Source organism: Kitasatospora sp. NPDC034533 (genome assembly GCF_055575155.1).
Map to the genome: position 1 here is coordinate 1 of NZ_JBVITE010000006.1, position 57,172 is coordinate 57,172.

43 protein-coding genes, 3 tRNA genes and 1 pseudogene (1 of these 47 cut by a window edge) are annotated in these 57,172 nt (G+C 74.1%); 27 read left to right on the forward strand and 20 right to left on the reverse strand.

Annotated features, from left to right (window positions below; genetic code table 11):
* Positions 1–270: 270 nt before the first annotated feature.
* From ACZ55U_RS06310 to ACZ55U_RS06320, 3 genes are all read right to left on the reverse strand, one after another.
* Positions 271–945: a nucleoside/nucleotide kinase family protein gene (locus ACZ55U_RS06310; protein WP_465523013.1), complete on the reverse strand. Its 675-nt coding sequence runs from the start codon at positions 943–945 to the stop codon at positions 271–273.
* Positions 946–1,004: 59 nt separating this feature from the next.
* Positions 1,005–1,961: a S66 peptidase family protein gene (locus tag ACZ55U_RS06315; RefSeq protein WP_465523015.1), complete on the reverse strand. Its 957-nt coding sequence runs from the start codon at positions 1,959–1,961 to the stop codon at positions 1,005–1,007.
* A 250-nt stretch (positions 1,962–2,211) separates the two neighbouring features.
* Positions 2,212–3,786 (reverse strand): APC family permease, encoded by a 1,575-nt coding sequence (locus ACZ55U_RS06320; RefSeq protein WP_465523329.1) that lies wholly within the window; start codon positions 3,784–3,786, stop codon positions 2,212–2,214.
* 318 nt (positions 3,787–4,104) lie between these two features.
* On the opposite strand from ACZ55U_RS06320, the gene ACZ55U_RS06325 reads away from it, so the two are divergent.
* Entirely contained in the window at positions 4,105–5,229 is a 1,125-nt protein-coding gene (locus ACZ55U_RS06325; protein WP_465523017.1) for an ABC transporter substrate-binding protein, read from the forward strand.
* 313 nt (positions 5,230–5,542) lie between these two features.
* Positions 5,543–6,688, forward strand: a complete 1,146-nt coding sequence (locus tag ACZ55U_RS06330) for a hypothetical protein (RefSeq protein ID WP_465523019.1) — start codon at positions 5,543–5,545, stop codon at positions 6,686–6,688.
* 112 nt (positions 6,689–6,800) lie between these two features.
* Here the strand turns inward: ACZ55U_RS06330 and ACZ55U_RS06335 are convergent, their stop codons facing one another.
* Positions 6,801–7,334 carry an NUDIX hydrolase gene (locus tag ACZ55U_RS06335; protein WP_465523021.1) on the reverse strand — a complete coding sequence of 178 codons (534 nt, stop codon included), beginning with the start codon at positions 7,332–7,334 and terminating at the stop codon, positions 6,801–6,803.
* 123 nt (positions 7,335–7,457) lie between these two features.
* Here ACZ55U_RS06335 and ACZ55U_RS06340 point away from each other — a divergent pair, with 123 nt between their 5' ends.
* On the forward strand, positions 7,458–8,408 hold the full coding sequence (locus ACZ55U_RS06340) for an ATP-grasp domain-containing protein (RefSeq protein WP_465523023.1): 951 nt from the start codon (positions 7,458–7,460) through the stop codon (positions 8,406–8,408).
* 164 nt (positions 8,409–8,572) lie between these two features.
* Here the strand turns inward: ACZ55U_RS06340 and ACZ55U_RS06345 are convergent, their stop codons facing one another.
* Both ACZ55U_RS06345 and ACZ55U_RS06350 read right to left on the reverse strand, forming a co-directional pair.
* Positions 8,573–12,775: an ABC transporter transmembrane domain-containing protein gene (locus ACZ55U_RS06345; RefSeq protein ID WP_465523025.1), complete on the reverse strand. Its 4,203-nt coding sequence runs from the start codon at positions 12,773–12,775 to the stop codon at positions 8,573–8,575.
* Positions 12,776–13,211: 436 nt separating this feature from the next.
* Positions 13,212–13,877 carry an SACE_7040 family transcriptional regulator gene (locus ACZ55U_RS06350; RefSeq protein ID WP_465523027.1) on the reverse strand — a complete coding sequence of 222 codons (666 nt, stop codon included), beginning with the start codon at positions 13,875–13,877 and terminating at the stop codon, positions 13,212–13,214.
* 133 nt (positions 13,878–14,010) lie between these two features.
* On the opposite strand from ACZ55U_RS06350, the gene ACZ55U_RS06355 reads away from it, so the two are divergent.
* The 4 genes from ACZ55U_RS06355 to ACZ55U_RS06370 all read left to right on the forward strand — a co-directional run bounded on the left by ACZ55U_RS06355 (position 14,011) and on the right by ACZ55U_RS06370 (position 20,489).
* Positions 14,011–15,723, forward strand: coding sequence for a carboxyl transferase domain-containing protein (locus tag ACZ55U_RS06355; protein WP_465523029.1), 1,713 nt, complete (start codon positions 14,011–14,013; stop codon positions 15,721–15,723).
* Between the two features lie 153 nt (positions 15,724–15,876).
* Positions 15,877–18,135 (forward strand): ATP-binding protein, encoded by a 2,259-nt coding sequence (locus ACZ55U_RS06360; RefSeq protein WP_465523031.1) that lies wholly within the window; start codon positions 15,877–15,879, stop codon positions 18,133–18,135.
* Complete coding sequence (locus ACZ55U_RS06365) at positions 18,132–19,124, forward strand: hydroxymethylglutaryl-CoA lyase (RefSeq protein WP_465523033.1); 993 nt, start codon at positions 18,132–18,134, stop codon at positions 19,122–19,124. The genes ACZ55U_RS06360 and ACZ55U_RS06365 overlap by 4 nt, the downstream gene beginning before the upstream one ends.
* A gap of 174 nt (positions 19,125–19,298) precedes the next feature.
* Complete coding sequence (locus ACZ55U_RS06370) at positions 19,299–20,489, forward strand: acyl-CoA dehydrogenase family protein (RefSeq protein WP_465523035.1); 1,191 nt, start codon at positions 19,299–19,301, stop codon at positions 20,487–20,489.
* Between the two features lie 182 nt (positions 20,490–20,671).
* Here the strand turns inward: ACZ55U_RS06370 and ACZ55U_RS06375 are convergent, their stop codons facing one another.
* Positions 20,672–21,148: a universal stress protein gene (locus ACZ55U_RS06375; protein ID WP_465523331.1), complete on the reverse strand. Its 477-nt coding sequence runs from the start codon at positions 21,146–21,148 to the stop codon at positions 20,672–20,674.
* A gap of 1,178 nt (positions 21,149–22,326) precedes the next feature.
* On the opposite strand from ACZ55U_RS06375, the gene ACZ55U_RS06380 reads away from it, so the two are divergent.
* Positions 22,327–23,304, forward strand: a complete 978-nt coding sequence (locus tag ACZ55U_RS06380; RefSeq protein WP_465523037.1) for an HAD family hydrolase — start codon at positions 22,327–22,329, stop codon at positions 23,302–23,304.
* A gap of 660 nt (positions 23,305–23,964) precedes the next feature.
* On the opposite strand, the gene ACZ55U_RS06385 is transcribed toward ACZ55U_RS06380, so the two are convergent.
* Positions 23,965–24,771 carry a GNAT family N-acetyltransferase gene (locus ACZ55U_RS06385; RefSeq protein ID WP_465523039.1) on the reverse strand — a complete coding sequence of 269 codons (807 nt, stop codon included), beginning with the start codon at positions 24,769–24,771 and terminating at the stop codon, positions 23,965–23,967.
* Positions 24,772–25,844: 1,073 nt separating this feature from the next.
* Here ACZ55U_RS06385 and ACZ55U_RS06390 point away from each other — a divergent pair.
* From ACZ55U_RS06390 to ACZ55U_RS06410, 5 genes and pseudogenes are all read left to right on the forward strand, one after another.
* Positions 25,845–27,122, forward strand: a pseudogene (locus tag ACZ55U_RS06390) (helix-turn-helix domain-containing protein); the annotation flags it as partial.
* 644 nt (positions 27,123–27,766) lie between these two features.
* Entirely contained in the window at positions 27,767–28,369 is a 603-nt protein-coding gene (gene orn, locus ACZ55U_RS06395; RefSeq protein ID WP_465523041.1) for an oligoribonuclease, read from the forward strand.
* A gap of 178 nt (positions 28,370–28,547) precedes the next feature.
* A tRNA-His gene (locus ACZ55U_RS06400) sits at positions 28,548–28,623 on the forward strand.
* 182 nt (positions 28,624–28,805) lie between these two features.
* Positions 28,806–29,252: a DUF4442 domain-containing protein gene (locus ACZ55U_RS06405; RefSeq protein WP_465523043.1), complete on the forward strand. Its 447-nt coding sequence runs from the start codon at positions 28,806–28,808 to the stop codon at positions 29,250–29,252.
* 120 nt (positions 29,253–29,372) lie between these two features.
* Entirely contained in the window at positions 29,373–30,263 is an 891-nt protein-coding gene (locus ACZ55U_RS06410; protein WP_465523045.1) for a hypothetical protein, read from the forward strand.
* A gap of 72 nt (positions 30,264–30,335) precedes the next feature.
* On the opposite strand, the gene ACZ55U_RS06415 is transcribed toward ACZ55U_RS06410, so the two are convergent.
* The 3 genes from ACZ55U_RS06415 to ACZ55U_RS06425 all read right to left on the reverse strand — a co-directional run bounded on the left by ACZ55U_RS06415 (position 30,336) and on the right by ACZ55U_RS06425 (position 32,548).
* Complete coding sequence (locus ACZ55U_RS06415) at positions 30,336–30,803, reverse strand: GNAT family N-acetyltransferase (protein WP_465523047.1); 468 nt, start codon at positions 30,801–30,803, stop codon at positions 30,336–30,338.
* A 220-nt stretch (positions 30,804–31,023) separates the two neighbouring features.
* A complete protein-coding gene (locus ACZ55U_RS06420) occupies positions 31,024–31,929 on the reverse strand; it encodes a spermidine synthase (protein ID WP_465523049.1) in 906 nt (301 codons plus the stop codon).
* Between the two features lie 106 nt (positions 31,930–32,035).
* Positions 32,036–32,548: a hypothetical protein gene (locus ACZ55U_RS06425; RefSeq protein WP_465523051.1), complete on the reverse strand. Its 513-nt coding sequence runs from the start codon at positions 32,546–32,548 to the stop codon at positions 32,036–32,038.
* Positions 32,549–32,811: 263 nt separating this feature from the next.
* On the opposite strand from ACZ55U_RS06425, the gene ACZ55U_RS06430 reads away from it, so the two are divergent.
* The gene (locus tag ACZ55U_RS06430; protein WP_465523053.1) at positions 32,812–34,434 is read left to right on the forward strand and encodes a tetratricopeptide repeat protein; all 1,623 of its coding nucleotides are present in this window, start codon (positions 32,812–32,814) and stop codon (positions 34,432–34,434) included.
* 68 nt (positions 34,435–34,502) lie between these two features.
* On the opposite strand, the gene ACZ55U_RS06435 is transcribed toward ACZ55U_RS06430, so the two are convergent.
* Positions 34,503–35,159, reverse strand: a complete 657-nt coding sequence (locus ACZ55U_RS06435) for a histidine phosphatase family protein (protein WP_465523055.1) — start codon at positions 35,157–35,159, stop codon at positions 34,503–34,505.
* 212 nt (positions 35,160–35,371) lie between these two features.
* Here ACZ55U_RS06435 and ACZ55U_RS06440 point away from each other — a divergent pair, with 212 nt between their 5' ends.
* From ACZ55U_RS06440 to ACZ55U_RS06450, 3 genes are all read left to right on the forward strand, one after another.
* The gene (locus ACZ55U_RS06440) at positions 35,372–36,595 is read left to right on the forward strand and encodes a hypothetical protein (RefSeq protein WP_465523057.1); all 1,224 of its coding nucleotides are present in this window, start codon (positions 35,372–35,374) and stop codon (positions 36,593–36,595) included.
* A gap of 73 nt (positions 36,596–36,668) precedes the next feature.
* Entirely contained in the window at positions 36,669–38,324 is a 1,656-nt protein-coding gene (locus tag ACZ55U_RS06445) for a hypothetical protein (protein WP_465523059.1), read from the forward strand.
* An 8-nt stretch (positions 38,325–38,332) separates the two neighbouring features.
* On the forward strand, positions 38,333–39,715 hold the full coding sequence (locus tag ACZ55U_RS06450) for an AAA domain-containing protein (protein ID WP_465523333.1): 1,383 nt from the start codon (positions 38,333–38,335) through the stop codon (positions 39,713–39,715).
* Between the two features lie 13 nt (positions 39,716–39,728).
* Here ACZ55U_RS06450 and ACZ55U_RS06455 read toward each other — a convergent pair whose 3' ends face one another.
* A complete protein-coding gene (locus ACZ55U_RS06455) occupies positions 39,729–40,040 on the reverse strand; it encodes a hypothetical protein (RefSeq protein ID WP_465523061.1) in 312 nt (103 codons plus the stop codon).
* A gap of 238 nt (positions 40,041–40,278) precedes the next feature.
* On the opposite strand from ACZ55U_RS06455, the gene ACZ55U_RS06460 reads away from it, so the two are divergent.
* The 3 genes from ACZ55U_RS06460 to ACZ55U_RS06470 all read left to right on the forward strand — a co-directional run bounded on the left by ACZ55U_RS06460 (position 40,279) and on the right by ACZ55U_RS06470 (position 41,574).
* A complete protein-coding gene (locus ACZ55U_RS06460; protein ID WP_465523063.1) occupies positions 40,279–40,632 on the forward strand; it encodes a hypothetical protein in 354 nt (117 codons plus the stop codon).
* Positions 40,633–40,859: 227 nt separating this feature from the next.
* On the forward strand, positions 40,860–41,432 hold the full coding sequence (locus ACZ55U_RS06465; protein ID WP_465523335.1) for a bifunctional DNA primase/polymerase: 573 nt from the start codon (positions 40,860–40,862) through the stop codon (positions 41,430–41,432).
* Positions 41,433–41,500: 68 nt separating this feature from the next.
* A tRNA-Lys gene (locus ACZ55U_RS06470) sits at positions 41,501–41,574 on the forward strand.
* Positions 41,575–41,747: 173 nt separating this feature from the next.
* Here the strand turns inward: ACZ55U_RS06470 and pgi are convergent.
* Positions 41,748–43,409 (reverse strand): glucose-6-phosphate isomerase, encoded by a 1,662-nt coding sequence (gene pgi, locus ACZ55U_RS06475; protein WP_465523065.1) that lies wholly within the window; start codon positions 43,407–43,409, stop codon positions 41,748–41,750.
* 310 nt (positions 43,410–43,719) lie between these two features.
* Positions 43,720–45,303, reverse strand: coding sequence for a Na+/H+ antiporter (locus tag ACZ55U_RS06480; RefSeq protein WP_465523067.1), 1,584 nt, complete (start codon positions 45,301–45,303; stop codon positions 43,720–43,722).
* Positions 45,304–45,461: 158 nt separating this feature from the next.
* Between ACZ55U_RS06480 and ACZ55U_RS06485 the strand changes: the two genes are divergently transcribed.
* Positions 45,462–46,370: an NADP-dependent oxidoreductase gene (locus ACZ55U_RS06485; protein ID WP_465523069.1), complete on the forward strand. Its 909-nt coding sequence runs from the start codon at positions 45,462–45,464 to the stop codon at positions 46,368–46,370.
* Positions 46,371–46,443: 73 nt separating this feature from the next.
* A tRNA-Lys gene (locus ACZ55U_RS06490) sits at positions 46,444–46,517 on the forward strand.
* A gap of 247 nt (positions 46,518–46,764) precedes the next feature.
* On the opposite strand, the gene ACZ55U_RS06495 is transcribed toward ACZ55U_RS06490, so the two are convergent.
* On the reverse strand, positions 46,765–48,456 hold the full coding sequence (locus ACZ55U_RS06495) for a chitinase (RefSeq protein ID WP_465523071.1): 1,692 nt from the start codon (positions 48,454–48,456) through the stop codon (positions 46,765–46,767).
* 200 nt (positions 48,457–48,656) lie between these two features.
* Here ACZ55U_RS06495 and ACZ55U_RS06500 point away from each other — a divergent pair, with 200 nt between their 5' ends.
* Positions 48,657–51,863 (forward strand): S41 family peptidase, encoded by a 3,207-nt coding sequence (locus ACZ55U_RS06500; RefSeq protein WP_465523073.1) that lies wholly within the window; start codon positions 48,657–48,659, stop codon positions 51,861–51,863.
* Positions 51,864–51,872: 9 nt separating this feature from the next.
* On the opposite strand, the gene ACZ55U_RS06505 is transcribed toward ACZ55U_RS06500, so the two are convergent.
* On the reverse strand, positions 51,873–52,082 hold the full coding sequence (locus tag ACZ55U_RS06505) for a hypothetical protein (RefSeq protein WP_465523075.1): 210 nt from the start codon (positions 52,080–52,082) through the stop codon (positions 51,873–51,875).
* A gap of 195 nt (positions 52,083–52,277) precedes the next feature.
* Here ACZ55U_RS06505 and ACZ55U_RS06510 point away from each other — a divergent pair, with 195 nt between their 5' ends.
* Positions 52,278–53,084: a phosphoribosyl-dephospho-CoA transferase MdcG domain-containing protein gene (locus ACZ55U_RS06510; protein ID WP_465523077.1), complete on the forward strand. Its 807-nt coding sequence runs from the start codon at positions 52,278–52,280 to the stop codon at positions 53,082–53,084.
* Positions 53,085–53,124: 40 nt separating this feature from the next.
* Here the strand turns inward: ACZ55U_RS06510 and ACZ55U_RS06515 are convergent, their stop codons facing one another.
* On the reverse strand, positions 53,125–53,328 hold the full coding sequence (locus tag ACZ55U_RS06515) for a hypothetical protein (RefSeq protein ID WP_465523079.1): 204 nt from the start codon (positions 53,326–53,328) through the stop codon (positions 53,125–53,127).
* 1 nt (position 53,329) lies between these two features.
* Positions 53,330–53,590, reverse strand: coding sequence for a hypothetical protein (locus ACZ55U_RS06520; RefSeq protein ID WP_465523081.1), 261 nt, complete (start codon positions 53,588–53,590; stop codon positions 53,330–53,332).
* 110 nt (positions 53,591–53,700) lie between these two features.
* On the opposite strand from ACZ55U_RS06520, the gene ACZ55U_RS06525 reads away from it, so the two are divergent.
* The 3 genes from ACZ55U_RS06525 (at position 53,701) to ACZ55U_RS06535 (ending at position 55,485) form a co-directional block, all read left to right on the forward strand.
* Positions 53,701–54,537: a helix-turn-helix domain-containing protein gene (locus ACZ55U_RS06525; RefSeq protein WP_465523083.1), complete on the forward strand. Its 837-nt coding sequence runs from the start codon at positions 53,701–53,703 to the stop codon at positions 54,535–54,537.
* Positions 54,530–54,733 carry a DUF397 domain-containing protein gene (locus ACZ55U_RS06530; protein WP_465523085.1) on the forward strand — a complete coding sequence of 68 codons (204 nt, stop codon included), beginning with the start codon at positions 54,530–54,532 and terminating at the stop codon, positions 54,731–54,733. Before ACZ55U_RS06525 ends, ACZ55U_RS06530 begins: the two co-directional genes overlap by 8 nt.
* 107 nt (positions 54,734–54,840) lie before the next feature.
* Positions 54,841–55,485, forward strand: coding sequence for a dihydrofolate reductase family protein (locus ACZ55U_RS06535; protein WP_465523087.1), 645 nt, complete (start codon positions 54,841–54,843; stop codon positions 55,483–55,485).
* Between the two features lie 50 nt (positions 55,486–55,535).
* On the opposite strand, the gene ACZ55U_RS06540 is transcribed toward ACZ55U_RS06535, so the two are convergent.
* On the reverse strand, positions 55,536–57,172 hold the 3' portion of the coding sequence (locus tag ACZ55U_RS06540) for a phosphocholine-specific phospholipase C (protein WP_465523337.1). 433 nt of this gene lie beyond the right edge of the window; only the last 1,637 of its 2,070 coding nucleotides appear in the window; the start codon falls outside the window, past its right edge; the stop codon is at positions 55,536–55,538.

Below are 57,172 nucleotides of genomic sequence, written 5' to 3' on the forward strand. Positions count from 1 at the left end.
TGTTTTCCGCTCCGTTTCCGGGGCTTCGTTCATCCAACTCGCCGGTGTCTTCCGGGGCTTGACGCCCTGTCCGACGTTTCAAACTCTAGCCGATCCCCGCTCCGAAAAGCGAATCCGGCCGCAATCCGATAAAACGAACACGCCGAATAAGCACCGAGTCGTGACGCGGAAAAGCGAAACGACCGGCACGAACCGGAAGTGGTGTTTCAGAGGATTGGCCGCCCCGGGACCGTCCGCGCCGATGCGTGTCCGGTGCTCCCTGCCGAGCGACTAGAAAACACTACCCCCGTCCGGGGTCGGAAGCAAACCCGTCCCGGGGACGGTCCGGGTGCACAGGGCTCGGCCGGGCTTCACGTATTCGCCGTTGGGGTGGTCGTTGCCGGTGACCCAGTGGCGGGCGGTGGCCTCGTCGCGGCCGCCGTCGCGGTGCCGCCGGAGCAGGCGCTCCTCGCGGACGGCGTCGTCGGTGTGCACGTACCAGAGTTCGTGCAGGACTCGGCGGGCATCCGGCCAGGGGGCGTCGTCGGAGGCGAGGTAGTTGCCCTCGGTGATGACGAGTCGGGTGTGGGGGCGGACCACGTGGCGTGCGGCGACCGGTTCGTCCAGGGTGCGGTCGAAGTCCGGCACGTAGATGTCCTGGAAGCGGTCGCCGGCGATGCGGCGCAGCAGGGCGACGTAGCCGTGGGCGTCGAAGGTGGCCGGGGCTCCCTTGCGGTGGGTCAGGCCGAGCCGGTCGAGCTGGGTGCCCGAGAGGTGGAAGCCGTCGAGCGGGACGTAGGCGGCGGTGCCGGGGCCCTCGACGCGCTCGACCTCGGCGACCAGGTGGCGGGCCAGGGTGGACTTGCCGGCGCCGGGCGGGCCGGCAAGTCCGAGGATCGTGCGGGCGTTGCTGCCCGGGCCGCGGAGGAAGCCGAGGGCAAGGGCGGTGAGGCGGTCCTCGTTCATGGCCGCACCTTACTCAGCACGCACCATGCCCGGTGGGGCGTCCGTTGCGCCGGATCGGCTCAGCGGTCGGCGAGGGCGGGCAGGTCCAGGGTGAGGGTGCCGGCGTCGGCGTCGAGCAGGGCCGGGACACCGAGCGGGACCGTGAGGGTGGAGGGGCAGTGGCCGAAGCCCAGTTCCCAGAGCACGGGGACGCCGAGTCCGCCGAGCCGGTCGAGCATCACGTCCCGGACCTGCTCGGGCTGTCCGCAGCCCTCCCAGGAGCCGAGGGCCACACCCGCCACGCCGTCGAGGGCGCCGGAGCGCAGGAGCTGGGTGAGCAGCCGGTCGAGCTGGTACGGGTGTTCGTTCACGTCCTCGATCAGCAGAATGCCGCCCTCGTACGAGGTTCGGGCGGCGGGCGTGCCGCGCTCGGCGGTGAGGACGTGGAGGCAGCCGCCCGCCGTGACGCCCCGGGCTCGGCCGGGCACGAGCGGGGCGGCGGTCGGCGAGGTGAGCACGGTGGTGGCGGCGGGGTCGAAGAGGGTGCGGCGCAGGTGTTCGGCGGTCGGGGCGTCGGAGCAGAAGGAGGCCCCCGCGGCCAGCGGTCCGTACAGGGTGGCGAGGCCGAGGTGCCGGGCGAAGGCCTCGTGCAGGGAGCTGACATCGCTGAAGCCGATGAAGGGCTTGGGCCTGGCGGCGCGCATCGCGGTCCAGTCCAGCAGGTCGGCCATGCGGTGCACGCCGTATCCGCCGCGGGCGCAGATGACGGCGTCGACGCCGGGGTCGAGCCACGCGGACTGGAGGTCGGCCGCGCGGTCGGCGTCGGTGCCGGCCAGGTAGCCGAGGACGGGGTGGGTGTCGAGGACGTGCGGAGCGACGGTGACGCGCAACCCCCAGGAGCGGAGGATCGCACAGCCGGCGGCGAGGCGTTCGGCGTCGACGGGGCCGCTGGGGGCGACGACGACGATGTGGTCGCCGGGCAGGAGGTGCGGAGGGCGGGTAAGCCCCTGGCCGGGTGTGGTCGGGTGCTGGTCCATGGACCGGGCCGCCTTTCGGGCGCGGGAGCGGGGGTGCGGGTGGCCGCGCCGTGGTCGCGGCCACCCGGTGACGATATGCCCCGTGGCGGACGGCGAATCTCCCGCTCCCGGCCGGTGTCCGGTGGTGGGGGCTCTTCGGGCCACCGCGTGCGTCGTCGCCCGGCCCCGGCGAGGGTCCGCCCTTCGGGGAGCGGGGAGAACGCGGCAGGGCCGTCCGGAGACGGACGGCCCTGCCGGGACGGTCGTGGCGTCAGTCCTCCACGATCAGCGCCGGGGTGTCCTTGTGCAGCGTCTCGCCGCGGAAGAACTCCGGCCGGATGAAGCCGTACCAGGTCATCAGCCCGGCGCCGAGCAGCAGGATGCCGACGCCGATCACGAAGACCGAGCCGATGCCGAAGACCGAACCGCTGCCGTAGTCGGGGGCCCAGGCGTCGGTGAGGGTCTGGAGGAAGACCGCGCTGAGCAGCACGCCGCCGAGGAGCGGGGCCACGCCCTTGAGCAGCAGGTCGCGCGCACCGGTGCGCAGCGAGCGGCGGAAGTACCAGACGCAGGCGAAGGCGGTCAGTGCGTAGTAGAAGCAGATCATCAGACCGAGCGCCAGGATGGTGTCCTGGACGACGTTCTCACTGATCAGGCTCATGCCCACGTAGAAGACCGCGGTGGCGATGCCCGCCGCGACGGTGGCGTAGCCGGGGGTGCGGAAGCGCGGATGGACGGCGCCGAAGCGCGGCGGCACGGCGCGGTAGGCGCTCATCGCGAGCAGGGTGCGGGCCACCGGGATGAAGGTGGTCTGCAGGCTGGCGGCGGCACTGGCGACGACGGCCAGGAAGAGCAGGATGCTCCACGGCGAGCCGAGCACCGGGCGGGCCAGCGCGGCGAACACGTTGTCGGCGGTGGCCGGGTTGCCGAGGCCGTTGCCGGTGCTGCCGACGCCCGCGAACATCTGGGAGGCGATCGCCACCAGCAGGTACGAGCCGACCAGGGTGACCATGGAGATCATCGCGGCGCGACCGGGGGTCTTGGCGCTGCCCGTCGTCTCCTCGTTCATGGTCAGGCAGGTGTCCCAGCCCCAGTACATGAAGATCGACAGCGACAGTCCGGCGGTGAAAGCGCTGAACGAGCTGACCTGGAGCGGGTTGAGCCAGGAGAACGAGAAGCCGATCGAGTCGGGCAGGTCGCCGGCGGCGGCCTTGCCGATGGCGATGGCGGAGAAGAGCACCAGCACGGCCAGCTGGAGGCCGACCAGGCTGTACTGGAACCACTTGGTGGCGGTCATCCCCCGGTAGCTCATCGCGGTGGCGCCGGCGATCAGCAGCACCACGGTGAGCAGGTGGACCGCCTTGTTCTGGTCGAGTTCGGTGACCCAGCCGCTGCCGGTCATCTCCCCGAGCATCAGGTACAGGAAGTCGGTCGCGACCCCGGCCAGGTTGGAGAGCACGATGATGGTCGCCACCGTCAGACCCCAGCCGGCCATCCAGCCGACCCGGGGGCCGAAGGCCCGGACGCCCCAGGTGAAGGACGTCCCGCAGTCCGGGAAGTCCTTGTTCAGCTCCTTGTACGCGAACGCGACGAGCAGCATGGGCAGGAAGCCCGCCAGGAACACCGCGGGCATCTGAACGCCGACCGCGGTCACCGTCGGGCCGAGCGTCGCGGTCAGGCAGTAGACCGGGGCGACCGTCGAGACGCCCAGCACCACGCTGCTCAGCAGGCCCACGGAACCGCCCCGTAGACCCTTGTCCCCCGCTCCCCCAGCGGTCCCCTGGTCGACGGGGACTCCACCACTGATGCCACTGACCGGGGCACCCTGCGGAGCGCCGGGCGCCATTGCCCGGCCGCTGCTCGTGTGCTCTGAGAGCTGCTGATCAAACACCAGCGCACCCTAGATGCGGGCACGGAAGGTTGAGTAGACCAACTCTTGGTGATCTAAACCACGTGCTTCGATTCGTTCCCGGAGGGCTGGCCCGAGGTGGCGAATTAACGGCCCGTTAACCCATGTACCTTTGTTTCAAAGGAGTTGAGCCAAGAAAATTTCACCTTTTTGCCAAGGTTTGACACGGTTTGCCCCGTCGCGCGAGCCGGACGACACCCAGCCTCGCGTTCAGATAGGTTTGCCTAACCTAATCTCGATTCGAAGGAGCCTCGCGTGTCCCCCACCTCCGGCGACCCGGCCCTCACCCCCCGCACGCCCGGCCGCCGCCGGTTCCTCACGGCGGGGATCGCCGGCGGCGCGGTGCTCGGCCTCGGCGGACTGCTCACCGCCTGCGGCGGCTCGGGTGGATCCGGTGGATCGGGCGAACCGGGCGGCTCCGGCGCCTCCGCTCCGGCCGGTGGCGGCTCCTCCCCGAACCAGAAGTCGGTCAAGCAGGGCGGCGACGACTACGCCGGCGTGATCGAGAAGATGAAGGGCTTCGGCACCGACGCCGCCGCCGGCGTCTACCCGCGCACCGTCAGGCACGCGATGGGCGAGACCGTCCTCCCGGCCAAGCCCACCCGGGTCGTGGTGCTGGACACCGGTGAGCTCGACAACGTCGTCGCCCTCGGCATCCAGCCCGTCGGCGTGGTGTACGCCGACGCTTCCAAGTCCCTGCCGTCCTACCTCAAGGACAAGGCCGGCAGCCCCGCCGCCGTCGGCACCATCAACAGCCTCAACCTGGAGGCGATCGCCGCGCTCAAGCCGGACCTGATCCTCGGCAGCCAGCTGCGGGCCCAGGAGCAGTACGCCCAGCTGTCCAAGATCGCGCCGACCGTCTTCTCGCTGCGGCCCGGCTACCCCTGGAAGCAGAACTTCCTGCTCAACGCGAGCGCCTTCGGCCTGGAGGCCGAGGCCCGGTCACAGCTCGACGCGTACCAGGCCGCCGCCGCCGCGATCGGTGCGAAGCTCGGCGACAGGCGGCCCACCATCACGCCGCTGCGCTTCATGCCCGGACGCACCCGGCTCTACGCGGAGCTCTCCTTCATCGGCACCATCCTCACCGACGTGCCGCTGCCGCAGCCCGAGATCGAGCGGGTGAAGGAGCTCGCGGTCGAGGTCAGCCCGGAGCAGATCGACAAGGCCGACGCCGACTGGATCTTCTACGGCGTGTACGGCAGTCCCAGCTCGACCAACCAGGACGCGGTGCTCGGCGGCGCGCTCTGGAAGACGCTCGGTGCGGTCAAGTCCGGTCAGGCCCGACCGGTTTCGGACGAGACTTGGTTCCTCGGGCTCGGTGTCATGGCAGCGAACGCGGTGCTTGCGGACCTCAAGGGTTTCGTCGCGCCCGGGAGTTGAGCCGAATCGGCGGGTCGGGGGGCGGGCCGGGGACGGGCCGGGGACGGACTGACGCGGAATGCGGGCGCCGCTCCGCTCGGACGGCAACGGTGTTCACCCGAAGCCGTGTTGGGCGATCCCACGGCGGCACCGCGACATCCCCGTGGCGGTGCTGCGGCGTCCCCGTGGCGGCGTCGCGGCATCCCCGTGACGGCGTCGCGGGCGGATCGCGACGGGATGGCCATGGAAACGCGTACACCATCGGGGCTCGACGCTTGGAGCTGGTCGCGTGGTGCGGGAGGATCATCGGAACCGTTCCTCGAAGGGCCCGCCGATGACCTCGCTCCACCCCGCCGCAACCGATCCGTCCCTGCCCGGCCAGCCCGGGGAGAGCGCCGGATCCTCGCCCCCGCCCGCCGTGCCGGGCCGGGCCGCCGCAACCGTCTCGATGTGCTCGATCGCCACCGCCGTCGAGCCCGGTGCGGCGGCGACCGGCGCCCCGGACGGAACGGTCCGCCAGGGCGGCGCCGCGCGCTTCGACTCGGTGCCGCAGCCCCGCAGCCGGCACGACGCGGAGGTACGGGCCCGGCTCGACCTGGACGCGGCGGCCGAGCGCGCTCCGGGCACGCCTGCCGCGCCCTCCTCCGGCCACGCTGCCGAGGCGACCGGCCCCGCCATCGGACGGGACGAGAACGGGTTCCTCCTGTTCCGGGCCACCGTCTCGGCGTCGGAGATCGACTCCGTGCCGGCGCAGCGCTCGGCGCGCGAAGAGCTGCGACCCCTCGGGTACCGGCGGCCGTCGCCCTCGCGGCGGCTGCGCCGGATGCACCCCCAGGCCGCCCAGTCCGGGCAGGGGGCGACCGCACGGGAGACGGCCGCGACCGGCCTGACCGCGACCGGCCCGACCGGGACGGGTCTGCCGGGTGCCGCCGCCGGGGCGGCGGCACCCACCGGTGCGGCGGGGGCGGGTGAACTCGGCGGTGCGGTGGGAGCGGCGGTGACGCGGACGGCCTCGTCCGGGAGCGGCTCCGTCACCACCGGCCCCGCGCCCGGTGCCGTGGCGTCCGACGCCGGAGCGGCCCACGTCGCGGCGCCCGACGCCGTCAATCCCGGTGCCGCAGGCCCCGACGCCGGGGCTTCACGGACCGAACCGCCGCTCGGCATCCTGATCAGCGGCAGCCTCGGGCCTGCGGAGCCGCTCGGACGGCCGGAGGAGCGGGCGCCGGTCCGGGTGGCGGCCACACCGATCCGGGTCGGCCGTGGTACCTGCCTGGTGGTGCTGCCCTCCTGGCGGCCCGCCATCGCCGTCTCGGTGTCGACCGAGCTGCTGCTCGCCGCGACCGGGCTCGGCTTCGAGCAACTGGCCGACGCCCAGCTGACGGTGCTGATGAACCCCGGCGCGCTGCACGACCGGGAGTTGGAACTGCACGGTTGGCAGTCCGGCCCGGCCACGCGGACCCGGCGCGGCACGCGCCCGTAACCCCTCCGCCGGGCCGTTCCGCGGCGAGAACGGGCGGCGGGGACGAGCGACGGGAACGAGCGACGGGCCCGGGCGGCGGGAGCAAGGATCCGGGCGGCGGGAACGACACGCCCTACCGTGCGGCCGGAGCGTTCGGGACGTACCCGAGGTCGACGGGCACCGGCGGCCGCCCGTCCACGGCCCAGCCCTCGCGGACCGCGTCCAGCAGCTCCGGCAGCACGGGAGGCCAGAGCGCGTCGGCGTTCTCGTCGGCGAGGTCGGCGGGGGTCCACCAGCGCCAGTCGAGGATCCGGTCGACGGCGTGCGCCCGGCTGACGTCGCCGACCGGGCCGCGGTGCGGCCCGTCGCAGAGGTAGATGTGCTCGTGCTGGCGGACCGGGGTGCCGTGCCAGGTGAAGTCGTGCTCCCAGGTGCAGAGCAACGGGCCGGGTTCGAGGTCGCGCCAGCCGGTCTCCTCCCACAGTTCGCGGCGGGCGCCGTCCCAGGGGGTCTCGCCCCGCTCCAGTCCGCCGCCCGGCGCGGTCCAGTGCACGCCGACCTCGTCGTTGTCCGAGCGGAGAAGGAAGACCGAGCCGTTCCCGTCCAGCACCACCGTGCGGGCGGCCTGCCTCGGCTTGCGTGTGCGCGGTCGCAGCAGATTTCGCATCGGCTCACTCTCGCAGCGGCCGCCCGGGGCGTCGAGGGGATTCGCCACTCCGGTCGGGTGCTTGAGCCGGCCGGTCCGTCGTGGCGGGCGCGCGGTCCCTCCCCCGGCCGTACCCTGACGCCCATGCCCGTACCCGCGATCATCTTCCCCGCCGATCCGCTCGACCCGCGCCGGCCCGATCCGCACTTCGCCTGGGAGGCCCGGGTGCTGCGGGAGTCGGGCGGCGGGCACCACCTGGTCGACCACGACGCGCTGCTCGCCGGGCGGGCCGAGGAGGGGGTCCGGCGGGTGCCGCAGGACAGCGGCCCGCTCTGGTACCGGGGCTGGATGCTGCCCTCCGCCCGGTACGCCGGCTTCGCCGCCGCGATCACCGCCCGCGGCGGCGGCCTGCTGACCAGCGCGCCCGGTTACGCGGCGGCCCATGAACTGCCCGGCTGGTACGACGTGTTCGAGGGCGCGACTCCGGCCAGTGCGTGGATCCCGTCCGACGGGCCGGTGGCACCCGGACCGGCGGAGCTGGCCGAGGCGGCGGCCCGGCTCGGCGGCCACGGCCCGGCGATCGTCAAGGACTACGTGAAGTCGCGCAAGCACGAGTGGCACGAGGCCTGCTACGTGCCGGAGTTGGCGGACCTGGCCGCCGTCGGCCGGGTGGTGGAGCGGTTCGTCGAACTCCAGGGAGAGTTCCTGACGGGCGGCGTGGTGCTGCGGCGGTACGAGGAGTTCGAGGGAGCGCCCACCGAAGCGGACGGCGGGAACGGTGGGGGTGGTGCGGCCGGTCGGAACGGGGTGGCCAGCACGGGCGGGCGCGCCGTGGAGGCCCGGGTGTGGTGGCTGGACGGCCGTCCCGTCCTGGTCGGTCCGCACCCCGACGCCCCGCACCTGGCCGTCGAGCCCGACCTCACCGACGTCCGGGCGCTGGTCCGCAGGCTCGGCTGCCGCTTCGTCACCACCGACCTCGCCAGCCGGGCGGACGGCTCCGGCTGGCGCGTGGTCGAGGTCGGGGACGGGCAGGTGAGCGACCTGCCGCGCGGGATCGACGCCTCGGGACTGCTGGCCTCGCTGCTCGCCGCCTGACCGGGCCCGGACGACGGGGCCGCCGAGGAGATCCGTTGGCGACGGCCCGCCAGACGGCCCGCGGGCCCGCAGCTCGGCTTGCGGGCCCACGGGTCCCGGCGGAGGGGTCCCGGCGGAGGGGTCCCGGCGGAGGGGTCCCGGCGGAGGGGTCCCGGCGGACCGGCCTACCCGGCGCCGACGGCCTCGACCGCCGGATGGCCGTCCGCGATGAACGCGCGCCAGAGCCGGGCGTAGGTGCCGCCCCGGGCCAGCAGTTCGGTGTGGGTACCGTCCTCGACCACCCGGCCGTGGTCCAGCACGACCACCCGGTCGGCCCGTTCGGCGGTGGTCAGCCGGTGGGCGATGACCAGGGTGGTCCGGCCGCCGCTGAGCCGGTCCGCGGCCTGGTTGACCGCCGCTTCGGTGGCCAGGTCGAGGGCCGCGGTGGCCTCGTCGAGCAGCAGGATGTCCGGGGCGACCAGCTCGGCCCGGGCCAGCGCGATCAGCTGGCGCTGACCGGCCGAGAGGTTGCGCCCGCGTCCGGCCACCTCGTGGTCGTAGCCGCCCGGCAGACGGACGATCATGTCGTGGGCGCCGACCGCCCGGGCCGCGGCCTCCACCTCGGCCGCCGAGGCCTCCGGCCGTCCGTACGCGATCGCCTCGCGGACCGTGCCCGCGAACAGGTACGCCTCCTGCGGCACCACGCCCAGACGGTGGCGGTACTGCGCCAGGTCGTAACGGGTGAGGTCCACCCCGTCCACCCGGACGGTGCCCTCCGTGGCGTCGTAGAACCGGGCGACCAGCTTCACCAGCGTCGACTTGCCGGCACCGGTCTCGCCGACCAGCGCCACCGTCTGCCCGGCCGGGATGTGCAGGTCCACACCGCTCAGCACGGTCGGGGCGCCGCCCTCGCCGCCGTTGTAGGCGAAGCCGACCCCCTCGAAGGAGATCTCGCCGCGCAGCCGCCCTGGCACCCGGACCGGGTCGGCCGCCTCGGCGGTGGTGGTCGGGGTGCGCAGCAGCTCGCGGATGCGGCCGAGGCCCACCGAGGCCTGCTGGTAGCCGTCGAACACCTGGGACAGCTGGTTGACGGGCGCGAAGAACAGGTCGATGTAGAGCAGGTACGCGACCAGCGCGCCGACCGTCAGCGTCCCGGCGTCGACCCTGGCGGCGCCGACGATCAGCACCAGCGCGGCGGCCACGCTGGAGAGGAACTGGACGAACGGGAAGTAGAGCGAGATGTAGAGCTGGGCGCGGACCCGGGCCTCGCGGTACGCGATGCCGCGGGCCACGAAGCGGTCGGTGTTGGTGTCCAGGCGGCGGAACGCCTGGACGATCCGCATGCCGGCCACGTTCTCCTGGAGGTCGGCGTTGACGGCGCTGATCAGGTCGCGGGAGCGCTCGTACTGGTCCTTGGACTTCTTGCGGAACACCAGGGTCGCGATCACCAGCAGCGGCAGCACGGCGAAGACCACCAGGGCGAGGCCGGCGTCGATGACCAGCAGGGCGGCGAAGATCCCGGCGAAGGTCAGCAGGCTGACCACCGCGGTGACCATGCCGGTCTGGAGGAAGGAGGTCAGCGAGTCCAGGTCGGTGGTCATCCGGGTCATGATCCGGCCGGTCAGCTCGCGCTCGTAGTAGTCCAGGCCGAGCCGGTTGAGGTGCGCGAAGATCTTGAGCCGGAGCGTGTAGAGGACGCGCTCGCCGGTACGGCCGCTGACCCGGTTCTCCTGGGCCTGCACGGCCCAGTCGAGCAGGACCACGACGAGCGCGATGAGTGCGGCCACCGCGACGCCGGACATCAGGCCCTTGCGGACGCCCTCGTCGATGCCGTGCCGGATCAGCACCGGCAGCACCAGTCCGGCCGCCGCGTCCAGGGCGACCAGCAGCAGGGCGATGAGCAGCGGGACGCGGAAGGGGCGCAGCAGGCGGCGCAGGGTGAAGTCGGGGTCGCCGGCCTCGGCCTCGGCCCGGGGGACGCCCGGGGCGTCGTCGGCCGGCGGGAGCGCGGCGACCCTGGCCAGCAGGTCGGGGTCGGCGGTGCGGGCGGCCTTGACCAGGGCCGGGGTGGGGAGGGCGGGGAGGGCGGGGACGGGGACGGGGGCCGCGTCGGTCGGGAGGACCGCGTCGGTGGGGAGCGGCGTCGGCGCGGCGTCGGTGGGGAGCGGCGTCGGCGCGGCGTCGGTGGGGAGCGGCGTCGGCGCGGCGTCGGTGGGGAGCGGCGTCGGCGCGGCGGGGCGGTTGCCGGTGTGGCCGGGGCCGGGGGGCTGCTCCGGGGACTTTCCGGAGGTCTTCTCGTCGGACTCTTCGAGGGCCGGGGGCGGGGTGGCGCGGTCGGCCTCGGGGTCGGTGATCAAGGCCCGGTACTGGGGACATCGGGCTTCGAGTTCCTCGTGCGTTCCGAGGTCCAGCAGCCGGCCATGGTCCAGGACGGCGATCCGGTCGGCGAGCTGGAGGGTCGAGCGCCGGTGGGCGATCAGCAGCGTGGTGCGGCCGGTCATCACCGAGCGCAGCGCGTCGTGGATCTCCGCCTCGATCTGCGGGTCCACCGCGGAGGTGGCGTCGTCCAGCAGCAGGATCCGGGGGTCGGTGAGGATCGCCCTGGCCAGCGCGATGCGCTGGCGCTGGCCGCCGGAGAGGGTCAGGCCCTGCTCGCCGACCTTGGTGTCGTACCCGTCCGGCAGTGCTCGGACGAACTCGTCGGCCTGGGCGGCGCGGGCGGCGGCGACCACCTGTTCCTCCGTGGCGTCCGGGCGGCCGTAGGCGATGTTGGTGCGCACCGACTCGGAGAAGAGGAAGCTCTCCTCGGGGACGATGCCGACCGCCGCGCGGACCGAGTCCAGGGTGAGGTCGCGCAGGTCGTGGCCGTAGAGGCGGACGGCACCGGCGGCGGGGTCGTAGAAGCGGGGCACCAGCTGGGCCACCGTCGACTTGCCGGAGCCGGAGGCGCCGACCAGGGCGAGGGTCTCGCCGGGGGCCAGCGTCAGGCTGAGGCCGTGGAGGACCGGGGCGGGGTGCTCGGGGTCGTAGCGGAACTCGACCTGGTCGAACTCCAGGGCGACGTCGGGGGTGCGCGGGCCGACGGTGGTGCGCGAGTCGGCGTTGGTACGCGGGTCGGCGTTGGTGCCATCGGAGGCGGAGGTGCCGCCGTGAGCGAGGTCCAGGGTGAGGGCGTCCGGGCGCTCCTGGACCAGCGGGCACTCGTCGATCAGTTGCAGGACCCGCTCGACGCCGGCCCGGGCCTGCTGGCCCACGGTGATGACCATGGTCATCATCCGGACCGGGCCGGTCATCTGGGCGACGTAGGTGGAGAAGGCGACGAAGGTCCCGAGCGTGACCCGGCCGTCGACGGCCAGCCAGCCTCCGAAGGCGAGGACGCCGACCTGGGCGAGCGCCGGGATCGCCTGCATCGCCGGGTTGTAGCGGGCGTTGAGCCGGATCGACCGGAGCCGGGCGGCGAAGAGGTTGCGGGACGCCGCCTCCAGCTTGTCGAGCTCCTGCGCCTCCTGGCCGAAGCCCTTGACCACGCGGACGCCGCCGATCGCGCCGTCCACCACGCCCGCCACGGCGGCCGCCTCCTGCTGGGCGGCCCAGGTGGAGGGGAAGAGCCGCTTGCGGCTGAGCACCGAGACCCACCACAGGGCAGGAGCCATGACCAGGGCGATCAGGGTGAGCGGCGGGGACAGCCAGATCATCACGGCCAGCGACATGACGAACATCAGCAGGTAGCCGGTCATCATCGGCAGCATCGAGAGCAGGCCGTTGACCAGTTGGAGGTCGGAGGTCGCGCGCCCGATCACCTGGCCGGTGTCCAGTTGGTCCTGGCGGTGGCCGTCGAGCCGGCCGAGCGAGCGGAACAGGTCGCTGCGCATGTCGTGCTGGACGTCGAGCGCGAGCTGGCCGCCGAAGTAGCGGCGGACCTGGGTGCAGCCGAACACCATGAGGGCCGCGAGCAGCAGCATCACGGCCCAGGGGGCCAGCGATCGGGTACGGGCGACGATGACGTCATCGATGATCAGCTTGGTGACCAGCGGCACCAGCGCGGTGACGGCCATGCCGAGGAGCGAGGCGCCGAAGGCCAGCAGCAGGCTGCGGCGGGACCGCCAGCTGTAGCCGACCAGGCGGCGCAGCCAGCCGGGCGCCTCCGCTCGGTCGGTGGGGGGCGCGGAGGAACCGGCCGACGCGGCGGAGGCGGGCTGCGCGGGGGAAGCGGCCGGAGCGGGGGCGGCAGGCCGCGCGGGGGAAGCGGGCTGCGAGGGGGCGGCAGCCGGTGCAACGGCGCGGTCGGCCCCGGGCTGCGGGCTGCCGACGGGGACCTCCGGGGTCGGGCCGGGGGCCGGGGGGCCGCTCGGGGATTGCTCCACCGTGGATCCGTGAGTCTCGGGCATATTTAGGGATGCTAACCATTTCGTCGGGTGGCCGCCACGATGTTTCCGGCCCGGGTGGGTTCGGGTCGGACGGGGGCAGCCCGGATCGTCCGGTCCGGTGGACTGGCCAACAGCCTGCGGCCTGCGGTGATTCCCGCGGGCACTCGCGCGGCCGGCTCTCACCCGACCGCTTCCAGGGTCGCCGACGGCACTGCGGTCGCCCAGCGGCCAGGGGTGGGGAGGGGCCGTCCTTTTGGCCTAAGACCCGTCCGCCCTGTCGCCCTGGCCCGCACCCGGGCTGGGGAGGGCGACGCCGGGGTGCTCCGCAGGCGCCGCGCCCTCGGCTCTCGGGCCTTTGGGCCCTTGGGCCCTTGGGCCCTTGGGGCCTTGGGCCCTTGGGGCCTTGGGCCCTTGGGGCCGACCACCGCCGGGGGTGAGCGGCGGCCGGGGGCCGATCTCAGGCCTCCGTCGCCACCGAATCGCCACCGGGGGCGGCGGCCGAGCGCGAGGCCGCCGCGAAGGCGCCGTGGGCGAGGGCGTGGAGCAGGGCGGCCATGCCGTCGCGCTGGAGGGCGGAGCGCTCACCCTGGTCGGGGTTCGGGCCGAGGCTGTGCGGAGTCGAGTTGATCAGGCCGAAGACGGCGTGCACGGTGGCCCGCGCCACCGGCTCGGCAGCGGGCTCGGCCAGTGGTGGATAGGCCTGCCGGACCACGTCGACCCACAGCTCGACGTAGCCGCGCTGGAGCCGGCGGACGGTGCGCCGGTCCTCCTCCTTGAGGTTCAGCAGCTCCCGGTCGTGCAGGGTGATCAGGTCCCGGTCGTCCAGGGCGAAGTCGACGTGGCCACTGATCAGCGCGTCCAGCGTGGCAGCCGGGCCGTCGCCACCGGCCGCCCGGCGGCGCCCCTCCTCCAGCAGGCGCTCGCTGATGCCGATCAACAGATCGGCGAGCATCGCGTCCTTGCCGGCGAAGTGGCGGTAGAGCCCCGGGCCGCTGATCCCGACGGCCTTGCCGATCTCGTCCACACCCACGCCGAGGAAGCCCCGGGCGGCGAACAGCCTGGCGGCCTCCCGGCGGATCTGGTCACGGCGCGGGAGTGCGGAGGCTGCGGGGACGTTCGGCATGCCGCCCATCGTAGACAGTCGGGTTATCGACCGTTAACCTGAGCTCGTAAGTTAACGTTAATTAACGTGGCAGATCACGGGCGGACCGCATCCGGCCGCCCACCTGGTGCCGAGGGCAAGGGAGCTCTTGGGAATGGTCATCTCAACCACCGGCGCGCCCAACGGCGTCCGGCTCAGTGCGGCGACCGGCACGGCGGCACCCGGCGCCGCGCCCTCCTCCGCCGCCGCCGCACCGGCACCCCGGCTCGGCAGCTCCGTCGACCCGGGCTCCGAGGCCTATCGCGCCAACACCGAGGCGCACCGGGCCCTGGTCGCGGAACTGCGCGCGAAGCTCGACGCGGCCGCCCTGGGCGGTGGCGCCAAGGCCCGCGCCCGGCACACCGCCCGCGGCAAGCTGCTGCCCCGCGACCGGGTGGACAGCCTGCTCGACCCGGCCTCCCCCTTCCTGGAGCTGGCGCCGCTGGCCGCCGACGGGATGTACGACGGTGCGGCGCCCGCGGCCGGGGTGATCGCCGGCGTCGGCCGGGTCGCCGGGCGCGAGGTGGTGGTGGTCGCCAACGACGCCACCGTCAAGGGCGGCACCTACTACCCGATGACGGTGAAGAAGCACCTGCGCGCCCAGGAGGTCGCGCTGGAGAACCGGCTGCCCTGCATCTACCTGGTCGACTCCGGCGGCGCCTTCCTCCCGATGCAGGACGAGGTCTTCCCGGACCGCGACCACTTCGGCCGGATCTTCTACAACCAGGCCAGGCTCTCCGCCGCGGGCATCCCGCAGATCGCCGCCGTGCTCGGCTCGTGCACGGCCGGCGGCGCGTACGTCCCGGCGATGAGCGACCAGGCGGTGATCGTCCGCAACCAGGGCACGATCTTCCTCGGCGGTCCGCCGCTGGTGAAGGCCGCCACCGGCGAGGTGGTCACCGCCGAGGAGCTGGGCGGCGGCGAACTGCACTCCCGCACCTCGGGCGTGACGGACCACCTGGCCGAGGACGACGCCCACGCCCTCTCGATCGTGCGCACGATCGTCGCCGGGCTCGGCCCGCGCGAGGCCAAGCCGTGGCCGCTCACCCCGGTCGAGCCGCCGGCCGTCGACCCGGCGGGCCTGTACGGGGCCGTGCCGGTCGACCCACGCACGCCGTACGACGTGCGCGAGGTGATCGCCCGCCTGGTGGACGGCAGCCGGTTCGCCGAGTTCAAGGCGGAGTACGGCGCGACCCTGGTCACCGGCTTCGCCCGGATCCACGGCCACCCCGTCGGCATCGTCGCCAACAACGGCGTGCTGTTCTCGGAGTCGGCCCTCAAGGGCGCCCACTTCATCGAGTTGTGCGATCAGCGGGGCATCCCCCTCCTCTTCCTCCAGAACATCACCGGGTTCATGGTCGGCCGGCAGTACGAGGCGGGCGGCATCGCCAAGCACGGTGCCAAGATGGTCAACGCCGTCGCCTGCACCCGCGTCCCGAAGCTGACCGTGGTGATCGGCGGCTCGTACGGAGCCGGCAACTACTCGATGTGCGGCCGGGCCTATTCACCTCGCTTCCTGTGGATGTGGCCGGGCGCCAAGATCTCCGTGATGGGCGGGGAGCAGGCGGCCTCCGTCCTCGCCACCGTCCGCCGCGACCAGTTGGAGGCACACGGCGAGCAGTGGCCGGCCGAGGCGGAGGAGGAGTTCAAGCGCCCCGTCCGCGAGCAGTACGAACGCCAGGGCAACGCCTACTACGCCACCGCCCGGCTCTGGGACGACGGTGTGATCGACCCGATGGACACCCGCACCGTGGTCGGTCTCGCCCTCACCGCCTGTGCGAACGCCCCGCTGCCGCCGCCCGCCCCGTACGGCGTCTTCCGCATGTGAACCGCCCCGGTGCCGCTCCCGCGCCCGTGCTCCCTCCCTTCCGGGTGTGACTCGGGTGTGACTCCCCGCGGCGCCGGCCCACCCGGTCGGCGCCCCGGCCGCCCACCGCCACCTCCTTCGTACGGCTCCCCTCGACCCGGAGGAACGCCTCCCATGTTCGACACAGTTCTGGTCGCCAACCGCGGTGAGATCGCCCTCCGGGTGATCCGCACCCTGCGGCGGCTCGGCGTCCGCTCGGTCGCCGTGTTCAGCGACGCGGACGCCGACGCGCCGCACGTCCGCGAGGCCGACGTCGCGGTTCGGCTCGGCCCGGCCGACCGCAGCGACAGCTCGGCGGCCGAGACCTACCTGCGGACCGACCAGATCCTGGCCGCCGCCCGCCGCACCGGCGCCCAGGCCGTCCACCCCGGCTACGGCTTCCTCGCCGAGAACCCCGGCTTCGCCCGCGCCTGCGCCGACGCGGGCCTCGTCTTCATCGGACCACCTCCCGGTGCGGTCGAGCTGATGGGTGACAAGATCAACGCCAAGGAGGCCGTCCGGGCTGCCGGCGTCCCGGTGGTGCCCGGCAGCCAGGCCACCGCGCCCACCGACGAGGACCTCGTCGCCGCCGCCGACGAGATCGGCTACCCGGTGCTGCTCAAGCCGTCCGCCGGCGGTGGCGGCAAGGGCATGCGCCTCGTGCGGGACCGCGCCGACCTGCCCACCGAGATCGCCGCCGCCCGCCGCGTCGCCCGCACCGCCTTCGGTGACGACACCCTGCTGCTGGAGCGCTGGATCGAGCGGCCGCGCCACATCGAGGTGCAGGTGCTCGCCGACGCCCACGGCACCACCGTCCACCTCGGCGAGCGCGAGTGCAGCCTCCAGCGCCGCCACCAGAAACTGATCGAAGAGGCTCCCTCCGTTCTCCTCAACGCCGAGACCCGCGCCGCGATGGGCGCCGCGGCCGTCCGCGCCGCGGAGTCCTGCGGCTACACCGGCGCCGGCACCGTGGAGTTCATCGTCCCCGGCATCGACCCGGACGCTCCCGCCTCCGCCTCCGAGGGGGTGCGGGACTTCTTCTTCATGGAGATGAACACCCGTCTCCAGGTGGAACACCCCGTCACCGAACTCGCCGTCGCGGTCGGCACGGACTCAGCCCGGCTCGACCTGGTCGAGTGGCAGCTGCGCGTCGCCGCCGGCGAACCGCTCTCCTTCTCCCAGTCCGACATCTCCTTCCTGGGCCACGCCATCGAGGCCCGCATCTGCGCCGAGGACCCGGAACGGGACTTCCTGCCCACCGGCGGCCGTATCCTCACCCTGGACGAGCCGCGCGGCGAGGGCATCCGCGTCGACTCCGGGGTGGCCCCCGGAACCGTCGTCACCAGCGCCTACGACCCCATGCTCGCCAAGGTCATCGCGTACGGGCCCGACCGGCCGACCGCGCTGCGCCGACTCCGCGCGGCCCTGGCCGACACCCGCATCCTGGGCGTCACCACCAACACCGGCTTCCTGCGTCGGCTGCTCGCACACCCCGAGGTCGCCGCAGGCCGACTGGACACCGGTCTGGTGGAGCGGACGGCCCAGGAGCAGCCGGCCCTGCTCACCGCGCCGTACTCCCCCACCAACGCGACCACCCCGGGTCCGACCACCCCGGACGCACCCGCGGCGGCCGAACCGGCGCCTCCCGCTCACCTCCTCTACTACGCGGCCGCGCTGGCGCGGCACCTGGAACTCACCCCAGCCGTCGACCCCGACGGCTGGACCGACCCGTTCTCCCTTCCCTCCGGCTGGCGCCTGGGCGGCACTCCCGCCTGGACCACCCACCGCCTCCGAACCCCCGGCCAGGATCCGGTGGCGGTGAGCATCTGTCCGATCACTGCGGGCAACGTAGCCGACACCACTGACAATTCCGCCGGGCCCACCCGCGAGGTGGAGCTCCGGCTCGACGAGGGCCCCGCGCACCGCGCCCGCGCCACCCTCTCCGGCGACCGGCTGCACCTGACCGTCGACGGCCTCCAGACCACCTTCTCGCTGGCCACCGACACCACCCCCGGCCTCGCCTCCGGCCCGGTGACCTGGCTGGGCATCGAGGGCGACGCCTGGCCGCTGCACGTCTACGACCCCGTGGTCGAGAGCGCCGCCGGGGCCGGCGCGCACCACGGCGCGCTGACCGCCCCGATGCCCGGCACCGTCACCGTCGTCAAGACCACCGCCGGCGAGACGGTCCGCAAGGGCCAGCCCCTGCTCGTGCTGGAGGCCATGAAGATGGAACACGTGATCGCCGCACCGCACGACGGCGTGGTCGCCGAGCTGCGGGCCACCGCCGGCGCCACCGTCGCGATGGAGGACCTGCTGGTCGTGGTCACCCAGGTCGAGGAGGCCGCGACCGCACCGGCCGCCGCCTCCGCCGAGCCCGTGGAGGTGCCGTCGTGACCGCCCCCGCCCCCGCTCGCGAGCCCGACGCCCTCGACCTGGGTCTTCCCGACCCCGTCCGCGCCGCCGGGCTGCCCGAGGAGGTCCGGATCCACGAGGTCGGGCCACGCGACGGCCTGCAGAACGAGAAGTCCCTGGTGCCGGTCGAGGTCAAGGCCGAGTTCATCGCCCGGCTCGCGGCGGCCGGCCTGCGCACGGTCGAGGCCACCAGCTTCGTTCACCCGAAATGGGTACCGCAGCTGGCCGACGCCGAAGAGTTGCTCCCCCGGCTCGCCGACCTTCCGGGGCGCCACCCCGGCCTGCGGCTGCCGGTGCTGGTGCCGAACGAGCGCGGGCTGGACCGCGCGCTCGCCCACCACGCCTCCGACATCGCGGTGTTCGCCAGCGCCACCGAGACCTTCGCCCGCCGCAACCTCAACCGCTCGGCGGACGAGGCCATGGCGATGTTCCGCCCGGTCGTGGCCCGGGCCGCCGAGGCCGGGGTCGCGGTCCGCGGCTACCTCTCGATGTGCTTCGGCGACCCGTGGGAGGGCCCCGTCCCGGTCGACCAGGTGGTCCGGTACGGCGTGCGGCTGCTGGAACTGGGCTGCGCGGAGCTCAGCCTCGGCGACACCATCGGGGTGGCCACCCCGGGGCAGGTCACCGCCCTGCTGGAGGGCTTCGCCCGGGCCGGCGTCCCGGTCGACCGGCTCGCCGTGCACTTCCACGACACCTACGGCCAGGCGCTCAGCAACACCCTGGCGGCGCTGCGCGAGGGCGTCACCACGGTGGACGCCTCGGCCGGCGGCCTGGGGGGCTGCCCGTACGCGAAGAGCGCCACCGGCAACCTGGCCACCGAGGACCTGGTCTGGATGCTGCACGGGCTCGGCATCCGGACCGGCGTCGACCTGCGCGCCCTCGTCGCCACCAGCGGCTGGATGGCCGAGCGCCTCGGCCGGCCGAGCCCCTCCCGCACCGTCCAGGCGCTGCTCGGCGCCGCCCGGGGCTGAGCCGGCCCCACCTCCTGCGCCGGCCGCCCGCACGGTCCGGCCGGCGCCGCTCACCACGTTCATCGCTCGACGCCCATCCCTCAATCGCACCGTGCGACCGTCGTACCGTCCGACGGGCGCCGGTCAACCCGCTCTCGCCTGCGGCCGACCCGGCCGGGCACCAGGAGGATCACCGTGTTCGACCACCGACTCAGCAGCGAGTACGAGGAACTCCGGCGCACCGTCGCTGAGTTCGCCCAGGACGTGGTGGCGCCGAAGATCGGCGACTACTACGAGCGCGAGGAGTTCCCCTACGAGATCGTCCGGGAGATGGGGCGGATGGGGCTCTTCGGCCTGCCCTTCCCCGAGGAGTACGGCGGCATGGGAGGCGACTACTTCGCCCTCGGCCTCGCCCTGGAGGAACTCGCCCGCGTGGACTCCTCGGTGGCGATCACCCTCGAAGCCGCCGTCTCGCTCGGCGCGATGCCGGTCTACCGGTTCGGCACCGAGGAGCAGAAGCGCGAGTGGCTGCCCCGGCTGACCTCCGGCGAGATCCTCGGCGCCTTCGGGCTCACCGAGCCGGAGGGCGGCTCGGACGCGGGGGCCACCCGCACCACGGCGCGCTACGACGAGGCCACCGACGAGTGGGTCATCAACGGCACCAAGTGCTTCATCACCAACTCCGGCACCGACATCACCGGCCTGGTCACCGTCACCGCGCTCACCGAACCGATCGCTCGTTCGAGTGAAGAGGGCGAATTCCGCTCGCCTGTGCGGGAGATCTCCTCCATCATCGTGCCCACCGGGACCCCCGGCTTCCAGGTCTCGAAGAAGTACTCGAAGGTCGGGTGGAACGCGTCCGACACCCGCGAATTGTCCTTTACCGACTGCCGCGTTCCCGCGGCCAACCTGCTGGGCGAGCGTGGCCGAGGCTACGCCCAGTTCCTGCGGATCCTCGACGAGGGCCGCATCGCGATCGCGGCCCTGGCCACCGGCCTGGCCCAGGGCTGCGTCGACGAGTCCGTGAAGTACTCCGGCGAGCGCCGGGCCTTCGGCCGGCCGATCGGCGCCAACCAGGCCATCCAGTTCAAGCTTGCCGACATGGAGCTGCGAGCCCACACCTCCCGCCTGGCCTGGCGGGACGCGGCTTCCCGGCTGCTGCACGGCGAACCGTTCAAGAAGGAGGCCGCGATCGCGAAGCTGTACTCGTCCGAGGCCGCCGTCGACAACGCCCGCGAGGCGACCCAGATCCACGGCGGGTACGGCTTCATGAACGAATTCCCGGTCGCCCGCTTCTGGCGCGACTGCAAGATCCTGGAAATCGGGGAGGGCACGTCTGAAGTCCAGCGCATGCTCATCGCCCGGGAGCTCGGCGTCAGTTCGTGACGGTCACTTCCTGACGGTCACCTCCTGAGCCGCACTCGCCGGGGCGACACATCATTCGGCAGACGTTCGGCGCACCAAGCAACCCAGTTCACCACGAGGCGAGTTGGGGCGCCGAGCAGCGGATGAGGCATCAGGAGAGCGAACCAACAGGCGACTTCGGGAGGAGAGGCGGAACCAGGGCCTCAGGGGATGACGATCACCGGGCGGTTGGCCCGCCGCGCCAGCCGTCCGGAGACCGAGCCGAAGATCTTGCCGAGCAGGCCGTGGGTCGTGCCGACGACGATCGCGTCGGCCGCGTACTCACGGCCGACCTCCTCGATCTCGTGGCAGATGTCCCCGCCGCGCTCGATCAGGACCCACGGCACCCCGGTCAGGAAGTCCGCGCAGGCGAGTTCCAGGCCGAGGACCTCGGTCCGGTGGTCGGGAAGGTCGACGAAGACGGGCGGCTCGCAGCCGGCCCAGACCGTGGCCGGCAGGCGGTTGGCGACGTGCACGATCACCAGGCCGCACTGCGAACGGCGCGCCATGCCGACGGCATAGGCGAGCGCGCGCTCGCTCGACAGCGAGCCGTCGAAGCCGACCACCACGCCGTGCTGGAACACCGGGTCGAGGGACGGCGCCGGAGTGTCCTGCCCGGATGGTTCGGTGTGCCCGCCCAGCGAACCGGCCGCGCCGGAATCCGCCTCTGGGTGCTCGGCGCCCGGGCCCAGGCGGCCCGTCACGGGAGACCCCACAGGGTCGCTCGGGGGCTCACCACGCCGCTGGTGGGGCCCTGGGCGGTCACGGCGCGCCAGGCTGCCCCGCCGGGCGAGGCCGCGCAGAGCACGCGCGAAGCCCTGTGATCCGGTACGGCCCGCTCCGGGCCCCTCCGGCTCCCCTGGCTCCCCTGGCTCCCCTGCGCCTCTCGATTGTCCTGGCCCCGCAGGCTGTGCGGCACCGGCCGACAGGTCCGCCCGGACGTCGGCCTCCGCGAGGGCATCGGCCCGGTCGGGGTCTGCCCGCCCGGCCGGAACGCGCCCCGGGACCTCGGTGCGGGCGACTTCGGTGCGGGCGACTTCGGTGCGGGCGACTTCGGTGCGGGCGACTTCGGTGCGGGCGCCGACGTGCCCGTCGGCAGCACCGGCCGCGCTGCCGTCCGTACGCCCGTCGTGCTGCCCGCCACCGTCGACATCGACTGGGTGGTCGCTTCCGCTTCCGTCGCCGCCTCGGCGGTCCGCACAGTCGGCCCGGCCGTCCGGACGATCGGAGGCAGGCGCAGCGGCCGGACCCACGCTGCGGGACGTGTCCGGATCAACCGGTCGGGGAGGCTCAAAACCAGCCATGGCTCACGGCTCTTCGATGGAGAGGGGCCGACAGGAGAGGAGGACAACGCTGCCCGGGCAGCAGGCCCGCCCACGGGATGACGTCGGTCTGCGACGCGCAGCACCGTATGTGACCTGTTCCTTTCAGAGTACGACGGGGCATGGGGCCAGCCCAGCGGCGAAGCCCCGGAGCGACGTTGTTCCCACGAAAGAGGGATGCGCCCGCCGAGGCCGTGCGCCCCGTCCTCAGGCGATCGCGCCCCCTTCGGAAAAGAGGTTCCCTGGAGCTTGACTGAGCGGACCGGGCGACGCAACAGCCTCCCGGGACACCGTGACCGGACTGTCATGGATCGGCGACGATCCGTTGCGGGACGTCGCGAACCGTGACGTCCGAGCTGCCCCGTCAGCCACAGCCGTTCCGGACGGCACCACTCGCCACAGGCCCGCGGAGGCCGTTTCGGCCACTCCCTACGGCTTCGCGACGCTGTCTGGCATTTGCCAGGTGCATAGGCGCCACCGCTGGCACCATGCTCGGCATGCCCCTGCTCCTGTTCGACCTCGACAACACCCTGTTGCCCCGGGACGCTGCCTACCGGGCCTGGGCGCAGGACTTCCTGTCCGAGCACGACCTCCCTCCCGGCGACCTCGACTGGTTCGTCACCCTCGACGGCGGCGGCTACGTACCGCGCAGCACCGTACTGTCAGCGGTCCGGCGCCGCTACGGCCTCGACGTCTCCGTCGACTTCATGTCCGCCCACTACCGACGCGGCATCAACTCCCACATCCACTGCCCGCCGCGGCACATCGAGGCGCTGCGGGCCGCCCGGACGGCCGGCTGGACGCTCGGGATCGTCAGCAACGGCGGAACGAGGCCGCAGCTGGAGAAGATCCGGCGGACCGGACTGGGCCCGCTGGTCGACGGCTGGGTCATCTCCGAGGAGGCCGACTGCCTCAAGCCGGACCCGTTGATCTTCGAGATGGCCGCGCAGCGGTGCGGCGTCGCGCCCACCGGCGACTGGGCCGACCACACCTGGATGATCGGGGACCACGCGCCCGCCGACATCGCCGGCGCCGAACTGGCCGGGCTGCGCAGCGTCTGGCTCCACCACGGCCGGCCGTGGGCGGAGAGCGGCTACCGGCCGACGCTGAAGGCCGCCGGCCTGCCCGAGGCCGTCGGGCAGGTGCTCGCCGCGCGGAACGCGCCCTCGCCCAGGCCGGGCGTCCACTCCGGCGGGCCGCTCCGGAAGACGGCGGGCGGGGCGGCCCGTGCGACGGCGTCGGTCGGCGCACGGTCCGGCGCACGTCCGGCGGCAGCCGCGCTGAACGGTCCAAGTGCACCCGTTCCCGCGAACGCCGGGACACCCGGCGAACTCGTCCCCGCAGCCGGGCGGGGTGTCCGAAACCGATCCGGCGGGTTTGCCGTGATCGCCGAGGCCCGCACGGAGACCGCAGCCCGCCCCGGGACCCGGGCGGGCAGCGGACCCGGTCCGGCCACGGTGGCGGTCGCCCAGTAACGGCCCCCGGCCGCCCGCGCCTCACGGCGGTGCGGCCCCGGCCCGGGACGCCCGCCGAATCCTCACCCTCAGCCTCGAACGCCGACCCGAACCCCAGCCCCACGCCCGGACCCGCCCCGCCCTGCCCCGCCCCGCCCCGCCCCGCCCCACGGTCCCGCATCACCCGCGCCACCACCCCCTGCTCCGCCGCACACAAGTCCGTCGACAGCCGGCACTTGTTCAGCGGACCGGAGTTCGCGCGGAGGCGGACCAGGACAGCCGGGCGGTCCGGGGCACGTGCGCCAAGACGGCTTGAAGGGGTGAGAGCCACCCCGCACCCGTGCCACCCCACACCCGTGCCACCACTCCCCTGCTCCGCCGCCTCCGCCGACGCACGGGTCCGTCGACAGGCCGGTGCCTGTCCGGCGGACCGGAGTTCGCGCGGAGGCGGACCAGGACAGCCGGGCGGTCCGGGGCACGTGCGCCAAGACGGCTTGAAGGGGTGAGGGCCACCCCCCACACGCGCGCCGCCCCTCCCTACTCCCCCGCCTCCACCGACAGACGGGCCCGCCAACAAGCCGGCGTCTGCTCGGCGGAACCGAGTTCGCGCGAGGCGGACCAGGACGGTTTGAAGGGTGAGAGCCACCCCGCACCCGCTCCGCCAGCCCGTCCGTCCGTCCCTTACTCCCCCGCCTCCACCGGCGTACGGGTCCACCAACAGGTCCGGGCCTGCTCGACGAAACCGAGCTTGCGGTAGAGCGGTTCACCGAGCGCGGTGGCGACCAGGGTGGCCGGGCGGTCGGGGTGGGCGTGTGCCAGGGCGGTCCGGAGGACGGCGTCGGCCACTCCCCGGCCGCGCTGGCCGGGGAGGGTCGCGACCCAGTACACACCGGTGGCCCGGCCGTCGTCACAGGTGAGGCAGGTGCCCGCCGGCACGCCGTCGACGCGGCCGAGCCAGGCCCGCCAGCCGGGTACGTCCAGCAGTCCTGTCGGGAGGGCCTCACCGCGGACCCAGGGTTGTCGGGCGGGCAGCGGGAAGCCCTCCACGATCGTCCGCTCGACCATCGCGAAGGCGTCGCCGTCCAGCGCCTCATCCACCGTCAGGACTCCGCCGCCGCGCGCCTCGGAAACCGCGGGCAGTGCGGCGGCCGTGTTCTCGACCGGGCCCGGGTCCCGGACCATCACCGCCATGAGTGGCATCCGGGAGGCCCCGAGGCCGGAGAGGTCGAGTCCGCCGTACGGGTCCTCCACGGTGAAGCGCATGGTCGACCACTCGGCGAAGAGGGCCGCCAACTCCTTCTCCAGGGCGGCCGGTTCCCCGTAGGGCCGGGTCACCACGATGCGGTGCGCGTCGTCGGGGGTGCGGGCGCACCGGACGGCGGTCAGGCCGGGCCGGGTGCGGGACTGCCAGCCGTGGACGCGGGCCTGGGCGAGCCAGAAGGCGGCGGCGTTGTCGTTGGCCCGTTCGAGCCGGCGGTGGATGTTCACGGCAGGACCGTAGCCCGGCCATTCGGTTCCCGGTTCTGCCGCCCCAGGCTTGGCCGGATGAAGCCTGGGAGGCGCACGACTTCTCCCTGTGCGCCCCCTCGTGCACCGTCGACTTTCGGTCAATTTCGCTCCGATCCCTCCCGCTTGGGCAAATCCGCAGCCCAGACCTGCCGGCCGGGCACACCGGAGCCGGGCGCCCCGGGAGTGCTCCTGCGACAACCAGCCACCGTTGCCCCGGCCCTCTTCCCAGAAAGGTCGACGGGTGCCACGCTTCGTGATCGAATGCATCACGCCAAATTGCCATGTCGACATAGCGTCGGATGGTGAACTTGTCACAACGGCAACGGTCCACCCGATAGATTTCGATCTTGGCGAGCAGTGCCGCACCACCCACACCACACCACCGAGGGGGCTTGAGCGCCTTGAGCAGGGTGAGCAGGAGCGACGCGGGTCCTGACAGCGGCCAGGCGGCGGCCGGCAGCGCGGGTCGGTCCGCGAGAAGCACCGGCACCTCCGCCATCTCCGCCACCACCCGCACCTCCGGCACCCCGGGCGCCTCGGGCGCCGCCTCGCACTCCTCGTACCCCGCGGTGCCCTCCCCCGGAGCGGGGGCCGGCGTCGGCCCCGGCGCGGCCCCGCCCGGCGTCGAGCACGGCGCGGCGGCGCCCTACGGAGGCCACCCGCAGCACGGGGCCCAACAGCACGGAAGCCAGTCACAGGGGGGCCAGTCACACGGGGGCCAGACGTCCTTCGGCGGAGCCTCGTTCGGCGGGCAGGCCGCCTTCGGCGCCCCGGCCTTCGGTGGACAGCCCGTCAGCCGAGGAGGCGTCAACCCCGGCCAGAACTACGGCGGCGAGCACCCGAACCATTCCGGCCACCCGACCCACCCCGGCTACGGCGGCAGCCACCCCGGCCATTCCGGTCACCCCGGCCACCCCGGCCACCCGGCCCACCTCGGCCACTCCGGCTACGGCGGCGCACCGGGCCTGAACGGTGCCTCCGGGAACGCCTCCGGGCCGGGCGGCGGTCCGCTCGGCGGCCTCGCGCTCGGCACCGCCTCCGGCCACGGCCCGCTGGGCCACGGCGGGCCCGGTGCGAACGGCTCCCCGACCCCGGTGACGGCCGCCGCCCCGCGCAAGCTGTCCGGCCGGCGCCGCCGGGAGACCGTCGCGGTCCTGATCTTCGGCGGCGCCCCGATCTTCGAGAGCTCCATCCCGCTCTCCGTCTTCGGCGTCGACCGCCAGGACGCCGGGGTCCCCCGCTACCGCCTGCTGGTCTGCGCCGGGGAGGAGGGGCCGCTGGCCACCACCGGCGGTCTGACCCTCTCCGCCCCGTACGGTCTGGAGGCGCTCGCCCGGGCCGGCACGATCGTCGTACCGGCCTGGCGCTCGATCTCCCAGCCGCCACCGGTCGAGGCGATCACCGCCCTGCGCAAGGCCCACCACGAGGGCGCGCGGATCATCGGACTCTGCACCGGTGCCTTCGTCCTGGCCGCCGCCGGTCTGCTCGACGGCCGCCCGGCGACCACCCACTGGATGTACGCGCCGACGCTCGCCAAGCGCTACCCGCGGGTCCACGTCGACCCCCGCGAGCTGTTCGTCGACGACGGCGACGTGCTCACCTCGGCCGGCACCGCCGCCGGCATCGACCTGTGCCTGCACGTGGTGCGCAGCGACCACGGCGCCGAGGCGGCCAACGCGCTGGCCCGCCGCCTGGTGGTGCCGAGCCGCCGCGGCGGCGGAGGACAGGCCCAGTACATCGATCAGTCTTTACCGGAGGAGATCGGCAACGACCCGCTGGCCGAGGTGGTCACCTGGGCGCTGGAGAACCTCAACCAGCAGTTCGACGTCGAGGTGCTGGCGGCTCGTGCGTACATGAGCCGGCGCACCTTCGACCGGCGCTTCCGCACGCTCACCGGCAGCGCGCCGTTGCAGTGGCTGATCACCCAGCGGGTGCTCCAGGCGCAGCGGCTGCTGGAGACCTCGGAGCTGTCGGTGGACGACGTGGCGCGCCGCTGCGGGTTCCGTTCGCCGGTGGCGCTGCGCGGGCACTTCCGCCGCCAGCTCGGGGTCTCCCCGGCGGCGTACCGGACCAGCTACCGGTCCCGCCGTCCCGGCCAGCAGCCGCCTGCGCCGACCGGCGCGCTCGGTGACCTGCGGCTGTCCGGTGGTCTGCCGCACCCGACGGCGGGGGCGGTCGCCCCGGTGGGCGGTCCGCTGTTCGGCGGGGCGCACGGGGTGCAGTCGGGCCAGCCGTTCCCGGCCGGTCCGGGCGCGCCGGTGCCGGTCGGACCGCACGGTCAGCACACGGGGCCGGGCGGGCACGGGCAGCCCGGATCGCACGGGCAGCCCGGCGGGTTCGGTCCCGGCCAGGTCGGGACGCCGGCCGGCCAGGGGTACCACGCCCGCGGCGGTCAGCCGTACCCGCACCAGCAGGCCGCGCAGCAGTCGCACCCCGGGCAGCAGGGTGCGGCCGGTCGCGGGCCGGTGCGGCCGCCGGTGGTCCCGCCGCAGGCCGGACCGGGGGCGGGGACCGGGCGTCCGCCGCGCACCGCCGAGCACGCGGCGGCCGAGGACGGCCTCCCGCAGCCGGGAGCGCGCGGCCAGGGGCAGGGGCACCGGAGCGCGGTCGAGCGGCCCGCGGACGAGCCGGGCGCGGCCGGGCGCGGCCACGCCTCGGCCGCCGGACGGCTGCCGGCCCCGGGCGGGCAGCCGGGCGCCGGACAGGGTGAGCTCCGCGGTCGCCAGGCGCGGGCTCCGCAGGTGCGCGCGCAGGCCGGCCGGCCCGTGGCCGAGACCGTACGGCCGGGCGAACCGGTCCGGACGGCCCGCGAGACCCGGAGCGGACGGGACGGCCTCGCGGTCCGGACCGGCCGGGAGGGCGAGCACCCGGACGGCCACGCCCCGCACGACGGTCCGGCGGAGCACCCGGCCGAGGCGCCCCGCTCCGCCCCACCGGTCCCCGCGGCGCGTGATCGCGCCGTAGGGTGAGTTGCGTGAATGACCGTTTGGTATGGATCGACTGTGAAATGACCGGCCTCGACCTCGACCGGGACGCCCTGGTCGAGGTCGCGGTGCTGGTGACGGACTCCGAGCTGAACATCCTCGGCGAGGGCGTGGACGTCATCATCCGGCCGCCGGCGGAGGCGCTGGCGACCATGCCCGAGGTGGTGCGCGCGATGCACACCGCCTCCGGGCTGCTGGAGGAGCTGGAGCAGGGCGTGACCCTGGCCGAGGCCGAGGCGCGGGTGCTCGCCTACGTGCGCGAGCACGTTCCGGAGGCCGGGAAGACCCCGCTGTGCGGCAACTCGGTGGCCACCGACCGCGGCTTCCTGGCCCGGGACATGCCGGCCCTGGAGAGCCACCTGCACTACCGGATCGTGGACGTCTCCTCGATCAAGGAGCTGGCCCGCCGCTGGTACCCGAAGGCGTACTACAACAGCCCGCCGAAGGGCGGCAACCACCGGGCGCTCGCCGACATCCGGGAGAGCATCAACGAACTGCGGTACTACCGCGAGGCGGTGTTCGTCCCGCAGCCCGGGCCGGACGCCGACACCGCGCGGGCGATCGCCGGGAAGTACCAGGCCCCGGCGGAGTGACCGCACCGTTACTCGCTCCGGCCTTCGGGCGGAGCCCCGGGTCCGGGGCTCCGCCCGAAGGCCGGAGGGGGTGCCCGCGTTCGGCGGGCGGAAACCCTGGCGCGAGCACCCTCCCGGATCCTGTAGAGTTCTTCTTGTCGGAACGGGAACGCGGGAGCGGGAACGGACCGGACAGATGGTGGGTGTAGCTCAGTTGGTAGAGCACCTGGTTGTGGTCCAGGTGGTCGCGGGTTCGAGTCCCGTCACTCACCCCAGAGCCTGAGGGGCCGATCTCTTCAAGAGATCGGCCCCTCAGGCGTTTTCGCGTCCCCTCAGCCGCACGCCGCCTCAGTTGTGCGCCCCCGCACCCGGATGTGCGCCGCCTCACACGCGCCCGGCGGACCGGCTTCCCCTCCACCCCTGCCGCCGGAAGCTACCGATAAGTAACATCATCGCCATGACGACTCCCACGATCGGCCAGATACTCGACTCCACCGTGCCGATGGCGCGCACCCTGAAGCTGGAGTACCTGGAGACCACCCCGGAGCGCGCCGTGCTCCGGCTGCCCGACCAGCCCGCGTACCACAACCACGTCGGCGGCCCGCACGCCGGCGCGATGTTCACCCTGGCCGAGTCCGCCAGCGGCTGCATCGTGCTCGCCGCCTTCGGCGACCAGCTGTCCCGGGCCGTGCCGCTCGCCGTGAACGCCGAGATCGCCTACAAGAAGCTGGCCATGGGCGAGGTCACCGCCACCGCCGTGCTCGGCCGCCCGGCCGCCGAGGTCGTCGCCGAACTGGACGCCGGCGGTCGCCCCGAGTTCCCGGTGACCGTCGAGATCACCCGCGCCGACGGCGCCGTCACCGGCGTGATGACCGTCACCTGGACCCTGCGTCCCAACTCCTGACCGACACGCGGTCGGTGGCCCCGGGAGCGCCGCCCCGGGGCCACCCGCGCGATGACTGTCCGTGACGGCGGGCGGGAACCGGGCGTGACCTCACCGCCCGGCCGCTCGTTCTCGATTCACGTGCGAGCCAATCACGCGACCAAGCCCCAGGAACCCGTCCCCCGCGGCGTCACCGGTGCCCGCCGCGGGATCGGCCGGTGGCTGCCCCGCCCCCGCACCGCCGCGGCCGCGGGGGCCCTGCTCGCACAGCTCTGGGGATTCGGAGCCGCCACGGCGTACGCGGCCTCCGCCGACCCGGCGCGGCAACCGTCCCGGCCCGCCGTCCGCCTCGCCCCGTACGGCGCGCCGGCGCTCGACCGGCCACTGCTCGACGGACCCGTGCTCGACGAGCAGTCAGCCGCGCGCCCCGGCGGATCCGGGCCGGCCGCGGGCCGCGGGCCGGAGCACCCGCCCGGGCCCGCCGGGAGGCCCGGCGGCAGCGGCCCCGTCGACGGGGTCACCGGAGCCGTCGGCGACACCCTCCAGGACCGGATCCGGGCCGGCGGGCTGCCACTGCCCGGCCAGCGGGCGGCCGTCCCCGACGCCTTCGCGCTCGCCTCCGGCCTGCTCGGCGCCGTCCCCGCCCAGGCGTGGGCCGCCGAGGCCCGCGCCCTCCGCGAGGACGAGCAGGCCCACCCCTCCTCCGCCGACGAACGCCGCACCGGCCTCGCCCGACCCGGCCTTCCGCCGCAGCGCGAGGACGAGCAGGAACCCCGGGTCCGGGAGGCGGCGGCCACGGCCGTCACCGGGGCCGGGGCCACCACCGAGGCCGGACGGGCGCCCGGCGCGGCGGCTCCCAGCACACCGGGCGGCGGGACGCCCGAGACGGTGGCCGTCGCCGACACCGCCTCGGCGACCGCCTCCGGCGACGGCTCCGCCACCGCGACCGCCGTCCTCGCCCCGATCGCCGCCGGACTGCTGCTCACCGGGGCGGCCATGTGCAAGCACCGCGGACTGCCGCGCGGGCACTGAAGACCGAAGGCGGGCCCTGAACGCGGGCCCTGAACGTGGGCCTTGAGCGGATCGGAGACGGCCGACGGCGCCCTACTCCCCGGTGGCCGCCGCCAGTTCCAGGGCGAGCAGCGGGAGTTCGCGCCCCGGGATCGATCCGGACGGGACGCTGCCGATGCGGACGGCGCCCATCGCCAGGTAGAACGGCTCGGCGTTCGGGTCGGAGTCGATCAGGAGCCGGCGCAGACCGAGCGCCCCGGCGTGCTCCCGGGCCCGCTCGAACAGGGCCCGGCCGACGCCGCGTCCGATGGACTCGGGCTCGACGAAGAGCTGGTCCAGCGACCCGGTCGGCGGAGTACCGGAGAGCGAGGCGAACCCGAGCACCCGCCCGCCGTCCTCGGCGACCATCGTGGCCGACCGCTCGATCGCCTCGGCGTCCACGGTCAGCTCCGCCCGGCAGGCGGCCATGAACGCCTCGTCGTAGCCCCAGTACGCCTTGGCCCGCAGTGCGATGCCGGTGAGCAGCGCGGCCTCGTCCGGCCGGGCCGGTCTGATGTCCATGACGTCTCTCCTCGGGTCGGCCGGACGGCAGGGCCATTGTCGGCCGCCGTCCGGCCGTCCACCAGCGGTTTCGGCCCCGGACCGGGATCGAACCAGCGTGCTGCCCCGCCGACGCAAGACCCGCGCCACCTGAGCACCCGCCCACGGGACGCCCCGTCACCCCAGCGCACCCGTCACCCCAGCGCCAACGCCGGCGCCAACGTCAGCGCCAACGCCAGCGTCAGCGGAACACCCCCGGCGGCGGTTCCGGGGACGGAGCCGCCGTGGCGTCCGTCGCCGGGGCGGCGCCGGCCGCGAAGTCGGTGAGGGCGCGCCCGTGTTCGACCCGGGCGTGGGCGGCGTCGGAGGCGGCGCGGCGGGTCAGGTCGGCGGTCGGCAGCGGGGTGTGGGCGGCCGCCAGGACGAGGTTGCCGAAGCGCTTGCCGCGCAGCACGGCCGGATCGGCGATCAGGCACAGCTCGGGGAAGACGGCGCCGAGCGTGGCGACCTGGGAGCGGGCGAACGGCAGGGCGCCGCCGTCGGCGATGTTGGCGGTGTACCAGCCGCCGGGGGCGAGGGCGCGGGCGGCGAGGGCGGTGAACTCGACGGTGGTGCAGTGGGCCGGAGTGCGGGCCCCGGAGAAGACGTCGGTGATCACCAGGTCGACGCTGCCCTCGGGGGTGCGCTCCAGGACGGCGCGGGCGTCCGCGCCACGCACCTTGATCTGCCAGCCGCGCTCCAACGGCAGTTCGGTGCGGACGAGTTCGGTGAGTGCGGTGTCGATCTCGGCGACCTGCTGGCGGGAGCGCGGCCTGGTCGCCGCGACGTAGCGGGCCAGGGTGAGGGCGCCGCCGCCGAGGTGCAGGACGGTCAGCGGGCGGCCGGGCGGAGCGACCAGGTCGATCAGGTGGCCGAGCCGGCGCTGGTACTCGAAGCCGAGGTGGGTGGGGTCGGCCAGGTCCACCAGGGACTGCGGGGCGCCGTCGATCAGCAGCGTCCAGGCGGCGGGACGGTCGCGGTCGGGGCGCAGCTCGGCCAGGCCGGAGCCGACGGGACGGCTGAGCGGGCCCTGGGCGTGGCTGCGCCCGCCCGGTCCGGTGGTGGCCGCCGGTTCACTGCCGCGGGCGGCCCTGCTGCTTCGTCCCATGCCGGCCATTATCGCCGCCGCAGAGGAACACCCACAGGTCAGGGGCGTACGGCGGGGGCCAGGCTGGGGGCTCGGGGTCCCAGCGCCGTCCGCTTCGGCCCGCCCGCTAGAACGGGCCGAGGCCGCCCGCGGTGAGGGTGCAGGCGGCCTCGCAGAGGGCGGAGCGGAGCACCCAGGCGTCGGTGGGGCGCGCGGTGCGGCCGGTGCCGGAGGGCGGGATCACCCAGCGCGGGTCGGCGGCGGGGGGCACCAGGGCGCCCGCCGTACAGGAGCTGCCGGGCAGGTGCCAGGTCTCCCAGGTGCCGGCCGGGACGAGGAAGGAGACGGTGCTGCCGTTGCGGCTCTGCAGGACGGCTCCGCAGGCGCGGCGGATCCTCAGGATGTCGACGGCCTCCAGGCCGTGCCGCAGGGCGACGGTCACGGTGTCGCACGTGGTGACGAGGACGCTCTCGTCGGGGGCGGTGCGCTCGCGCCGGCGCCCGCCACAGGACGTGCGGCCGCCCTGGACCGGGCCCCGGCCGGAGACCCGGTCGTCGGCGGGTTCGGGGAGCAGGGCGGGTGCGGCGCCGGCGAGCACTCCCCTGGGGACGGGTCGGTACTTCGGCAGTCCGGTGGCCATCACGGGCCCTCCTGTACCTCGGATCCGGAAGCCCAGCCGCCGGAAGGGGCCACCGGGCTGGGACGGGCCGGGGCGGCGGCATGGCTTTTTTCCTCGTACCAGGACAACGTGGCGGGCGCACCGCGGGCCACGGGGCGTCTTACAGCAAGGCATGGCATTTCATGGCGGATATCCCGCAACATCGCCCCTTTTGCCCGGGATTGACGACAGATGTCCCACGAACCGAATGTGGCCGAGTGGTGACTCCGAGTACTCTCGGCGCCATGGCAGCCACCCCACCGGCCGAGCCGAACCGACCGTCCCCCAACACCGTGATGCGCGCGCTGCGCGGCGACCGTTCACCCGGCGAGTTCGCCATGGCCGTCCGCAGGGCCGCCCGCGAGATCGGCGAGCACGTCTCCTGCGACGCCCGCTACATCGGGCGGGTCGAGTCCGGTGAGATCCGCTGCCCCAACTACGCCTACGAGCGGGTGTTCCGGCACATGTGGCCGGACCGCACGCTCACCGACCTCGGCTTCGCCCCCCGGACCTCCGTCCGCCGCCGCCCGGTGGACGGCGGCGGGCCGCCCCAACCGCCCGCGCTCCACCCGATGTTCCCGCCCTCGCCCGCCCCCCGCTCACCACTCTCCACTCAACTCCCGTACGCTGCCTCGCCGTACGCGGATCCGACCGCTCCGGATGGGCCCCCGTGGCGGGGCCCCGGCACGGTGCCCCGGGGGCCCGATGGATCGCCCTATCTCGACGAGGAGAACGACGACGTGCGTCGCCGTACGTTCCTGGCCGGCGGCACGACCGCGCTGGCCGCCGTGATCGGCATCGACCGACCGGCCGCGGCCGCCGGCCGGCAGGCCGGCACCGACGGCGCCTCCGGTGCGCTCGCCGGCCAGGCCGCCCTTCCCGCCGCGGAGTTCACCGCACCGTCCCTGCTCGGCGCGGAGCCGCTGGTGCCCGGTCGGCCCGGACCGGTGGCGCCGCTGCGCCGGATCGGCGCCGCCGAGGTGCTCGGCGTCGAACAGGCCGTCCGGGAGATCCGGTTCGCCGACGACGCGCACGGCGCCGACGCCCTGTACGAGCTCGCCGGGCAGTCGCTGCGCAACGCGTACGTGCTGCTCAACGAGTGCGAGTACAGCCCCGAGACGGAGCGCCGGCTCCAGGCCGGGGCGGGTGAACTCGCCATCTCGGTCGGCTGGTTGGCCCATGACTCGAACCGGCTCGCGGACGCCCGCTCGTTCTACGCCGAGGCGCTCGCCACCGCCCGGATGGCCGGGGACGCGGCGCTGGAGGCGCACGTCTTCTGCAACAGCGCCTTCCTCGCCCGGGACGCCGGCCGCCCCCGCGAGGCGCTGCGCGCCGCGCAGGCCGGACAGGTCGCCGCCCAGGAGCTGGGCTCCGACCGGCTGCTCGCCCTGCTGAACATGCGCGAGGCCGGCGCCTGGGCGCTGCTCCAGGACCGCACCTCCTGCGAGCGCGCGCTCGGCCGGGCGTACGCGCTGTTCGACCGCGGGCCGGGCGAGCAGGACCCGGAGTGGATGTCCTTCTTCGGCGAGGCCGAGATCGCCGGCCTCCAGTCGCAGTGCTGGTCGGCGCTCGGTGACTGGGACCGCGCCAGCGAGCAGGCCGGGCTGGCGATAACGCTCCAGAAGCCGCACTTCGTCCGCAACCGGGTGCTGTACACCGCCGAGTTGGCCCACGACCGGCTCGGCCGCGGGGACCTGGCGGGCGCGGCGCACCACGGTTCGGCGGCCGTGGCGCTGTTCGGCGACGTCCGCTCGGCCCGGATCAGGGGCATGCTCGCGGACACCGCCGGACGGCTGCGCCCGCACGTCGCGGTGCCCGAGGTCCGCCGGTTCCTGTCCGACTACGACCGGGCGACGGCAGCGGCCTAGGACGCACCCGGGGAGCGCCGGGGGCACCCCGGGCCCAGTGGTCGGCCCGGCGATCGGGCCCCGCGGTCTCAGTGCCCGGTGTTCAGCCCCTCCAGGTGGGACAGGTCGTTCCAGACCTCCACCGCCGGGGCGCCGTACTCCCAGGACAGCACGCAGAGCGCCGCGGTGCCGAGCTTGAACCGCTGGGCGTACTCGGGCGCCAGGCCCAGCCAGCGGGCCGTCAGGATGCGCAGCAGGTGGCCGTGGGCGAACAGGATGACGTCCCGGTCGGCGCAGTGCATCACGGTGGTGTCCGGATCCGGGACGCCGTGCTCCTCGTTGAGGCCGGCCAGGAAGGCGTCCACCCGGTCGGCCACGTCGGAGAGCTTCTCGCCGCCGGGCACGCCGTCGCGCCAGATCAGCCAGCCGGGCTGGTCGGTGGCCCGGATGTCGGCGCCGGTGCGGCCCTCGTACCGGCCGTAGTCCCACTCCATCAGCTCCGGGCGCTCCACCGCGCGGTCGCCGAAGCCGGCCAGCTCGCAGGTCTCCACGGCCCGGCCGAGCGGGCTGGTGTAGACGAGCGCGCCCGGCAGCCCGTTCCAGGGGGCCTTGGCGAGGCGGGCGCCGAGGGCGCGGGCCATCGCGCGGCCCTCCTCGGTCAGCGGGATGTCGGTGCGGCCGGTGTGGCGGCCGGTGGCGGACCACTCGGTCTCGCCGTGGCGGACCAGCACGATTCGGGCGGGCATGGGGGCTCCTCGCAAAGGGGGCGGTCAACGGTCGGTCTCACCATTGAGCACCGGGCTCCATGATCCCCCACCCGGGCGCCGGCCACGATCGAGGGCCGGTGCCCGGGCCGCCCGGCGTCCGGTCCGGGCCGCCCGGCGCGGCGTCCGGGCGCGGCGTCCGGCAGCCGTTTCGCACCGCGTTGTCGTACCCGGATGCGACACTGGGCCGCACCATGAACGTCTCGACGAACGTCCCGCCCGGCGGGCCCGCTGAGCCGCTCGCCCGCCGGCTCGCGGAGCTGCGCGGACCGGCCCCGCAGCGCAGTCTGAACGCCCGCTCCCTCGCCGCGCTCGCCGCCAACCCGGGCTGCCACCGCCGCGCCGTGCTCGACGCGGCCGGGGTGGACAAGGCGGCGCTGGCCGCCCGGCTCGGCCGCCCCGCCCCCTTCGGCCAGTCCCCCTTCGCCATCGCCCGCGGCGTGATCTTCGAGTCCCGGCTGAAGGCGGACGGCTACGCCGCGCTGCTGGAGCCGCTCCGCCACCACCTGGGCGTCCCTGTGGACGGCCACGCCCCGCTGCTGGTGCCGGACCTGCTGCACCGCTCCGGCCCGGCCGTACGGGCCGACCGGACGGCCGAGGCGCTGGCCCTGGCCGCCGCGGACCCGCAGGCCTGGACGCTGCTGGACCACCCGATGCTGCGCCTGGAGGTGGCCGGCAGCGCCGCCTACCTGGAGCCGGACGCGCTGGTGGTGCACGGCGGGCGGTGCACCGTGGTCGAGATCAAGTCCTTCCCGGTGCTGGACGGCACCGCGGACCCGGCCAAGGTCGGCGCCGCGGCCCGGCAGGCCGCCGTGTACGTGCTGGCGCTCCAGCAGGCCGCCGCCACCGCGGCCGGGCAGCCGCTCGCCGAGGACCCGTACACCGAGCAGCGGCTGCCGGGCAGTCCCCGCACCAGCGTGCTGCTGGTCTGCCCGAAGGACTTCGGCAACCGGCCGACCGCGGTCGCCGTGGACGTCCGCCGCGAACTGGCCACCACCCGCCGCCAGCTGAGCCGGATGACCGGCATCGGCCGGCTGCTGGACGCGCTGCCGCCGGACACCGTCTTCGACCTGGCCGCCGACGAGGACGGCACACCGTCCCGGACCGCCGAACAGCTGGCCGCCTCTGTCGAGGCGGTGCCCGCCGCGTACAGCCCGGACTGCCTCTCCACCTGCGAGCTCGGCTTCCACTGCCGCGCCCGGGCCCGCTGCGGCGACCGGGTCGAGCAGCTCGGCCGGGGCGTGCGCGGCGAGCTGGGCAGCATCCGCACGGTCACCGAGGCGCTGGCCGCGGCCGGCACCAAGAGCGAGGACCTCGACGGCGCGGACGACGCCGCGGAGCGCCTGGCCTACGCGGCCGCGCTGCGGGCCGAGGCCCTGGCGGCGGCGGCCCTCCGCGTGGAAGGCCCGGGCGCGTGAACGAGCACCGCGGGAGAACCACCGGAAGGCGCGGACGGACGAGGGCCCCCGGCGGGCGAAGCGAGGCAAGCGCATGAGTCTGCTCACCACCCTCGCCCGGCTGGAGGCCGTCCGCAGCGGGCGGGCCGAGCCGCTGGCCACCGTCCGGCACCGGCACCTGTCCGACCGCCCGATGGTGCTCGTCCCGCTGACGGCCGCCGGTGAGTCCGGCGCGCCGCTGGCCGTGATGCTCGGCACCGACCGGGACGCGCCCCGGCTGCACCTGGTGCCGCAGCCGCTCAACCGCACCCTGCGGTTCGACTTCCTGGCCGAGCTGGCCGCCGACCTGCTGCCCTACCTGGAGTCCTTCGCCGAGGACGTGGAACTGATCGAGGGCTCCGAGAAGGACCCGGAGACCGGCGAGAAGACCCAGGTGTTCCGCGAGCTGTGCGCGGACGCCCCGCAGCTGATCGTGCCCAACAGCGCGGGCGTGCACCACCTCGCCCTGATCGGCCGCTCGACCCGCTTCCGGCGCACCGTCGAGGACGAGGATCCGGGCCCCTACCCGGCGCCGGTCCGGGTGCCGCTGCTCGGCCGCTGGCTCACCCACCTCACCGACCGCGCCCAGGTGCCCGGCTCCTCGATGCTGCTGCCGATGACCGGTCTGCTGGCCCGTCACTGGGCGACCGGCCAGAGCCACCTGGAGGACCAGCACCTGGCGGCCCACCTCGCCTGGCACCACCCGCCGGACGGCCTGTCCGGCGCCGAGGCGGCCGAGCTGGCCGAGTCCGAGCGGGACGACCGGGGCCAGCTGCGGCACCCGCCGGCCGGCCCGGCCACCGACCCCCGCTTCGACGAGGTCGTGCTGGCCCCGGCGATCGCCCGCTACGACTCCGCCGCGGGCGCGTTGCGGCACAGCACCGAGCAGCGCGACGAGGCCGCCGCCGAGCGCGCCCGGGCGGCCGTGCGGGCCGCGCTGGAAGAGCTGGAGCAGGCGCTGACGGGCGTCCTGCTGCCCACCTGGCGGGACGTCTGGCGGGGTCTGGACCTGCTGCGCGCCCTGCCGCCGGCCGCCCACCTGGAGGAGCGCTGGACCGGCGACCGCTGGTCCTACACCGGCCACCGGGACCGGCTGGCGGCCGGGGAGCCGCCGCAGCCCCGGCAGGACGACGCCGTCACCGCCGCCCGCAAGCTCGCCCAGCGCGAGCGCGAGCAGGCCCGCCTCGACGTCCAGGAGGCCCTGGACGACCCGCTGGCGATGGCCGAACACCGGCTGGCCGGCGAGGCGTTCAGCGGCGTGGTGACGGAGGTGGTGCCGGACTGGGACACCACCGGCCGCTCCCCCAAGCCCCGCCCGCTGGTCACCCTGCGCACCGCCGACCGCCCGCACGCGGACCTCGGCCGGGAGGTGCACCGGGTATGGGGGTCCCCCCGGCCGGTGGGGGCACCTCCCGGCCGCCAGGCTGGGGGCGCCGGGGGGACCCCGCCCGCGCAGAAGGCCGAGATCGTCGCGGTGGACACCACCGAGGGCACCCTCACCCTGCGGGTGCTCTCCGGGATGGGCCGCCGGAAGGAGCCGGAGCCGGGCAGCCTGCCCGAACCCGGCGACACGGTCACCTTCACCCTGTTCGAGCTGACCGCCCGCCAGTCCGCGCCGCTGCCCGAGCCGGACGACACCCCGTGGACCCACGGCGGCCCGCCCGGCGCCGCGCCCGTACCCGCCGCGACCGTCTCCGAGGAGTGGGAGTGAGCCGCCCGATGGCCCCCGATCAGTACCCGGACGATCGGCCCGGGGGCGAGCAGGCCCCCGGCGCTGCCGCCGACGCGGCGGTGGCCCGGATCCTGGCGGCCACCGTCCACCCGTCGGCCGGCGCCCCGCGCGGCGTGGTGGTGGACTCCCCGCCCGGCGCCGGGAAGTCGACGCTCGTGGTGCGGGCCGCGCGCGAGCTGGTAAAGGCCGGCGAGCGACTGATGATCGTCGCCCAGACCAACGGCCAGGTGGACGACCTCGTCGGCCGACTGGCCGAGAAGGCACCGGACCTGACGATCGGCCGGCTGCACGCCGCGGACACCAGGCCCGGCCCGGAGGTGCTGAAGCACGCCAACGTCACGCCCTCCGACAAGGTCGCCGACCTGGTCGAGCAGGACGTGGTGATCTCCACCTCGGCCAAGTGGCAGTGGGTGCGGGCCGAGGCCCCGTGGCGGCACGCGATCGTCGACGAGGCGTACCAGATGCGCTCGGACGCCCTGCTCGCGGTGGCCCGGCTGTTCGAGCGGGCGCTGTTCGTCGGCGACCCGGGCCAGCTGGACCCGTTCACCGTGGTCGGCACCGAGCAGTGGGCGGGCCTGTCGTACGACCCGTCCGCCAGCGCGGTGGTCACCATGCTGGCGCACAACCCGGAGATCGAGCCGCACCGGCTGCCGGTCTCCTGGCGGCTGCCCGCCAGCGCGGCGCCGCTGATCTCCCGGGCCTTCTACCCGTACACCCCGTTCCGCTCCGGCACCGGCCCGGACGACCGCCGGCTGACCGCCTCCGTGCGGCCCGACGGCTCGGCCCTGGACGCGGCGATCGACCGGGCCGCCGAGCACGGCTGGGCCCTGCTGGAGCTGCCCGCCCGGCACACCGTACGGACCGACCCGCAGGCCGTGGCGGCCGTGGCGGCCACCGTCCGCCGGCTCCTGGAGCGCGGGCTGACGGCCCACTCCGAGCAGGGCGAGGCCCCGCTCGCCGCGGACCGGATCGCCGTCGGCACCGCCCACCGGGACCAGGCGGCGGCCGTGCGCGCGGCGCTGCTCAAGGCGGGCGTGCCGGTGGACGGCGCGGCCGGCCCGGCCGTCACGGTGGACACCGCCAACCGGCTCCAGGGCCGCGAGTACGACGTCACCGTGGTGCTGCACCCGCTCTCCGGGCGCCCGGACGCGACCGCCTTCCACCTGGAGACCGGCCGGCTCTGCGTGCTCGCCTCCCGGCACCGGCACGCCTGCATCGTGGTGGCCCGGGCCGGGATCGCCGAGCTGCTGGACGAGCACCCGTCGACCGAGCCGGTGCAGCTGGGCGTCCCGGTGGCCTTCCCGGACGGCTGGGAGGCCAACCACCAGGTGCTGCACCACCTGAGCGGGCACCGGGTCCACCTGCGGTGAGGCCCCCGGCGGCTCACTCGGTCTCGCAGACGGCGTAGGCCACGACGGACCCGTGGGAGGCCCTCGCCCCCCATGTGGTCGCGTCCGTGGACGGCCCGTCGTAGACCAGCCGGTCGGCGTCGCCGTCCGGCGTCCACTGGTACCCGCCGCCGGTCAGGTGGGTGCCGGTCGGGCAGGTCGCCAGCGAGAAGCCGCCGGGCTTGCTCGGCTGCCCCTCCACCACCATCGCCGTCTCGGCGGCGGCCGCCGGCACCGCCGGGGCCAGGCCGAGGAGCGCGGCGGCGGCCGGCAGGGCACCGGTGGACAGGACTTTTCGCACACGCATGGGGATCTCCCGGTTCCGTGGACGGTCGGTACGACCGGACGCCCTGCCAACCGGTTCGCATGCGACCAGGTCACCCGGCGCGCGAGTCACCCGCCCAGCGCACGCCGGGGGAATAGCGCTCGCGTGCGCACCGTTCCGCTACCGGCCCCCGCCGCGAGACAATGGACGGCGGCCACGACCGGGCGGCGCGGCCCGGAGCAGATCCCTTCCCCCACCCGAGACCCGGAGGTGTCCGTCCATGCCCGACTCCCCAGAGTCGTCCGAGCCCACCAGGCGCGTCCGTCCGGTGCAGCTGCTGTTCGAGCCGCAGTCCGCCGAACCCGAGCCGGAACGATTCTTCGACCTGGAGTCGATCGAGGACCCGGCGGAGCTGCTGCGCCGCTCCACGGAACTGGCCCTGGCCTTCCGGGCCGCCGCCGAGCGGGCCACGGACTTCCAGGCCGTCGCCGCCGCGCAGCTCGCCGATCCGCGCCGCTTCGACGCCCTCTCGGACGCCGAGGTCGCGCAGCGCGCGGACTGGACCGCGGACTACGCCGCCAAGATGATCGAGTACGGCCGCACCCTGCTCCAGCCGCGCCGCCACGAGGACTGAATCCCTCCGCACCGCGCACGGCGGCCGGGCACGGGCCGGTGGCATATGCGCGGCGGGGGAAGGATACGCGGTTCCCCGCCGCGCTGTCCGGCGAACCGCGCTTTCCGTCCCGCCGGAGCCGTGCGCCGCGCAGGCTGCTCTCCGTGGAGACCTGGACGCAACAGTCGGTGACGCAGCAATCGGTGCCGTACTCGTCGGTGACGTACCCGGCGGTGACGTACCCGGCGGTGACGTACTCCTCGTACCCGTCGGCGGTGCGGCCCTCGGTGGAGTACGTCGGCCCGGCCGGGGAGGCCTGGCTCGCCTCCGCCAGCGAGTACCCGAGGAGCATGCGCGCCCTGTGGGAGAGCCGCCCCTGGGCGCCCTCGGTGCTGCCCTGCGGGCGCGCCTTCGACGTGATCAGCATGCCGTCGCTGTTCGGCCGCCGGGTGCTGGACGAGCTGTGGGCGTCCGGGCCCGGCAGCGGGCCGGTCGCGAGCCACCGGGGGCGGGTCCTGCTGTTCGTCCAGCCGGGCGCGGCGCCCCGGCTGCGCCGGCTGCTGGCCTGGGAGGAGTGGGCCCGGGACGTACCGCCGCTGCTCTGCCACGGCAAGGGCGACGCGGTGACCGTGCCGCCCCTCCAGCGGATGGTGAACAGCCCGGACTCCCCGGGGCAGGGCGCCGGGCGGTGGATCGTCGCCCCGGAGCGGCGGGAGCCCCGGCTGCCGGGCGCCGCGGTGGTGCTGTGGGCCTGCGTACGGGCGGCCCGCGAGCCGGACGCGCCGGTTCCGGCCGGGGCACCCGTCGTGACCAGGGGGTGAACGCGGGGCGACCGGTATTCGATTTTGGCTCGGCCGCAGGGCGCTGCTAGAGTCTTCTCTGTCAGCAGGCGCCGCTAGCTCAGTTGGTTAGAGCAGCTGACTCTTAATCAGCGGGTCCGGGGTTCGAGTCCCTGGCGGCGCACAGACAGCCGGAAGGCCCCTCGCGAGAGCGAGGGGCCTTCCGGCGTTTCCGCATTCCGGTGCTTCCGGCGTTTCCGCGTTCCGGTGCCTCCCTGATCCCCGGCCCGACCGGGAGGTGCCGAGGTGCCGGGGAGGCGCCGGGCCGCCCGCCGGAGCGGACGGCCCGGTCCGGGCTCAGCGGCCGCGCAGCGCGCGGTAGCGGGCGACCAGCTCGGCGGTGGAGCTGTCCAGCTGCTCCGCGCCCTCGCCGGTGAGCAGCACCGGCTCGATCCGCTTGGCGAGCACCTTGCCCAGCTCGACGCCCCACTGGTCGAAGGAGTCGATGTTCCAGACCGCCCCCTGGACGAACACCTTGTGCTCGTAGAGCGCGACCAGCTGGCCGAGCACCGAGGGGGTCAGCTCGCCGGCCAGGATGGTGGTGGTCGGGTGGTTGCCCTTGAAGGTCTTGTGCGGGACGAGTTCGGCGGGCACGCCCTCGGCCGCGACCTCCTCCGGGGTCCTGCCGAACGCCAGCGCCTGGGTCTGGGCGAAGAAGTTGGCCAGCAGCAGGTCGTGCTGGGCGACCAGCCCGGGGAGCAGGTCGGCGACCGGCTTGGCGAAGCCGATGAAGTCGGCCGGGATCACCTTGGTGCCCTGGTGGAGCAGCTGGTAGTAGGCGTGCTGGCCGTTGGTGCCGGGGGTGCCCCAGACCACCGGGCCGGTCTGCCAGTCCACCGGGGTGCCGTCGCGGGTCACCGACTTGCCGTTGGACTCCATGTCCAGCTGCTGGAGGTAGGCGGTGAACTTGGACAGGTAGTGCGAATAGGGCAGCACCGCGTGCGCCTGGGCGTCGAAGAAGGCGCCGTACCAGACGCCGAGCAGGCCGAGCAGCAGCGGGACGTTCCGCTCCGGCGGGGCGGTGCGGAAGTGCTCGTCGACCAGGTGGAAGCCGTCCAGCATCTCGCGGAAGGCGTCCGGGCCGATGGCGATCATCAGCGAGAGGCCGATCGCCGAGTCGTAGGAGTAGCGGCCGCCCACCCAGTCCCAGAACTCGAACATGTTGGCGGTGTCGATGCCGAAGTCCTGCACGCCCCGGGCGTTGGTGGACAGCGCGACGAAGTGCTTGGCCACCGCCTCGGTGCCGGCGCCCAGGCCGCCGAGCAGCCAGTCCCGGGCGGAGACCGCGTTGGTGATGGTCTCGATGGTGGTGAAGGTCTTCGAGGCGACGATGAACAGCGTCTCGGCCGGGTCGAGGTCGCGGACGGCCTCGTGCAGGTCGGCGCCGTCCACGTTGGAGACGAAGCGGACGTCGAGGTCGCGCTTGGTGTACGAGCGGAGCACCTCGTAGGCCATCGCCGGGCCGAGGTCGGAGCCGCCGATGCCGATGTTGACGACGGTGCGGATCGGCTTGCCGGTGTGGCCCTTCCAGTCCCCGCCGCGGACCCGGTCGGCGAACGCGGCCATCTTGTCGAGGACCGCGTGCACGGCGGGCACCACGTTCTCGCCGTCGACCTCGATCACGGCGCCGCGCGGGGCGCGCAGGGCGGTGTGCAGGACCGCCCGGTGCTCGGTGTTGTTGATCTTCTCGCCGCGGAACATAGCGTCCCGCAGCTCGGCGACGCCGGTGACGGCGGCCAGCTCGCGCAGCAGCTCCAGCGTCTCGTCGGTGACCAGCTGCTTGGCGTAGTCCACGTGCAGGTCGCCGACCTGGAGGGTGTAGCGGCGGCCGCGCTCCGGGTCGGCGGCGAACAGCTCACGCAGGTGGGTGTCGCCCAGTTCGGCCCGGTGCTTGGCCAGGGCGGCCCACTGGGGGGTGCGGTCCAGCGGGGTGCGGGCGTCGGCGCGGGTCTCCGACATCGGTGGGTCCTCGATTCATCTGGGTGCAGAAACCGGCAGGGCCAGGCGTGAGGGTTCGCCGAGGTCGTGCGGGTACTGGTGGTGCGCCGACTCCGTTGACGGCCTGCCCGGGCTCAGCCTATGCAACCCCGGAGCCGGCCGCGCGCATTCCGCCCGACGGCTGCGGACCGTCCTCGCGAGGGGGCGGGCCGTCCGCCCGCCGGGTGTGGGACCGGGCCCCCGCCGGATGCGGGACCGGGCTCCCGCCGGGTACGGGGCAGGACACCCGGCGGGAGCTGGGCCGGGCACCCTGCGGGGAGCGGACGTCCCGTCACTTCCGTTCGGAGCGCAGGTCGAGCCCGCGCAGCACCTCGTCGACCAGCTCCGGGTCGGCGCCCGGTTCGCTGCGGGCGCTGAGCATCTCGCGGCGGGAGGCGGCGATCATCTCCTGCTCGACCTCCCGGGCGGCCCGCCACTGGGCCATCCGGAGCTTGGCCTCGGCGGCCTCCTCCTCGGCGTAGTTCTCCGGGCAGAGCCGGGCCAGCCGGTCGTGCTGACGGTCCCGCAGGCGGTCGGCGATCTCGGCGGGCAGCCGGTCCTGCTCCTCCAGCTCGCCGAGCCGCTTGAGCCCGGCCTTGGCGGCCCGCCACCAGAGCCGGCGCACGGCCTGCTCGTGCTTGTCCTGGTCGATGTCCAGCTCCAGCCGCTTGGCCAGCCAGGGCAGCGTGAGGCCCTGGACGAGCAGGGTGAACAGCACCACGCTGAAGGCGATGAAGACCAGTCGGCCGCGCTCGGGGAAGTCCTCGCCGGAGTGCAGGGTGAGCGGGATGGCGAGCGCCAGGGCGACGGTGGCCACGCCGCGCATGCCGGACCACCAGAGGATCACGCTCTCCTTCCAGCTGAACGGCGTGTCCTCCTCGTCCCCGGAGCGCAGCTTCTTCGACAGCCAGCCGGCCGGCAGCAGCCAGAGCAGCCGGACCAGCACGACCACCGCGATCACCACGGCGGCGTCACCGAGGAAGCCGGTCCAGCCGCGGCCGGCCTCCTTGAGCACGGTGGCCAGCTCCAGGCCGATCAGGCCGAAGGCGACGCCGGTGATCAGGATCTCGACGACCTCCCAGAAGGCGTTGCCGACCAGCCGGTAGGAGACGGCGTCGGCATCGGAGGCCCGCTCGGCGAGGTAGAGCGCGCAGACCACGACGGCGAGCACGCCGGAGCCGTGGATCTCCTCGGCGAGGGCGTACGCGGCGAAGGGCACCAGCAGGTTGAGCGCGACCTGCTGGGTCGGGTCGTCCAGCCGCTCGGCGAGCTTGGTGTTGATCCAGCCGAGCGCGACGCCGACCACCACGGCCAGCACGGCGGACAGCACGAAGCGCAGCACCGCGTCACCGGCCGAGAAGTCGCCGCTGACCATGGCCTCGATGGACAGGGAGTAGATGACGATCGCGGTGACGTCGTTGAACAGCCCCTCGCTCTCCAGGATCGCCACCAGGCGGCGCGGGAGGCCGACGCTGCCGGCCACCGCGACGGCGGCGACCGGGTCGGGCGGGGAGACCAGGGCGCCGACCGCGATGGCGGCGGCCAGCGGCAGTGCGGGCAGCAGCCAGTGCACGGCGCCGGCCACGGCGATCGTGGTGACCACCACCAGGCCGATCGCCAGCAGCAGGATCGAGCGGGCGTTGGCCTTGAAGTAGCGCACCGAGGATCGCCGGGCGACGGCGAAGATCAGCGGCGGGAGGACCAGCGGCAGGATCAGCTCGGGCTCGATGCTGACGTCCGGGATCTGCGGGATCAGTGCCATGACGATGCCGAGCAGGGTCATCAGCACTGGTTGTGGCACTCCGGTCTTCCGACCGAGTGGCATGGTCACCACGGAGGCGAGCAGCACCAGGAAGAACAGGGGCAGCTGGCCCACGGGGAGGTTCCTCTCGACGACGGACGGCTGAGCGCCGTCCAGGATAAATCCGACAATGCGCATATCGATCTCGACACGCGAACGACCGCTTGACGTCAAGCGCACTTCAGGGCCCAGGATCGGGGACGCGAAACGATCGAGAAGGGGTGGGAAGAGGCATGAAGGCTGTCACCGTGACGGGGTCCGGCGGCCCCGAGGTCCTGCGGGTCACGGAGGTGCCCGACCCGGAGCCCGGTCCGGGCGAGGTGCGGGTGCGGGTGTACACGGCCGGGGTGCAGCCGGTGGACCTCGCCATCCGCGAGGGGTTCCGGCCGCCGGGCCTGGCGGTCGAGCCGCCGTTCGTCCTCGGCAACGAGTTCGCCGGGGTGGTGGACGCCCTCGGGCCGGACGGCGGTGACTGGCGGATCGGGGACGAGGTGCTGGGCTTCCGGGTGCTGGGCTGCCAGGCCGACCGGGTCACGGTGGACGCCGGCCGGCTGGTGGCCAAGCCCGCCGGGATGCCGTGGGAGCAGGCCGGCTCCCTCTCCGCCTCCGGCCAGACCGCGCACCTGGCGCTCACCGAGCTCGGCGTCGGTCCGGGCGACACGGTCCTGGTGCACGGCGCCGCGGGCGGGGTCGGCACGGTCGCCGTGCAGCTGGCCCGCGCCTGGGGCGCCACGGTGGTCGGCACCGCGAGCGAGCGCAACCACGAGTACCTCCGGGAGTTGGGCGCGGTACCGGTCACGTACGGCGAGGGGCTGGTCGAGCGGGTCCGGGCGGCGGCGCCGCAGGGGGTGACGGCGGCCTTCGACGCCGCCGGGCGGGGCGCCCTGGAGGCCTCCGTCGAACTGGTCGCCGACCGGAGCCGGATCGGCACCGTGGTCGACTACCCGGGCGCCGAGCGGCTGGGCGTCCGGGGGCTGCGGGGCGAGCGGACGGCCGGGCGGCTGGCCGAGCTGGTGAAGCTCTGGGAGGCCGGCGGGCTGCGGCTGGAGATCGCGGAGACCTTCCCGATGGGACGGGTCGCCGAGGCCCACCGGCTGGTCGGCGGCGGCCACGTCCGGGGCAAGGTGGTGCTGACCATGTGAGCGTCCCGGACCCCCGCTCCGGGCCGATTGTGAGTTTCGGCTGCTGACCAGGTAATGTTCTCCACGTCAGCAGGCGCCGCTAGCTCAGTTGGTTAGAGCAGCTGACTCTTAATCAGCGGGTCCGGGGTTCGAGTCCCTGGCGGCGCACAGACAGCCGGAAGGCCCCTCGCGAGAGCGAGGGGCCCTCCGGCGTTTCCGGGCCCCCGGCGGCGGGCGTCCCGGCTTCCGGTGGCCGTGGGCTGCCTGCTGCTCGGGGTGTGGGCCTGGATCGGGCGGGAGCGGAGCGCGGTCGCCGAGGGCTGAGTGGGCGGGCCGCGAAGGCGGCGTCCCCCTGTCCCGGGTCGGGGCAGGGGGACGTCGTGGTTCCGGCGGGCCGGTCGGGAACTTCGGTCGGTCAGCGGCCGAAGTAGGCGTTGAAGTTCTTGGAGAACTCCTGGCCGGCGAACCGGTCCCAGTTGATCGACCAGGACATCAGCCCGCGCAGGTTCGGCTGGGCGCCCGACCGCGGCACGTACGTCCCGCAGTTGGCCAGCTTGGTGAGGCAGTCGAGCGCCTTGTTCACCTCGGCCGGGGCGACGTAGCCGTTGCCCGCGTTGGTGGTGGCCGGCATGCCGATGGCCACCTTGGAGGCGGGCAGCGCCGGGAACAGGTTGTTGGTGTTGCCCGCCACCGGGAAGCCCTTGAGCAGCATGTCGGTCATCGCGACGTGGAAGTCGGCGCCGCCCATCGAGTGGTACTGGTTGTCCAGGCCCATGATGGAGCCGGAGTTGTAGTCCTGGACGTGCAGCAGGGTGAGGTCGTCGCGCAGCGCGTAGATGACCGGCAGGTACGCCCCGGCGCGCGGGTCCTGACCTCCCCAGGGGCCCGATCCGTAGTACTGGTAGCCGAGTTGGACGAAGAAGGTCTCCGGCGCCATGGTCAGCACGAAGCCCGGGCCGTACTTGGCCTTGAGGGTCTTCAGCGCGGAGATCAGGTTGACGATGACCGGGCTGGTGGGGTTCTTGAAGTCGGTGTCACCGGTGTTGAGGGAGAGCGAGTGCCCCTCGAAGTCGATGTCCAGGCCGTCCAGGCCCCACTTGTCGATGATCGCCGAGACCGAGCTGACGAAGGTGTCCCGGGCGGCGGTGGTGGTCAGCTGGACCTGGCCGTTCTGGCCGCCGATGGAGATCAGCACCTTCTTGCCCTGGGCCCGCTTGGCGGCGATGGCGGCCTTGAACTCGTCGTCCGACTCGACGGTCGGGCACTCGGTGGCCGGGCAGCGGTTGAAGCGGATGTCGCCGGAGGTGACGGAGGTGGGCTCGCCGAAGGAGAGGTCGATGATGTCCCAGGAGTTCGGGACGTCGGCCATCCGGGTGTAGCCGGCGCCGTTCGCGAAGCTCGCGTGCAGGTAGCCGACCAGGGAGTGGCTGCCGACGGGCGGGGGCGTGGTGGGCGGCGGGGTCGTGGGCGGGGGCGTGGTCGGCGGAGGCGTGGTGGGCGGCGGGGTCGTGGGCGGCGGGGTGGTCGGCGGCGGGGTCGTGGGCGTCACCGTCGGCGTGGGCGACGGGCTGGGGGCGCCCGGCCCGTCCAGCGAGATGTCGTCCGCGTAGTAGGTGCCCTGGCCGTACCAGCCGTGGGTGTAGACCGTGGCGCTGGTCTGGGTGGCTCCGGTGGTGAAGCTGAGGCTGAGCTTCTGGTACGAGCCGCCGGTGCCCGGCGTCCAGGTGCTCGGGCCGCCGCCGTCCACGCCCAGGTAGACGTACGAGCCGTTCACCCAGGCGCTGAGCGTGTAGGTGGTGTTCGGGGCGACGGTGACGGTCTGCGAGCACTGGGCGATGTCGCCGGCCGTGGCGGCCGCGGCGAGCGCGCGGCTGCCGCTGTGCACGGGGCTGGTGACGACGCTGCCCGAGTTGCCGGAGCAGCTCCAGGGGGCGAGGGAGCCGGACTCGAAGCCGCCGTTGGAGAGGAACTCGCCGGCCGAGGCGGCGGGCGCCAGGCCCAGGGTGACGCCGACCAGGGTGGCCGCGGCGACGGCGGAGGCCGTGCCGGCGGCGAGGGCCGCGCGGCGGCCGGTGGCCGGAGTTCCGGAGGTGGGTGTTCTGCGCATGCGGGTGCTCCTGCGATGGCGCGGTCGTGGGGGACGTCCGAGGGCACGCCGGAGCACGCGCCAGTGGGGGGAACGGCCCGGCCTGGCACCCAAGTTGGACTAGACCACTGAAGTGGATACGGCCGTACGGTGTCAATGGTCCAGACCGGTCCCGGCCTGCTCCGGTTGCCGGAGGTGACACCCCGTCGAAGGATGGAGGGGTGACCGCGCCCGGCTACCTCCGCCACCCCCACCTGCACGGCGGCCTGCTCGCCTTCACCGCCGAGGACGACGTCTGGATCGCCCCGCTGAACGCCGACGGCACCGGCACCGGCCGGGCCTGGCGGGTGGGCTGCGACCGCACCCGGGTCGGCAACCCCCGCTTCTCCCCCGACGGCACCACCCTCGCCTGGACCAGCTGGCTCGGCCTGGCCCCCGAGGTGTGGACCGCCCCGGTCGACGGCGGACGGGCGAGCCGGCTCAGCTACTGGGGCAGCCAGGACACCCGGGTGCGCGGCTGGCTGCCGGACGGCGAGGTGCTGGCCGTCACCTCCTACCACGAGCCCTTCGGCCACTACACCTGGGCGCACTCCCTGCCGCCGGACGGCTCCCCCGGCCGCCGGATGCCCTGGGGACCGGTCGGCGACGCCCAGATGAGCCGCGAGCGGACGGTGCTGCTCACCGGCGCCGCCCCGCACGAACCGGCCGCCTGGAAGCGCTACCGGGGCGGTGCCACCGGCCGGCTCTGGGTGGACGGCGAGCGGATCCTGCCCGAGCACACCGGGCACCTCGCCGCGCCGATGCCGGTCGGCGACCGGGTCGCCTTCCTCTCCGACCACGAGGGCATCGGCAACGTCTACTCCTGCCGCCCGGACGGCACCGACCTGCGCCGGCACACCGACCACGCCTCGTACTACGCCCGCGAGGCCGCCACCGACGGCACCCGGATCGTGTACCAGCACGCCGGCGACCTCTGGCTCCTGGACGACCTGGACGCACCCGCGCCCCGCCGGCTGCGCGTCCCGCTCGGCGGCGCCCGGGCCGGCCGCCGCCCGTACCAGGTCAACGCCGCCGGGCAGGTCAAGGACCTGGCCTGCGACCAGACCGGCCGGACCGGGCTGATCACCGTGCGCGGCAGCCAGTACTGGCTCACCCACCAGGACGGCCCGGCCCGCGCGCTCGCCGACACCCCGGGGGTGCGCACCCGGCTGCCGGTGGTGCTCGGGCACACCGGCGAGGCGGCCTGGATCACCGACGCCGAGGGCTGCGACGCGATCGAGGTGGTGCCGCTGCCCGGGCACGAAGGCGTGGCGCACAAGCACCACCGCCGGGTGATCGCCGCCGGGCGGATCGGCCGCGTCCTGGAGCTCACCGCCTCCCCCGACGGCAGCCGGCTCGCCGCCACCACCTCGGACGGCCGGCTGCTGCTGGTCTCCTCGGCCGACGGCGAGGTGCGCGAGGTGGCCGCCTCCGGGTACGGGCCGGTCTCCAGCGCCCGCTTCTCCCCCGACTCGCACTGGATCGCCTGGTCCGAGCCGGTCGCCGGGCGCTCGCTGCGCCGCATCCGGCTCACCCGCGCCGACGCGCCGGCGCCCACCACCGACGTCACCGAGGGCCGGTTCGAGGACGAGCAGCCGGTGTTCACCCGGGACGGCCGCTACCTGGCCTTCCTCTCCTGGCGCGGCTTCGACCCGGTCCACGACGTGCACACCGGCGACCTCTCCTTCCCGCTCGGCTGCCGCCCCTACCTCGTCCCGCTCGCCGCCGACACCCCCTCGCCGTTCACCGCCCCGGCCGAGGACGGCGGCCCGCCAGGCGGCGGCGACGGCACCGTCCGGGTCGACCCGGAGGGCATCGGCGAGCGGCTGCTCCCGTTCCCGGTGATCTCCTCCAAGTACTCGGCCACCGACGCGGTGCGCGGCGGCCTGGTCTGGCTGCGCTGGCCGATCTCCGGCACCCTCGGACAGACCTTCGCCAGCCCCGAGGACACCTCCGGACGCCCGTCACTGGAGCACTTCGACCTCGTCCGGGGCACCCGCACGACACTGGTGGACCGGCTGGACGGCTACGCGGTCTCCGGGGACGGCGGCTCGATCGCGGTCTACTCGGCCGGAGCACTGCGGGTGATCCCGGTCGCCGCCCCCTCCGCCGGGATCACCGTCGACCTGCGCCGGATCACCCACACCGTGCACCCGGCCGCCGAGTGGCGCCAGGCCTACCACGAGGCGGCCCGGATCGTCCGGGACCAGTTCTGGGACGAGCGGATGTCCGGCCTGGACTGGTCCGCGCTGGTCGCCCAGTACGAGCCGCTGCTGGACCGGATCTGCTCCCCCGACGACTTCGCCGACCTGCTGCGCGAACTCCTCGGCGAACTCGGCACCTCGCACGCCTACGTCACCCCGTCCCGGCGCGCCGAGGGCCCCACGCTCGCCCAGCAGCCGCTCGGCCTGCTCGGCGCCAACGCCCACCGCTCCCCCGACGGCCGCTGGCTGGTCGACCGGGTGCTGCCCGGCGAGTCCTCCGACCCGCGCGCCCGTGCCCCGCTGGCCGCCCAGGGCGTCCGGGACGGCGACGAGATCCTGGAGGTCGGCGGCCGCCCGGTGGACCCGCTGCGCGGACCGCTGCCGCTGCTGGCCGGCACCGGCGGCACGACGCTCGAACTGGCCCTGCGCGGCGACCCGGACGGCCCGGTGCGACGGATCGTGATCACCCCGCTGACCGACGAACGGCCGATCCGCTACCAGGACTGGGTGGCCAAACGGCGCTCCCTGGTACGGCAGTTCAGCGACGGCCGGTGCGGCTACCTGCACATCCCGGACCTCGGCGGCTCCGGCTGGGCGCAGTTCAACCGGGACCTGCGGCGCGAGCTGGACAAGCCCGCCCTGGTGCTGGACGTGCGCGGCAACGCCGGCGGCAACGTCTCCGAGCTGGTGCTGGAGAAGCTCACCCGGCGCGTCCTCGCCTGGGACTTCACCCGGGACCGCCGGCCGGTCCGCTGGCCCCGGCACGCCCCGCGCGGACCGCTGGTGGCACTGGCCGACGAGGCCACCAGCTCGGACGGCGACGTGATCATCGCGGCGATCAAGCTGCTCGGGCTCGGTCCGGTGATCGGCTCCCGCACCTGGGGCGGGGTGGTCGGGATGAGCGGGCGGCACACCCTCGGCGACGGCACCCAGATCTCGGTGCCGAAGAACGCCTCCTGGTTCGACGGCGGGCTCGGCTGGTCGGTGGAGAACCAGGGCGTCGAACCGGACGTGCACGTGCTGCGCACCCCGCGCGACTGGGCCCGGGGGCGCCACCCCGAGCTGACGGCCGCCGTCCAGCTGGCCCTGGACCTGCTGGAGGACACGCCCGCCGCGGCGCCCCCGCCGGAGTCCACGCCCCGGCCGGACCTGCGGCGCCCGCCGCTGCCGCCGCGGACGACCTGAGACGCGGGCTCAGCCCCAGGGGTCGCCCTCGGACGTCATGTTCTCGGCGGCGCGCCGGTCGGCCTCCTCCTGGGCGAGCCGCTCCTCCGTCGCGCGCCGGCGCTCGACCTCGTCGCCGTACGCGTCGGCGGCCTCGTCGTGGGCGAGGGCCGCGCGCCGGGTGGGGTCCTGCCCGGTGGACCCGTGCGGCTTGTGCCGGAACCTGTCGAAGATGCCCATGACTCCTCCTCCGAACGGGATGCCGGGTTGCCCCCACTCTCACACCGGGTGCCCGGGGGCGCACCTCGGGCCGTCCTGCGGGGTCCTTGAGCCTTTGGTCCCTGGTGGACGCGCCCAACGTCCGTAGCCGCAGGCCCCCGACCGGGCGGAGATTGGGGCCGTCGGCGAAATCTACGCCACCCCCTGGAGCCCGCTGTGACCGTCGTACACCCCGGAAGCCACACCCGGCGCACCGCCGAGGACCCACACGACGGACCGCGCCGCCGGGTCGGCCCGCTGGCCGCACTGGACGGCCGGCTGCCCGGCGCCCACGACCTGCTGCTGATGCAGTGCCCCAGCTCGCTGCGGCCCTTCGCGGGCGGCGAGCTGCCCGACTGGGCGCGGGCCGTGCTGCGGGCGCACCCCTGGGTGACGGTCGGCCGGGCGCCCGCCGTGGTCGGCAACCCGGTGGACCTGCCGCACCCGCAACGCTGCACCCGGGACCCTGAGGCGGCGCCCGAACTCTGGTTCCCGGTGACCGTGCGCGGCCCGCGCCCCGGCCAGCGGCTGGACGCCCTGGCCCCCTGGGCGGCGGTGGCCCGGACGCTGCGGCCCGAACAGCTGCCGGAACGCCGCGAGCGGCTGGCCCCGGAACGGCTGGCCGGCATCCCGGCGCTGGCCCTGCTGCCCGAGGTCGGCCGGCTGGTGGCGGACCACCGCCTGCCCTGGGGCCCGATCGGCGCGGCCGGCTACGAACTGGGCACCGGCCTGCCGGTCACCGGGCCGCTCAGCCCGCTGCGGCTGGTGCTGCGCTGCCCGCAGCCGATCAGCCGCCGCGACGCCCTGCAACTGCGGCGGGCCCTGAGCAAGCTGCCGGTGCCGGTGCAGGCCGAACTGGAGACCCGGCACGGCTCGGTGCAGCTGGCGGAGTACGCCTCCGGACAGCTCGGCCTCACCCTGCTGACCCCGGAGGGGCCCCGCGAGGTCCGCGACCCGTGGTTCCCCCGGGGGCCGTTCGCCTGAGCCCCCTTGGGTCGGGGGCGTCGGCGTCGGCGTCGTCGTGTCAGCCGGGGTACCGGAGCCGGTGCCGGCCGAGGGTGATCAGGGGCTCCTCGAAGGGCTGGTCCGCCAGGTAGTCCGGGGACCAGGCGATGCCCCACCGGGCGCACTTCGGGCAGTTCCACGTCCGCCCGGCCGCGTTGGCGTCGTCGAGCAGGTCGACCGGCGCGGCGCAGTCCTCCGCCGGACAGGCGGGGGAGGGCGTCACCTCACGCCCCGCTCTCGGAGAAGCGGGTCCGGCCACGGGGCTCGGGCGGGGTCGGGCGGACGACCAGCATCGGGCCGTCCGGGAGGGGCTGGAGACTGGCGGGGTCGACGGTCCGCTCCAGACCGCCGCCGATCGGCCGGACGTAGGCGAGGCCGCCCCGGGTGTCCATGTGGACGACGTGCTGGTCGGACGTCAGGTCCTTGACCAGCTCGCCCACCTGCGGACGGTAGGGACGGGGAGCGACGGGGAACTTCTTGCGCATCACGACAGGTGACTCCGTTCCGTAGTGCAACGACTACCCAGGGGTCACAACTGTGGGCTATAGTCGGCACCGCCTTCAACCTTTCATCAGGGAAGGAACAGGAGCTGACGATGGTGAACCGCAAGGAACTTGACCCCGACTCCTCTCCCTCCGCCAAGTTCGGTGCGCTGGTTCGCGAGCTACGGGAGGCGCGCGGCTGGACCCAGGAGCACCTGGCGAAACTCACCGGATACTCGTCCGTGCACGTGTCCGCCATCGAAACTGGTCGCAAACCTCCAACCGAGCGGTTCGCGAGAAGACTTGACGAGGCCTTCGGAACGCCGGGGAAGTTCGAGCGCGAGTGGCGCAACGCGGGGCGGCGCATCTTGTTCGAGGGGTTCAGCGAGTACCTGCGCAGCGAGGCCACTGCGGTGGCGGTGCGACTGTTCGAGATCAACATCATCCCGAGCCTCTTCCGGACCCCCGACTACGCGAGGGCCTATCAAGAAGGGCGCGTTCGCCGAGGACGGACAACGCAGCAACAGGCCGAAGAACGACTGACGATGCTGCTGCACCGGCAGCAGCGACTCCAGCAGCAGCCCGCACTCCGAGTCCACGCGGTCATAGACGAGGGGTGCCTCCACCGGGCGATCGGAGGCCGAGACGTCATGGTGGAGCAGCTCCAGTACCTGGAAGAACTGACCCATCACCCTCAGTTCGTCATCCAGGTGAGCCCGTTCTCTCTTGGAGAGGACAGGCCGTTCTCGCATCCCATCACCTTGCTGACCATGCCGAACAGGACCAGCGTGGGATACGGTGAGATTCAGGGGAAGGGCTTCCTCCAGCGCGACCCGGACACCCTGGCCGAATGGGCGGGCGAGTACGACCAGTTGCAGGTCGAGGCGTTGTCCCGAGTCGCAAGTCGAGAGTTCATCCGGCGGGTTCGGAGGAGTTTTGAGCATGGTTGACCTGGCGCATGACACATGGCGCAAGAGCACCTACAGCGACCCCGAAGGGCAGTGCGTAGAGGTGGCGGACGGCCTCCCCGACCGGATACCGGTACGGGACAGCAAGGACCCGGACGGCCCGATTCTCGTTTTCCCCACTGCGGCCTGGCGTTCCTTCGTCTCCGCCGTCCGGGCCGGCGAGTTCGGGGCCCTCTGACACGCCCCGAAATCACTTCGGGCCCGATGTCAAGACCGCCGCGTCGGCTCCGACGTCATGGTGTGCGGCACCCCGCCGCACGCACCGACGCGACAGGAGCCCCCGCCGTGGAACAACTGCTCAGAGTCATGAACTTCAACGTCTCCAGCGACGGCGTCGCGGCCGGCGAGCACCAGAGCTTCGAGCTCCCGTTCGGCCTCGACCGGCCCGAGCGGCTGTTCTCCTGGGCCGGTGCCACGGCGAGCTGGCCGATGCGCACCGACCCGGGCGGCAGCCGGGGCCTGGACGACTACTTCACCCGGGACTTCGCCCGCAACATCGGCGCCGAGATCATGGGTCGCAACAAGTTCGGCCCCCAGCACGGCCCCTGGCAGGACCACGAGTGGCGCGGCTGGTGGGGCGACGAACCCCCCTTCCGCACGCCGGTGTTCGTCATGACCCACCACGAGCGCCCGTCCTTCACGCTCTCCGACACCACCTTCCACTTCGTCGGCGGCGACCCGGCCGCCGTCCTCTCCCGGGCCCGGGAAGCGGCCCAGGGCAAGGACGTCCGCCTCGGCGGCGGGGTCACCACCATCCGCGAGTTCCTCGACGCCGGCCTCGTCGACACCCTGCACATCGCGGTCTCCCCCGTGAAGCTCGGCACCGGCCTGAAGCTCTGGGACTCCCCCGACGACCTGCTCGACCGCTACCACCTGGACGTCGTCCCCAGCCCGAGCGGTGTGACCCACCACCTCTTCTGGCGCCGCTGATCCGAGGGCCCCGCCACCCGACGAGGGGTGGCGGGGCCGACGTCCGGGCCTCAGCCGGTGACGCTGGGGGCGCCCGTCTCCAGGTGGCCGGTGAAGCGCTGGGACCAGCTGCCGTCCACGTCCACCGTGACGGTGAAGTCGTACCAGCCGTTGGCGAGCGCGACCACGTTGAAGAAGTCGCTGACGCTGCCTCCGGCCGGGACCTGGTACGTCCAGGGGCCGTCCGTGCGGTAGTTGTTCGAGGCGATGGTGAAAGTCATCGGCGTGGCGCCCGAGTTGGCGAGCTTGAAGTACAACGCCGGCTTGCCGCTGCCGGGTTCGACCGCGTACGAGGCCGTCACCGCCGCGTTCTTGCCCGCCTTCGTCGCGTCGCCCTTGAAGCGGCGCAGGAAGCGGTTGGGGCCGACCACCGTCAGGTCGTACGGGCCGCCGCCGAAGTTGGTGCCGCAGTTGAAGAAGTCGCTGGTGCTGCCGCCCGGGTCCACCGTGTACTGCCAGGGGCCGCCGCCGCGGTAGGCGTTGGCGTAGGCCGCGAAGTGGGCGGACTTGGTGGCGACGGCCCCCTTGTTGTCCATCGCGATCCAGACCTTCATCACCCCGCCCGAACCGAACTCCAGGTGGTCCAGGTTGGCGTTCGGCTGGTACGGCAGCGCGCGGGCCGGGCGGGTGCCGGGCTCCTGGACCGGGAGCTGGTTGTTCACCGGGGCCGGGTTGGGCAGCGGGCCGCAGGCGGACAGGCCGATGGTCTGCGAGGTGTCGGGCAGGGCGGGCAGGCCGTACACCGGATTGGCGAAGTCGAACACACTGGTCAGGTCGCCGCAGACGCGGCGGCGCCAGTCGCTGATGTTGGGGCAGGTGGCCGGCTTGCCGAGGGCGGCGGTCCAGACCTCCAGGAAGCGCAGCACCGACGTGTGGTCGAAGGTCTCGGAGTTGACCCAGCCGCCGCGGGTCCAGGGCGAGATGGCGATCATCGGCACCCGGAAGCCGAGCCCGATGTTGGTGCCGTTGTAGAACTCCCCCGGGGTGCCGGCCGGGGCGACGGGCGGCGGGACGTGGTCGAAGAAGCCGTCGTTCTCGTCGTAGTTCAGGAACAGCACGGTCGAGTTGAAGACGTTCGGGTCCGCGTCGAGCGCGTCGATCACCAGGTGGACGAAGTGCGCGCCGTCGGCCGGGGTGGCGTACGGGTGCTCGGAGGAGGCCTGGTCGGCGACGATCCAGGAGACCTGCGGCAGCGTCCCGGCCAGCACGTCGGCCTTGATCGCGGCGGCGATGTCGTCCGGGGTCCGGCCGGTCACCTTGGGCACCGAGCCCATGCCCTTGACCGCCAGGGCGCTGCCGGCCGGGGCGCCGGAGAACTTCGTGAAGTAGGCGAGGGCGTTGTCACCGTAGTTGTCGGCGGCGTTCTGGTAGACCTTCCAGCTCACCCCGGCGCTCTCCAGCGCCTCGGCGTAGGTCTGCCAGCGCAGGCCCTTCTCGTCGCCGCCGTCGTAGGCCGGGCCGCCCGCCGCGCCGGCCGGGTCGATCTGGCCGGACCAGTGGTAGGTGCGGTTGGGGCCGGTCGCGCTGAGCACGGAGCAGTGGTAGGCGTCGCAGATGGTCCAGTTCTCGGCCAGCGCGTAGTGGAACGGGATGTCCTGGCGGGTGAGGAAGCCGAGGGTGCGGACGTTGCCCTTGGCGGCGACCCAGG

What these genes read in the sequence shown, in the direction of transcription:
- ACZ55U_RS06525 (WP_465523083.1), top strand. Translation starts at nt 53,701, where the DNA reads ATGGTGAACCGCAAGGAACTTGACCCCGACTCCTCTCCCTCCGCCAAG.
- ACZ55U_RS06430 (WP_465523053.1), top strand. Translation starts at nt 32,812, where the DNA reads ATGGCAGCCACCCCACCGGCCGAGCCGAACCGACCGTCCCCCAACACC.
- ACZ55U_RS06520 (WP_465523081.1), bottom strand. Translation starts at nt 53,590, where the DNA reads ATGCGCAAGAAGTTCCCCGTCGCTCCCCGTCCCTACCGTCCGCAGGTG.
- ACZ55U_RS06405 (WP_465523043.1), top strand. Translation starts at nt 28,806, where the DNA reads ATGACGACTCCCACGATCGGCCAGATACTCGACTCCACCGTGCCGATG.
- ACZ55U_RS06320 (WP_465523329.1), bottom strand. Translation starts at nt 3,786, where the DNA reads ATGGCGCCCGGCGCTCCGCAGGGTGCCCCGGTCAGTGGCATCAGTGGT.
- ACZ55U_RS06310 (WP_465523013.1), bottom strand. Translation starts at nt 945, where the DNA reads ATGAACGAGGACCGCCTCACCGCCCTTGCCCTCGGCTTCCTCCGCGGC.
- ACZ55U_RS06380 (WP_465523037.1), top strand. Translation starts at nt 22,327, where the DNA reads ATGCCCCTGCTCCTGTTCGACCTCGACAACACCCTGTTGCCCCGGGAC.
- ACZ55U_RS06435 (WP_465523055.1), bottom strand. Translation starts at nt 35,159, where the DNA reads ATGCCCGCCCGAATCGTGCTGGTCCGCCACGGCGAGACCGAGTGGTCC.
- pgi (WP_465523065.1), bottom strand. Translation starts at nt 43,409, where the DNA reads ATGTCGGAGACCCGCGCCGACGCCCGCACCCCGCTGGACCGCACCCCC.
- ACZ55U_RS06445 (WP_465523059.1), top strand. Translation starts at nt 36,669, where the DNA reads ATGAGTCTGCTCACCACCCTCGCCCGGCTGGAGGCCGTCCGCAGCGGG.
- ACZ55U_RS06415 (WP_465523047.1), bottom strand. Translation starts at nt 30,803, where the DNA reads ATGGACATCAGACCGGCCCGGCCGGACGAGGCCGCGCTGCTCACCGGC.
- ACZ55U_RS06455 (WP_465523061.1), bottom strand. Translation starts at nt 40,040, where the DNA reads ATGCGTGTGCGAAAAGTCCTGTCCACCGGTGCCCTGCCGGCCGCCGCC.
- ACZ55U_RS06345 (WP_465523025.1), bottom strand. Translation starts at nt 12,775, where the DNA reads ATGCCCGAGACTCACGGATCCACGGTGGAGCAATCCCCGAGCGGCCCC.
- ACZ55U_RS06425 (WP_465523051.1), bottom strand. Translation starts at nt 32,548, where the DNA reads ATGGCCACCGGACTGCCGAAGTACCGACCCGTCCCCAGGGGAGTGCTC.
- ACZ55U_RS06350 (WP_465523027.1), bottom strand. Translation starts at nt 13,877, where the DNA reads ATGCCGAACGTCCCCGCAGCCTCCGCACTCCCGCGCCGTGACCAGATC.
- ACZ55U_RS06340 (WP_465523023.1), top strand. Translation starts at nt 7,458, where the DNA reads ATGCCCGTACCCGCGATCATCTTCCCCGCCGATCCGCTCGACCCGCGC.
- ACZ55U_RS06440 (WP_465523057.1), top strand. Translation starts at nt 35,372, where the DNA reads ATGAACGTCTCGACGAACGTCCCGCCCGGCGGGCCCGCTGAGCCGCTC.
- ACZ55U_RS06360 (WP_465523031.1), top strand. Translation starts at nt 15,877, where the DNA reads ATGTTCGACACAGTTCTGGTCGCCAACCGCGGTGAGATCGCCCTCCGG.
- ACZ55U_RS06505 (WP_465523075.1), bottom strand. Translation starts at nt 52,082, where the DNA reads ATGGGCATCTTCGACAGGTTCCGGCACAAGCCGCACGGGTCCACCGGG.
- ACZ55U_RS06460 (WP_465523063.1), top strand. Translation starts at nt 40,279, where the DNA reads ATGCCCGACTCCCCAGAGTCGTCCGAGCCCACCAGGCGCGTCCGTCCG.
- ACZ55U_RS06330 (WP_465523019.1), top strand. Translation starts at nt 5,543, where the DNA reads ATGACCTCGCTCCACCCCGCCGCAACCGATCCGTCCCTGCCCGGCCAG.
- ACZ55U_RS06485 (WP_465523069.1), top strand. Translation starts at nt 45,462, where the DNA reads ATGAAGGCTGTCACCGTGACGGGGTCCGGCGGCCCCGAGGTCCTGCGG.
- ACZ55U_RS06420 (WP_465523049.1), bottom strand. Translation starts at nt 31,929, where the DNA reads ATGGGACGAAGCAGCAGGGCCGCCCGCGGCAGTGAACCGGCGGCCACC.
- ACZ55U_RS06495 (WP_465523071.1), bottom strand. Translation starts at nt 48,456, where the DNA reads ATGCGCAGAACACCCACCTCCGGAACTCCGGCCACCGGCCGCCGCGCG.
- ACZ55U_RS06450 (WP_465523333.1), top strand. Translation starts at nt 38,333, where the DNA reads ATGGCCCCCGATCAGTACCCGGACGATCGGCCCGGGGGCGAGCAGGCC.
- ACZ55U_RS06530 (WP_465523085.1), top strand. Translation starts at nt 54,530, where the DNA reads ATGGTTGACCTGGCGCATGACACATGGCGCAAGAGCACCTACAGCGAC.
- ACZ55U_RS06315 (WP_465523015.1), bottom strand. Translation starts at nt 1,961, where the DNA reads ATGGACCAGCACCCGACCACACCCGGCCAGGGGCTTACCCGCCCTCCG.
- ACZ55U_RS06335 (WP_465523021.1), bottom strand. Translation starts at nt 7,334, where the DNA reads ATGCGAAATCTGCTGCGACCGCGCACACGCAAGCCGAGGCAGGCCGCC.
- ACZ55U_RS06355 (WP_465523029.1), top strand. Translation starts at nt 14,011, where the DNA reads ATGGTCATCTCAACCACCGGCGCGCCCAACGGCGTCCGGCTCAGTGCG.